The sequence below is a fragment of the Streptomyces alboflavus genome (genome assembly GCF_000716675.1).
GTDB lineage: Bacteria > Actinomycetota > Actinomycetes > Streptomycetales > Streptomycetaceae > Streptomyces > Streptomyces alboflavus.
The window spans coordinates 57672-115342 of the sequence record NZ_JNXT01000008.1; the positions used below are offsets into that span (position 1 = coordinate 57672).

41 protein-coding genes and 2 pseudogenes (2 of these 43 cut by a window edge) are annotated in these 57671 nt (G+C 72.5%); 13 read left to right on the forward strand and 30 right to left on the reverse strand.

The features are described 5' to 3' along the window. The 3 genes from OO63_RS08550 to OO63_RS08560 form a co-directional block, all read right to left on the reverse strand. Positions 1 to 1217, reverse strand: partial view of a non-ribosomal peptide synthetase gene (locus OO63_RS08550; RefSeq protein WP_051810659.1) — the start only. Its footprint begins 13372 nt before the window's first position; the window shows 1217 of its 14589 coding nt (coding positions 1–1217); its start codon is at positions 1215 to 1217; its stop codon lies beyond the left edge, outside the window. A gap of 522 nt (positions 1218 to 1739) precedes the next feature. After that, the gene (locus OO63_RS08555) at positions 1740 to 2108 is read right to left on the reverse strand and encodes a nuclear transport factor 2 family protein (RefSeq protein ID WP_030363826.1); all 369 of its coding nucleotides are present in this window, start codon (positions 2106 to 2108) and stop codon (positions 1740 to 1742) included. Next, positions 2105 to 2626, reverse strand: coding sequence for a cupin domain-containing protein (locus OO63_RS08560; RefSeq protein WP_078619022.1), 522 nt, complete (start codon positions 2624 to 2626; stop codon positions 2105 to 2107). The genes OO63_RS08555 and OO63_RS08560 overlap by 4 nt, the downstream gene beginning before the upstream one ends. A gap of 149 nt (positions 2627 to 2775) precedes the next feature. Between OO63_RS08560 and OO63_RS08565 the strand changes: the two genes are divergently transcribed. Continuing rightward, a complete protein-coding gene (locus tag OO63_RS08565) occupies positions 2776 to 3828 on the forward strand; it encodes a helix-turn-helix transcriptional regulator (protein ID WP_051810660.1) in 1053 nt (350 codons plus the stop codon). On the opposite strand, the gene OO63_RS08570 is transcribed toward OO63_RS08565, so the two are convergent. Beyond that, complete coding sequence (locus OO63_RS08570) at positions 3803 to 4441, reverse strand: TOPRIM nucleotidyl transferase/hydrolase domain-containing protein (protein ID WP_031192279.1); 639 nt, start codon at positions 4439 to 4441, stop codon at positions 3803 to 3805. The two genes, OO63_RS08565 and OO63_RS08570, sit on opposite strands and share 26 nt — an antisense overlap. 68 nt (positions 4442 to 4509) lie before the next feature. Then, complete coding sequence (locus tag OO63_RS08575) at positions 4510 to 5538, reverse strand: alpha/beta fold hydrolase (RefSeq protein ID WP_063750383.1); 1029 nt, start codon at positions 5536 to 5538, stop codon at positions 4510 to 4512. Positions 5539 to 6168: 630 nt separating this feature from the next. Between OO63_RS08575 and OO63_RS08580 the strand changes: the two genes are divergently transcribed. Beyond that, positions 6169 to 8136: an ATP-binding cassette domain-containing protein gene (locus OO63_RS08580; RefSeq protein WP_051810681.1), complete on the forward strand. Its 1968-nt coding sequence runs from the start codon at positions 6169 to 6171 to the stop codon at positions 8134 to 8136. A gap of 126 nt (positions 8137 to 8262) precedes the next feature. Here OO63_RS08580 and OO63_RS08585 read toward each other — a convergent pair whose 3' ends face one another. Then, positions 8263 to 9009, reverse strand: a complete 747-nt coding sequence (locus OO63_RS08585) for an ArsR/SmtB family transcription factor (protein WP_031192282.1) — start codon at positions 9007 to 9009, stop codon at positions 8263 to 8265. Positions 9010 to 9066: 57 nt separating this feature from the next. Here OO63_RS08585 and OO63_RS08590 point away from each other — a divergent pair, with 57 nt between their 5' ends. Continuing rightward, on the forward strand, positions 9067 to 9783 hold the full coding sequence (locus tag OO63_RS08590; RefSeq protein ID WP_078619023.1) for a flavin reductase family protein: 717 nt from the start codon (positions 9067 to 9069) through the stop codon (positions 9781 to 9783). Positions 9784 to 9809: 26 nt separating this feature from the next. Here the strand turns inward: OO63_RS08590 and OO63_RS08595 are convergent, their stop codons facing one another. From OO63_RS08595 to OO63_RS08605, 3 genes are read right to left on the reverse strand one after another with little or no spacing between them, the layout of a single operon-like run. Then, the gene (locus tag OO63_RS08595; protein WP_031192284.1) at positions 9810 to 11876 is read right to left on the reverse strand and encodes an iron ABC transporter permease; all 2067 of its coding nucleotides are present in this window, start codon (positions 11874 to 11876) and stop codon (positions 9810 to 9812) included. Positions 11877 to 11880: 4 nt separating this feature from the next. Then, entirely contained in the window at positions 11881 to 12861 is a 981-nt protein-coding gene (locus OO63_RS08600; protein WP_031192285.1) for an iron-siderophore ABC transporter substrate-binding protein, read from the reverse strand. After that, entirely contained in the window at positions 12858 to 13718 is an 861-nt protein-coding gene (locus tag OO63_RS08605; protein ID WP_031192286.1) for an ABC transporter ATP-binding protein, read from the reverse strand. The genes OO63_RS08600 and OO63_RS08605 overlap by 4 nt, the downstream gene beginning before the upstream one ends. 253 nt (positions 13719 to 13971) lie before the next feature. Between OO63_RS08605 and OO63_RS08610 the strand changes: the two genes are divergently transcribed. From OO63_RS08610 to OO63_RS08620, 3 genes are all read left to right on the forward strand, one after another. Continuing rightward, complete coding sequence (locus tag OO63_RS08610; protein WP_031192287.1) at positions 13972 to 15066, forward strand: alpha/beta hydrolase-fold protein; 1095 nt, start codon at positions 13972 to 13974, stop codon at positions 15064 to 15066. Positions 15067 to 15470: 404 nt separating this feature from the next. Beyond that, positions 15471 to 15902 carry a hypothetical protein gene (locus tag OO63_RS45320; RefSeq protein ID WP_031192288.1) on the forward strand — a complete coding sequence of 144 codons (432 nt, stop codon included), beginning with the start codon at positions 15471 to 15473 and terminating at the stop codon, positions 15900 to 15902. Between the two features lie 39 nt (positions 15903 to 15941). Next, positions 15942 to 16340: a hypothetical protein gene (locus OO63_RS08620; RefSeq protein ID WP_030363742.1), complete on the forward strand. Its 399-nt coding sequence runs from the start codon at positions 15942 to 15944 to the stop codon at positions 16338 to 16340. 36 nt (positions 16341 to 16376) lie between these two features. Here the strand turns inward: OO63_RS08620 and OO63_RS08625 are convergent, their stop codons facing one another. The 7 genes from OO63_RS08625 to OO63_RS08655 form a co-directional block, all read right to left on the reverse strand. Then, positions 16377 to 18080, reverse strand: a complete 1704-nt coding sequence (locus tag OO63_RS08625; protein ID WP_031192289.1) for an ABC transporter ATP-binding protein — start codon at positions 18078 to 18080, stop codon at positions 16377 to 16379. Beyond that, entirely contained in the window at positions 18067 to 29163 is an 11097-nt protein-coding gene (locus OO63_RS08630) for a non-ribosomal peptide synthetase (protein WP_397622280.1), read from the reverse strand. Before OO63_RS08630 ends, OO63_RS08625 begins: the two co-directional genes overlap by 14 nt. Positions 29164 to 29221: 58 nt before the next feature. Then, the gene (locus OO63_RS08635) at positions 29222 to 31009 is read right to left on the reverse strand and encodes an ABC transporter ATP-binding protein (protein ID WP_031192291.1); all 1788 of its coding nucleotides are present in this window, start codon (positions 31007 to 31009) and stop codon (positions 29222 to 29224) included. 3 nt (positions 31010 to 31012) lie between these two features. Next, complete coding sequence (locus OO63_RS08640) at positions 31013 to 32074, reverse strand: iron-siderophore ABC transporter substrate-binding protein (protein ID WP_031192292.1); 1062 nt, start codon at positions 32072 to 32074, stop codon at positions 31013 to 31015. A gap of 113 nt (positions 32075 to 32187) precedes the next feature. Continuing rightward, entirely contained in the window at positions 32188 to 33027 is an 840-nt protein-coding gene (locus OO63_RS08645; protein ID WP_031192293.1) for an ABC transporter ATP-binding protein, read from the reverse strand. Positions 33028 to 33070: 43 nt separating this feature from the next. Next, the gene (locus OO63_RS08650; RefSeq protein WP_051810661.1) at positions 33071 to 34165 is read right to left on the reverse strand and encodes a FecCD family ABC transporter permease; all 1095 of its coding nucleotides are present in this window, start codon (positions 34163 to 34165) and stop codon (positions 33071 to 33073) included. Between the two features lie 34 nt (positions 34166 to 34199). Continuing rightward, a complete protein-coding gene (locus tag OO63_RS08655; RefSeq protein ID WP_031192295.1) occupies positions 34200 to 35258 on the reverse strand; it encodes a FecCD family ABC transporter permease in 1059 nt (352 codons plus the stop codon). Positions 35259 to 35497: 239 nt separating this feature from the next. Between OO63_RS08655 and OO63_RS08660 the strand changes: the two genes are divergently transcribed. Beyond that, positions 35498 to 36445: a methionyl-tRNA formyltransferase gene (locus tag OO63_RS08660; RefSeq protein WP_031192296.1), complete on the forward strand. Its 948-nt coding sequence runs from the start codon at positions 35498 to 35500 to the stop codon at positions 36443 to 36445. 69 nt (positions 36446 to 36514) lie between these two features. On the opposite strand, the pseudogene OO63_RS43250 reads toward OO63_RS08660, so the two are convergent. From OO63_RS43250 to OO63_RS08675, 3 genes and pseudogenes are all read right to left on the reverse strand, one after another. Next, positions 36515 to 37646: pseudogene (locus tag OO63_RS43250) on the reverse strand (response regulator); the annotation flags it as partial. Between the two features lie 200 nt (positions 37647 to 37846). Further along, positions 37847 to 39625: pseudogene (locus OO63_RS47550) on the reverse strand (nSTAND1 domain-containing NTPase); the annotation flags it as partial. 4 nt (positions 39626 to 39629) lie between these two features. Beyond that, a complete protein-coding gene (locus OO63_RS08675) occupies positions 39630 to 39932 on the reverse strand; it encodes a CU044_2847 family protein (protein WP_063750384.1) in 303 nt (100 codons plus the stop codon). Between the two features lie 567 nt (positions 39933 to 40499). Between OO63_RS08675 and aceB the strand changes: the two genes are divergently transcribed. Both aceB and OO63_RS08685 read left to right on the forward strand, forming a co-directional pair. Further along, positions 40500 to 42245, forward strand: coding sequence for a malate synthase A (gene aceB / locus OO63_RS08680; protein WP_078619025.1), 1746 nt, complete (start codon positions 40500 to 40502; stop codon positions 42243 to 42245). Further along, positions 42242 to 43111 carry a 3-hydroxybutyryl-CoA dehydrogenase gene (locus OO63_RS08685; protein WP_031192302.1) on the forward strand — a complete coding sequence of 290 codons (870 nt, stop codon included), beginning with the start codon at positions 42242 to 42244 and terminating at the stop codon, positions 43109 to 43111. Before aceB ends, OO63_RS08685 begins: the two co-directional genes overlap by 4 nt. A 189-nt stretch (positions 43112 to 43300) precedes the next feature. Here OO63_RS08685 and OO63_RS08690 read toward each other — a convergent pair whose 3' ends face one another. Continuing rightward, positions 43301 to 44230 carry a LysR family transcriptional regulator gene (locus tag OO63_RS08690; RefSeq protein ID WP_031192303.1) on the reverse strand — a complete coding sequence of 310 codons (930 nt, stop codon included), beginning with the start codon at positions 44228 to 44230 and terminating at the stop codon, positions 43301 to 43303. A gap of 247 nt (positions 44231 to 44477) precedes the next feature. Next, positions 44478 to 44861 carry a winged helix-turn-helix transcriptional regulator gene (locus OO63_RS08695; RefSeq protein ID WP_030363768.1) on the reverse strand — a complete coding sequence of 128 codons (384 nt, stop codon included), beginning with the start codon at positions 44859 to 44861 and terminating at the stop codon, positions 44478 to 44480. 108 nt (positions 44862 to 44969) lie between these two features. Between OO63_RS08695 and OO63_RS08700 the strand changes: the two genes are divergently transcribed. Further along, positions 44970 to 45809 carry an SDR family oxidoreductase gene (locus OO63_RS08700; RefSeq protein ID WP_031192304.1) on the forward strand — a complete coding sequence of 280 codons (840 nt, stop codon included), beginning with the start codon at positions 44970 to 44972 and terminating at the stop codon, positions 45807 to 45809. An 85-nt stretch (positions 45810 to 45894) separates the two neighbouring features. Here the strand turns inward: OO63_RS08700 and OO63_RS08705 are convergent, their stop codons facing one another. Together OO63_RS08705 and OO63_RS08710 are read right to left on the reverse strand one after the other, a co-directional pair. After that, the gene (locus tag OO63_RS08705; RefSeq protein WP_030363882.1) at positions 45895 to 46359 is read right to left on the reverse strand and encodes an SRPBCC family protein; all 465 of its coding nucleotides are present in this window, start codon (positions 46357 to 46359) and stop codon (positions 45895 to 45897) included. Beyond that, positions 46347 to 47243 carry an RNA polymerase sigma-70 factor gene (locus OO63_RS08710; protein ID WP_031192305.1) on the reverse strand — a complete coding sequence of 299 codons (897 nt, stop codon included), beginning with the start codon at positions 47241 to 47243 and terminating at the stop codon, positions 46347 to 46349. The genes OO63_RS08705 and OO63_RS08710 overlap by 13 nt, the downstream gene beginning before the upstream one ends. Positions 47244 to 47557: 314 nt before the next feature. Here OO63_RS08710 and OO63_RS42095 point away from each other — a divergent pair, with 314 nt between their 5' ends. Then, entirely contained in the window at positions 47558 to 47908 is a 351-nt protein-coding gene (locus OO63_RS42095) for a hypothetical protein (RefSeq protein ID WP_051810662.1), read from the forward strand. A 21-nt stretch (positions 47909 to 47929) separates the two neighbouring features. Here the strand turns inward: OO63_RS42095 and OO63_RS08720 are convergent, their stop codons facing one another. Next, the gene (locus OO63_RS08720) at positions 47930 to 48754 is read right to left on the reverse strand and encodes an alpha/beta fold hydrolase (RefSeq protein WP_031192307.1); all 825 of its coding nucleotides are present in this window, start codon (positions 48752 to 48754) and stop codon (positions 47930 to 47932) included. A 78-nt stretch (positions 48755 to 48832) separates the two neighbouring features. Here OO63_RS08720 and OO63_RS08725 point away from each other — a divergent pair, with 78 nt between their 5' ends. Both OO63_RS08725 and sph read left to right on the forward strand, forming a co-directional pair. Further along, positions 48833 to 49468 carry a hypothetical protein gene (locus OO63_RS08725; RefSeq protein WP_031192308.1) on the forward strand — a complete coding sequence of 212 codons (636 nt, stop codon included), beginning with the start codon at positions 48833 to 48835 and terminating at the stop codon, positions 49466 to 49468. Between the two features lie 171 nt (positions 49469 to 49639). Beyond that, on the forward strand, positions 49640 to 50617 hold the full coding sequence (gene sph, locus OO63_RS08730) for a sphingomyelin phosphodiesterase (protein WP_030363763.1): 978 nt from the start codon (positions 49640 to 49642) through the stop codon (positions 50615 to 50617). Positions 50618 to 50702: 85 nt separating this feature from the next. Here sph and OO63_RS08735 read toward each other — a convergent pair whose 3' ends face one another. From OO63_RS08735 to OO63_RS08760, 6 genes are all read right to left on the reverse strand, one after another. After that, on the reverse strand, positions 50703 to 52208 hold the full coding sequence (locus OO63_RS08735; protein ID WP_031192309.1) for an FG-GAP-like repeat-containing protein: 1506 nt from the start codon (positions 52206 to 52208) through the stop codon (positions 50703 to 50705). A gap of 190 nt (positions 52209 to 52398) precedes the next feature. Then, on the reverse strand, positions 52399 to 53316 hold the full coding sequence (locus OO63_RS08740) for a cobalamin-binding protein (RefSeq protein WP_031192310.1): 918 nt from the start codon (positions 53314 to 53316) through the stop codon (positions 52399 to 52401). Positions 53317 to 53331: 15 nt separating this feature from the next. After that, on the reverse strand, positions 53332 to 54117 hold the full coding sequence (locus OO63_RS08745) for an ECF transporter S component (RefSeq protein ID WP_051810682.1): 786 nt from the start codon (positions 54115 to 54117) through the stop codon (positions 53332 to 53334). A gap of 80 nt (positions 54118 to 54197) precedes the next feature. Next, a complete protein-coding gene (locus OO63_RS08750) occupies positions 54198 to 55904 on the reverse strand; it encodes an ABC transporter ATP-binding protein (RefSeq protein WP_031192312.1) in 1707 nt (568 codons plus the stop codon). Then, positions 55901 to 57100 (reverse strand): energy-coupling factor transporter transmembrane component T, encoded by a 1200-nt coding sequence (locus OO63_RS08755; RefSeq protein ID WP_031192313.1) that lies wholly within the window; start codon positions 57098 to 57100, stop codon positions 55901 to 55903. Before OO63_RS08755 ends, OO63_RS08750 begins: the two co-directional genes overlap by 4 nt. A gap of 2 nt (positions 57101 to 57102) precedes the next feature. Next, on the reverse strand, positions 57103 to 57671 hold the 3' portion of the coding sequence (locus OO63_RS08760; protein WP_397622204.1) for a hypothetical protein. The gene runs 391 nt beyond the window's last position; the window shows 569 of its 960 coding nt (coding positions 392–960); its start codon lies beyond the right edge, outside the window; it ends in the stop codon at positions 57103 to 57105.

The window sequence follows — 57671 nt, forward strand, 5'->3', positions numbered from 1 at the left end:
CCGGGCTCGATCCGGAATCCGCGGACCTTGACCTGGTCGTCGGTGCGGCCGTGGAAGGTGAGACGGCCGTCCGGGGCGCGCGAGACCAGATCGCCGGTGCGGTACATGCGGGCGCCGGGGCGGTCGTCGAAGGGACAGGCCACGAAGCGTTCGGCGGTCAGGGTGTGGCGGCCGGGGTAGCCGCGGGCCAGGCCTTCGCCCGTCAGGTACAGCTCGCCGGGCTCCCCGTCCCGCACGGGGGCGAGCGCGGCGTCCAGGACATGTGCCCGCAGCGCGGCCAACGGCCGCCCGATCGGCACCGTGTCGTCGACGCTGTCGGCGTCGGTCATGGAGTGCAGGGTGGCGGCCACGGTCGCCTCGGTGGGCCCGTATCCGTTCACCACGGTCAGGCCGGGGCATGCGCGCAGGACGCGCCTCACCGCGGCCGGGGACAGGGCCTCCCCGGCGGGACACACCTCGCGCAGGCCGGTGAAGGCCGTCGGGTCCTCGTCGGCGATCAGGGCGAACAGCGCCGCCGTCAGGGTCACCATGGTCACACCGTGGTCGGTGATGGCCGCCCTGAGCACAGAGGCGTCGATGCGTCCGGGCGGGGCGAGCACGACGGTGCCGCCGCCGAGGAGCGGTATCCACAGGTCGTAGGTGGAAGCGTCGAAAGCCAGGGTGTTGTGCATCAGGAGCCGCTCGTGATGGCCGGCTGCGAAGGCGGGGTCGGCAGCGAGCCCCACGACGCCGCGGTGCGTGACGGCGACGCCCTTGGGCAGGCCCGTGGAACCGGAGGTGTACATCACGTACGCCAGCTGGTCCGACCGCGTCCGGTCCGCCGTCACCAGCCGGTGACCGGAGGCCTCGGCGAGGTCTGCCGCCGTGCGGGGCTCGTCGACGACGAGGCGGGGCGTTGCGTGTTCGGGCAGGTCGGCCGTGGTGCCGATGTCGGTGACGAGCAGGACGGGCGCGGCGTCGTCGAGGAGGAACCGGAGCCGCTCGGCGGGGTGTTCGGTGTCGAGCGGGAGGTAGAGGCCACCGGCCTTGAGGACGGCGAGGACGGCGACCACGTACGCGGCCGAGCGTGGGAGCGCCACGGCGACGACGGACTCCTGGCTGACTCCACGCGCACGCAGGACCCGGGCGAGCCGGTTGGCCGCCGTGTCCAATTCGCCGTACGTCAGTGGCGTGCCGGTCCCGCCGACCACAGCGACCGTGTCCGGAGCGGCGTCCACCCACTGTTCGAAACCGGTCGCGACGGTCGTATCCGCTACGACCCCGGAGACAGTCGTGTCTGATGTGGCCGGAGAGGCGGACGGTTTCCTCGGGACAGCCATGAGAGGCACGCTCCTTCTGAGGCCACTGTGGTAGTTGGCAACACCACGGACCATAACGTTCCGGCCAGGCCGGACGGAAGGTTCAGCAGCCACCGCCGAGGCATATGACGCCCGCTCGCCAACTCACCCCGTATGCAGGCCCGTTGGGCCACACACCCCCTGCCCCGACGGCCAGAAGGACATTGGGGAGCCGAGAAGCTCAGCTTCACAGAGGGACGCATGAGCTTCCCCCTGAAGAGATGCGGAACGAGCGAGTCGGGATGCATCCAGTATCAGCCACAACTGATCATCTTCGAACGTTACGCACAGGTCTCCGCTTCACGCTCTCCACTTGCGCACCACACGACATCTGCGCCTTCTCACGGAGTCGTCAGGCCATTCCGCTTGAGGGCGAGTTCAAGCCAATCGGCCCGGCCTCCCTCAGGACGCGTACAACGGCGCCAGATCCAGCACCACGCGGAACTCCACGATCAGCCCGTCCTCGCGGACGCGCCAGATCGTCACCGCGGGCAGCGTCACTTCCCTCATGTCCAGGCGGGTGTACGTCACTTCGGTGACGGCTATGGTCGTGTCGTCGATGACCCACGAGTCGACGATGCGGTGCCGCAGTGCGGCGATGGTCTCCATGAACGCGGTGTTGGCGGCGAGGATGGCCTCGCGTCCGACGAGGGGTTCGCCGTTGCCGAAGGACATCGTGGCGTCCTCGGCGAGCAGGGCGGTGACGCCGTGCAGATCCTTCCCGTCGATCTTCGTGAAGAGGGCTTCGGGTGTGGGGGCGGTGGTGGTCATGTCGTCTCCTGTGCGGTGGGAGGGCCGTCGGCGGGGCCCTCGATGTGCGCGCCGTAGGCCCGGGTGAGCTCGGCGAGGCGGGCGAAGTCGGACGGGTCGAGCGGGGGTGCCTGCTCGCCGGGCCTCGCGGGTACGCCCGCCTCGGCGAAGAAGCGCTCGAACCCGGCGGGCGCGGTGAGGATGAGCATGCGCGCCGGGGTCACGCCCGGGTTGGTGAAGCCGTGCACGATGCCCCGGGGCAGATAGAGGAAGTCGCCCACGCGCGCCCGGGTCGTCGTCCGCCCTGCAAGGACCTCCAGCTCGCCGTCGAGCAGGTAGAAGGCCTCGTCCTCCCGGCCGTGCACATGCGGGGGCGGGCCGCCGCCGGGCGGGACGGACGCCTCGAGCAGCGCGAACGCGCCGTTCGTCGAGTCGCCGCCCGCCTTGATGGTGTAGGTGTCCCCCACCACCCACAGCGACCGGCCTGCTCCGGAGCGGACGTGGCGGACCCCCGTCGCCGCTTCATTGATCGCGGTCATCGCGCCTCCTCATTGCGTGCCCCCGTATCCCCCGAGAACTGCTCTCCCCCGAGAACTTCCTGCTCACGACGCTAGAGGCGTAGGGGTCCGCTGCCTATGCCACTTTTCTGGTGTTCTGCCTCGGTCCCGTCTGTGCCACGATGAGTGATGTGAACCACAGCACCCGGGCGCGTGCCTACGAGCGGGTGGCACGGCTCACCGGCGCGCACCTCGATCTGCCGACGTTCCTCGACGAGGCGTCCGCGCTGCTCGCGACGGCGCTGCCGCACGACGCGGCCTGCTGGCACACCATGGATCCGGCGACCCTCATCGAGACGGGTCTCCATCTGGAGCACATGCCGAAGGCCCCGGACGCCGAGGTCGCGGCCCTCGCGTATCTGCCCGACGACTTCAACTCGTTCGTCGCGCTCGCGCGGGCCGACCGCCACAGCGGCGTCCTCAGCACGGCCACCGGCGGCCACCTGGAGCGGAGCCTGCGCTACCGCGAACTCCTGCGCCCCAACAGCGTCAGCGGCGAACTGCGCGCGTCCTGCGTCGTGGACGGCACCTGCTGGGGCAACTTCGCGTTCTTCCGCGAGACCCCGGCCGACTTCACCGAGGACGAGCAGGACTTCGCCCACGACCTCGCCGCGGTGCTAGGCGGCGGCTTCCGGGGCGCGGTGGTGCGGGGCAGGAGCTGCGGCGCCGGGGCGGGGCTGTGGCCCGGCCTCCTCCTGTTCGACGCGGACCGGCGGGTCGAGTCGGCGACAGGACCGGCCCGGCACTGGCTCGGCGAGCTGGGCTTTCGCGGCTCACCGGACGACGAGCCGCTGCCGTACGCGCTCCTGATGGTCGCCGAGCACGCCCGCGGTGCCGCCACCGACGCGAGTGTCCGGGTGCGGGGCGAGTCGGGCGTCTGGGTCGAACTGCACGCCTCACCTGCGTCCGGCGGCGGACCGGGCAGGATCGCCGTCATCCTGCAGTCCGCCACGGCCCCGTCCGTCACGTCACTGCTGTCCGCCGCGTACGGCCTCACCCCGCGGGAGCGCGAGCTGATCGGCCTGGTCCTGCAGGGCTGTGGGACGGGCGAGATCGCGACGCGCCTGTTCATCTCGCCGCACACCGTCCAGGGTCATCTGAAGTCGATCTTCGCCAAGACCGGGGTGCGCAGCCGTCGGGAGCTGGTCACGCGGGTGTTCACACCGGGGCGCCCGGAGGCCTGAGGCCGGCGAGGAGAGCGTCCAGCGGGGCCGGGACGCGGTCCGGTTCGAGGGCCTCGACGAGGACGCGGCCGTAGCGGATCTTGCGACCCTTCTTCGTGCCGAGGAAGCGCCGCACCTGCTGGTGCGGCGTGCGTCCCTGCTGTGCGGGCTGGCGCTGGAACGTCCGCAGGGCGCGCAGGTCGCCCTCCGCCTCGACGAGTTCCTCGACCCGCGGCACGCCGAGGGCGCGGATCAGCTCGTCCTCCAGGTCCGCCGCGCAGACGCAGATCTCTTCCTGCGCCGCGCCGGCCCGCTCCAGGCCGCGTACGTAGTAGCCGCGCTCGGCCTCGTCGCAGAGCCCGGTGAGACGCAGGCCCAGGCCGGGTGGCCCGAGAAGCCCGGCGAAACGCCCGACGCTCATCGCTCCGCCCATCGACAGGACGCAGACTCCTTCGGCCGCCAGGTCCCGGCCGCGGCGCGAGGCCAGCGCGCCGACCGCTTCGGCGTCGCTCGGCCCTTCGAGCAGGACGACCGTGCGGACGGCGAGGCGCTCGGCCAGCTCCCGCGCGGGGTCGCCGGGACCGCCGGCCGCCCAGGCGGTGACCGCTTCCTGGAAGGACCCCATGTCAGCCATGGGAGGAGTCTGCGCTGTTTCCGGCCACGAGGGTAAGGATTTTCCGCGCACGCCGCGGCACCGGCACGTCAGTCGGCGGCCCGCCCGGTGGCCTTCGCCGTGTCCCGCCCGGCGGCCCGCCCTGTGGCCTTCGCCGTGTCCCGCCCGGTGGCGTCCTCCGCGTCCCGCCCCGCATCCCGCCCCGCGTCCTGCTCCGCGGCCCGCGCGGCCACGTGCTCGATCGCCTCGACGGCGACCTCCGGTTCGTCGACGTAGATGTAGTGCCCGCTGCCCCGCGCGGTGCTCCGTTCGCTGTTCCTGGACACCGCCTGCCACTCCTTCTGCCCCTTCGTCCAGTCCTCCTCCAGGCCCTGCCCGTACGTGGGCACGCTCGTGAGGTAGTGCTTGCCGTGCTGGAGCAGCCGTACGGGGATGGCCCCGGCGGAGCGGACGTCCTGGTCGGTGAAGACGAGCTGTTCCGGGTTCTTCCCCGCGTAGATCGCGAGGGTCTGGGCGCGCACGTCGGCCGCGGGGCCGGTGGCGGACTCGGGGATCCGCTTCTTGAGGTCGGCGACGGCGGTGGGTGAGGTGGCGTCGAGCAGGACCAGGCCCCGGACCCGCTCCGGGTGGTCGGGGGCGTACCTGGCCGCGAGCAGCCCGCCCATGGAATGCCCGGCCAGGACGACGGGCTCGTCCCCGGCGACCTCGTCGAGGACGGCGGTCAGCGTCCTGCCGACGCCGTCGAAGTCCTGACGGCCGTCGGGGCGCTCGCTGTCGCCCGCGCCGAGTCGGTCGTAGGCACAGACCCGGCCCTTCTCGGCGAGCCGTCGCTGCAGGTCGGACATTTTCGTGAGGTCGTCGCCCCCGCCGTGCAGCAGGACGACGACCGGCCGGTTCTCCATCGGGCTTCCGGAGCAGGAGACATTCACCAAATGGCCGTCGGCGGTGATCTTCTTGATTCCGGTGAGCCGGTCCTTGTCGGAATGCGACGTGGGTCCCGAGGCCGACGCCGTCACCTTCGCGTCCGTCTTCGAATCGCCGCAGCCGACCAACCCCACACTGGCCACGGCGCAGCAGAGCCCCAGCGCGACAGCTGCCCCGGTCTTCCGGCGGGTCACAATGTCCTCCTACGAGATGGTTCCCGGTCAGGCAGGGCACCGAGGCGGAACGGCCCTGATGCGATGCCGTCCGAATTCGCCCCGGGATACGCCGACTTGCGTGCGATCCGCCGCGCCGGAGAGCACACATTTATCACGGGCCCGGCGCGCGAGACGTGCCCCTTGGCGCACGCCCGGGGGCACAGCTGCGCGTGCCCGCGCGCTCAGCTCCCTGACAGAGCGGGCAATACCCCTGACGAGTGAACGGCCACGCACGAGTGGTTCGATTCCGCGCTCCCCGAGACGGCGCACGCCCATTGCCGCCCACTCGAACATTCTGTCGATGATTCGTCCGTCCAACGGCGTGACGCACGGCTGATCAGGCACGTTCTCCGGACACTTCCAGCCCCCGCTCCCGAGGAGAGCTCGTGCATACCCTTCCCACACCTGCCACCTGCCCTTGCGTGTTCGACAATCCCCGGCCCCACGAGACGCGCCCCGCACAGCGGGTTGACGGCTCCCGCAGCGCCGTCCGCGCGGCACGACCGCAACCGAGGTGGTGGGCATGAAAGCGGCCCTCGACGAGGAGTTCACCGCCCCGGCGCCCGAGCGGAGTGGTGCGGCGTGAAGCGGTTCTTCGGACGCGTACGCATGGCCGATCCGGTGGTGTCCCGGGCCGAGGAGGAGTTGTTCGGCGGGCCGCTGCGGTACGACATGGGCTGGTCCGAGCACGAGCGGGCGCGGTTCGACCTGACGATGGTCACCGCGATCCGCGCGCTGCCCCGCCTGGTGCGGGCCACGCTGCGGCGGGCCTGGCGGGCCGACCGGTCCTCGCTCCTCGGCGTGAGGATCAGCGAGTTCGGGCAGGGCGTCGCCGCCGCGGGCGGCCTGCTCGCCGTGAACGCCGTGATGCACGCGCTGCTCGGGGCGGGCGATCCGGTGGACCGGTTGCGCGCCGCGCTGCCCGCCCTCGCCGTGGTCGCCGCGGTCGCGGTGGCGAGGGCCGTCTTCGCGGGCTGGTCGACGTCGCGGGCCGGGCGCCTGGAGCCCCTGGTGGAGCGGGTGGCGACCACGGAGTACCTGGAGGCCGCCACACAGGTGGAGTTGGAGGCGATCGAGGATCCGGAGTTCCGGCGGCTCATCGACGTGGCCCAGCAGGGGGCTTCGTCGGCCCGGCGCATGATCGGTGCCTGCGTGGCCGCGCTGAACGGCACGATCAGCCTGATCGCGACGGCCGGTGTGCTCGCGGTGCTCCACCCGGCGCTGCTTCCGCTGCTGTTGCTGATCGCTGCTCCGCGAGGGTGGGGCGCGATGCGGGTGGCGCAGGAGCGGTACGCGTCGGTGATGACGTGGGTGGAACACCTGCGTGCCAGCAGGCTGTTGGGCAATCTCCTCACCGAGCGCACGGCTGCGCAGGAGGTGCGTCTGCACCGCGTCGGGCCCTTCCTGCTCGACCGCTACCGGGGCATGGCCGAGAGCGCCGAGACCGAGCAGCGCCGACTCGCCGACGGCAAGGCGCTCACGGAGCTGGTGGCGGCCGCCCTTTCGGGGCTGGCCATGGCCAGTACGTACGCGGTGATGCTCTGGCTGATCGTGGCCGGGCACATGGAGCTCGCGGTGGCCGGAACGGCGGTGATCGCGGTGCGCTCGGGCTCGGCGAGCCTCGGCTCGCTCGTGATGAACGTGAACCAGTTGCACGAGGAGAGCCTGTACGTGCGCGACCACGAACGGTTCCTGGAGGAGGCCGCCCGGCACGCCATCCCCGGGAGCGGCCGGTGCGTGCCCTCGTCCGTCGATGCGGTGACCATGGAGAACGTCGGCTACCGCTATCCCGACCGGGACGAGCCCGCGCTCGACGGGGTGACGCTGCGCGTGCCGATGGGTTCGGTGGTCGCGGTGGTCGGCGAGAACGGGTCCGGCAAGTCCACCCTGATGAAGGTCCTCGCGGGTCTGTTGCTGCCACAGCACGGCTGCGTGCGGTGGGGCGGCCTGCCGCTCGGCCAACTGGACCGCTTCGACGTGTTCGAGCGCGTCACGCTGCTCACCCAGGACTTCCAGCGGTGGCCGGTCACCGCCGCGATGAACGTCCGCCTCGGCCGCCCCCACCAGGCGCCCTCCACCGAGCAGTTGGGCGCGTCGCTCGACTACGCGGCGGCGGCACCGGTCGTCGCGAGGCTCCCGCACGGCACCCGGACCCTGCTCGCCCGGATGTTCCGCGGGGCGTCCGAGATCAGCGGCGGCGAGTGGCAGAAGGTGGGCCTGGCCCGCGCCCACTGGCGCACCGCGACCTCCCCGGCCGACGGCCTCCTCATCGTCGACGAGCCGACCTCCGCGCTCGACCCCGAGGCGGAGATCGAGGCCTTCGACCGCATCCGCCGCCTTGCCGGACCCCGGCGCGCCGTCGTCCTGGTCACCCACCGCATGTCCGGTGTCCGGCACGCCGACACCATCCACGTCCTGCACCGCGGCCGCCTCGCGGAGTCCGGCAGCCACACCGAACTGATGGCGGCGGACGGACGCTACGCCGCCATGTTCCGGACCCAGGCGGCCCAGTACGCTCCGCAGCCACGCTCGGGGGTACCGCGACCGGGCACGCCGCCGGTCGCGGAGAACTCCTGACCTGTCGCCCGGCGCCGGGCCCGGCCGGGGTGCCCGCGGGGGCGCCCCGGCCGGGGCGCGGTCCGACTGGGGCGCGGTCCGACTGGGGCGTACCCGACCCGCAGCCCAAGCAGCCCATCACTCCCCTCAGGCCGCCGCAGCCCCTCCCGAGCCCACGAGCGTCTCATCGGCCAAGCCAAGATGGCGCTGAAGCGACTCCCGTCCGGATCCCGTGACCACCAGGGCACGGGTGGTGCCGACCCGAGTCACCCAGCCCGTGTCCAGCGCATGCCGGCACAACGCCGCCCCGACCGTCCCGGCCAGGTGCGGGCGGCGTTCGGTCCAGTCGAGGCAGGACCGCACCGACGGTCGGCGCGTGCCGGACGGGACGGTGACGCCGAGTTCCGCGAGCCAGTCGGCGCCCGCGGGGGTGAGCGCGAGCCCGTGGTCCTGGTCCAGGAGGCGGCGCTCGATCATCGCGTCGGTGATCGCGACGCCGACGGTCCCCGCGAGGTGGTCGTAGCAGGTGCGGGCGTGGGCGAGCGCCTGGCGGCGTCCGGCCGCCGACAGGGTGCGGGGCGCCGGTCCGCCGCCGGGGGCCAGGGCGCCGAGGCCCTCGATCAGCTCGGCGACCTGGGGACCGGCCAGGCGTACATAGCGGTGGCGGCCCTGGCGTTCCTCGGCCAGGAGGTCGCCGCGGACCAGGGCGTGCAGGTGCTCGGTCGCGGTCGAGGGAGCCACGCCCACGTGCCGGGCGAGTTCCGTCGCCGTCCAGGCCCGTCCGTCGAGCAGGGCCAGGCAGAAGGCCGCCCGGGTGCCGTCGGCGAGGAGTCTCGCGACGGCGGCCAGGTCGGGACCGCTGCCGCGGGTGCGCCGTGTGTCCATACCGGCCATTCTCGCCCCGGGACACTTCGGCCGCCGCCGAAGCGTCCGGCTCCTAGCGTTCCGTGCATGAACACAGCACCTCTGAGCACCACGCCCACCACGGCTCCCCTGGGCCCCACGCCCGCGACGGCCCCTCCGGGCACCGCACCCGCAGCGGCCGTCCCCCACCTCACGATCGAGCCGAACATCCTGTACTTCGGGACGCCGGTCGTGCTCCTGTCGACAGAGAACGGGGACGGCTCGTTCAACCTCGCCCCCCTCTCCTCCGCGTGGGCGCTCGGGCAGACGGTGGTCCTCGGCCTCGGCCGCGACGGGCAGTCCGCGCACAACCTCGCGAGCCGGCCCGACCTGGTCGTCAACCTGCCGGCGGCCGACCAGTGGCCCGCGGTGGAGCGGCTCGCGCCGCTGACCGGCCGTGATCCGGTGCCCGCGACGAAGGCCGAGGGCTGCCGTTTCGAGCCGGACAAGTTCGGCGCGGCCGGGCTGACCGCTGAGCCGTCCCAGCTGGTACGACCGCCGCGCGTCGCCGAGTGCCCCCTTCAGCTGGAGGCACGTGCCGCACGGGTGCGACCGGACGCGACCGGAGAGTTCGTCATCGTCGAGGCCGCCGTGCGCAGGGTGCACGCGGACGCCCGCGTCGTCGTCCCCGGCACCGACCACGTCGACCCCGCCGCCTGGACCCCGCTGATCTACAGCTTCCGCCACTACTTCGGCCTCGGCCCGGAACTCGGCCACTCCTACCGCACCCGCACCCCCCGCGCCCCGGCCGGACACTCCGTCTGAAGCCCCCCCCCACGGAACGCACGGCCCTACTTGCGGGTGCGTACCAGCAGGTAGAGGAAGTACGGCGTACCGAGCATCGCGGTCATGAGCCCGGCGCCGAGCTGCGCCGGTGCGATCACCGTGCGGCCCACGAGGTCGGCCGTGCAGACGAGGACGGCGCCGAGGAGCACCGCGACCGGGACCACCCGCACGTGCCGGCGGCCGACGAGGGCGCGGGCGGCGTGCGGGGCGACGAGGCCGACGAAGCCGATCGTGCCCGCGGCGGCCACGGCGGTGGCGCTCAGCAGGACGCTGAGGACGAGGAAGCCGAGACGGCCCCGGCTCAGGTTGAGGCCGAGCAGCCGCGGGGTGTCCTCGTCGAGGGAGACGAGGTCGAGTTCGGTGCGGCGCGCGACCGCGATGACCAGGCCCACGGCGAGGACGATCGCGAGCGGCACGACGTCGGGGAACGTCCGCCCGTAGGTCGAGCCGGAGAGCCAGGTCAGGGCCTTCGTGGCGTTGAACGGGTCGGTGAGGATGATGAGCAGGCTGATGATGGCCGTCGATCCGGTGGCGACGCCGAATCCGACGAGGACGAGCCGGTTCTGCTGGAACCCGCCGCGCGCCGCGAGGCCGAAGACGAGGACCGCGCTGGCCGCGGCGCCCGCGAAGGCACCGGCGGCGATGCCCCACGACCCGACCACGGGGACCGTCGTCACGAGCAGGACTGCTCCGACCGCGGCACCGTTCGTGACGCCGAGGACGCTCGGCTCGGCGAGGGGGTTGCGGGTCACGGCCTGGATCAGGGTCCCGGCGAGGGCGAGGGCCGCGCCCGCGAGGAGGGCGGCGGTGACACGGGGGACGCGGGTGTCGAGGACGAAGGTGATGGCCTGGCCCGAGCGGCCCTGCGTCCAGTTGAGCACGTCGCCCAGGAGCAGCTTGCTGTCGCCGATGAGCACGCCGGCGATCGTCACGCCGACGAGGGCGAGCACGAGGACGGCGGTGGTGACGACGAAGGTGGCCCGGCTCCGGATGCGCAGCCGCTCGGTCGGCAGGGCTCCGGCGGTGTCCCGGGCCCGCGCGGCCATGACGACCAGGAAGACGGCGCCGACGAGGCTGGTGACGACGCCGGTCGGTACGGCGACGGCGGTGTCGGAGGGCACGACGGCCCGCAGCAGCACGTCGGAGCCGAGCACCAGGGCCGCGCCCGTGAGGCCCGCGAACGGCAGCCGCGCCCGCGCCTTGGTGAAGGCGCGGAACCTGCGGGCCAGCGGGCGGACGAGGGCGGGGGCGCACAGGCCGACGAAGCCGATGGGTCCGGCGAGGGTGACGGCGGCCGTGGACAGGAGCGCGGCGAGCACGACGGCGGTGACGCGGGTGGAGCGGACAGGGACGCCCACACCGCGCGCGGCGTCGTCGCCGAGGGCGAGGGCGTCGACCCGGCGGGCGAGCAGCACGAGGCCGACGAGGCCGACGGCGGCGATGGGCACCATCTGGAGCACGCCGTCGAAGCCGTTCTGCGCGATGCTCCCCTGGTTCCACTTGTAGAGGCCCTCCGTCTGCTGGGGGCGCAGCAGCAGGAGGCCCTCGGCGACGGCGGTGAGGCCGAAGGTGAGGGCGCTGCCGGCGAGGACGAGGCGGACCGTGCCCGCGCCGAGGCCGGAGAGGCTGAGGACGACGGCGGCCGCGACGAGGCCGCCGACGAACGCGACGCCGGAGGAGGCGAGCAGCGGCAGCGAGACGCCGGTGGCGGCGGCGACGCCGAGGGCGAGGTAGGAGCCCGCGTTGACGGCGAGGGTGTCGGGCGAGGCGAGGACGTTGCGGCTGACCGCCTGCAGGGCGGCGCCCGCCATGCCGAGGACGGCGCCGACGAGGAGGCCCGCGGTCATGCGCGGCAGCCGGGAGGCGATGACGACGGACGAGTCGCCCGCGTCGGCCCGGCCGGTGAACGCCTTCCAGACCTCGGGGGCACTGACCGAGGCCGTGCCCTGCGTGATATCCACGACGGCGAGAACGGCGACGAGGAGGACCAGTGCGGCCGTCACCGCGGCCGCGCCCGTACGTGACGCGACTGTCGACGGACGGGTGGCGGGGGTGGTCGCGGTGACGGCCATGGCGTTACTTCTTCAGGGTGTCGACGACGGAGTCGACGTAACGGTTCATCGACTCGGGGCCGCCGAACATCCAGATGCCGTCGGGCAGGCGGTGCACGTTGCCCTTCTTGACGAACGGCAGCGACGTCCAGACCTTGTCCTTCTTCAGGGCGCCGGCGAACGGGTTGCTGCCCTTGTCGCCGTCGTTGCCGATGTAGGCGAACTGCACGCCTTCGTCGAGCTTGGTGAGGCCCTCGACGTCGGTGGCGCCGAGGCCGTAGACCTTGTCGCCCTTGACCTTCCAGTCGTTCTTCAGGCCGAGCTTCTCGTTGACGGCGCCGATGAGCGAGCCGTCGGTGTACGGCCGGATCGAGGTCTGGTTGCCGGTGACGTAGCCGTCGGCGAAGGCGAACTTCGCACCGCCGTGACCGGCGGCGGCGAGCTTCTTCTTGCCCGCGGCGAGCTTCGCCTCGAAGTCCTTCTTCAGCTTCGCGGCCTGCTCGGTGGTGCCGGTGGCCTTGGCGATGAGGTCGAGGTTCTTGTTCATCTGGCCGATCGGGTCGGCGGCGTCGCTCGCCTTGACCGTCAGGACCGGGGCGACCTTGCGCATTTGCTTCACGGCGGCGGCCGGCAGGTCGGTGGTGGCGAGGATGAGGTCGGGCTTCAGGGACGCGATGGTGTCCATGCTGGGCTCGCCGCGGGTGCCGATGTCCTTGGGGTCGTTCTTCAGCGGAACGGCGCTGTCCCAGGTCTTGTAGCCCTTGACGTCGGACACGCCGGTCGGCTCGACGCCGAGGGATATCAGGTTCTCGACGACGTTCCACTCGGTGCCGACGACCTTCTTGGCGGGGCCGTTCAGCTTCACCTTCGCGCCGGTGTCGTCGGTGAGCGTGAAGGACTCGGCGCCCTTCTTCGCTTCGTCGTCGGCGGACTCGGTGGTGCCGCAGGCGGACAGGGTGAGGGCCGCGGCGGTGGCGGCCGCCGCGGTGATCAGGAGGCGCTTCATGAGGTGGTGCTGAGCCTTTCGCTTCGCGAGTGGTGGCGGCCGATGGCGCGGGTGCGCAGGCGACCGGTGAGCGGGTCGGTCTCGACGTCGATGCGGATGCCGTAGGTGTCGGTCAGCCGCTCGGGCGTCAGTACGTCTTCGGGGTCGCCGTCGGCGATGACCCGCCCCGCGTCGAGCAGGACGACGCGGTCGGCGACGGCGGCGGCCTGGTCGAGGTCGTGCAGGACGGCGCCGACGGCGATGCCGTGGTCGTCCGCCAGGTCCCGCATGAGGTCGAGGAGTTCGACCTGGTAGCGGAGGTCGAGGTGGTTGGTGGGCTCGTCGAGCAGCAGGACGCCGGTCTCCTGGGCGAGGCAGCCCGCGAGCCAGACGCGCTGGAGCTGCCCTCCGGACAGATGTTCGGCGCCGCGCTCGGCGAGGTCCGCGACGCCGGTCAGGGCGAGCGCGCGGTCCACCGCGGCCCGGCCGCCCGGGTCGGCCTTGCCCCAGCGGCCCCGGTACGGGTAGCGGCCGAACTCGACGACGTCCCGGACGGTCAGCCCGCTGGGCGTGGGGCGCCCCTGGGTGAGCAGGGCGACGTGGCGCGAGAAGTCACGGGGGCCGAGGGCGAGGCCGTCGGTGTCGCCGTCGATGACGATGCGGGCGGTCCGGGCGCGCTGCAGCCGGGCGAGCGTCCGCAGCAGCGTCGACTTCCCGCTGCCGTTCGGGCCCACCAGGACGGTCACTTCGCCCGGGCGCAGCGTCATCGAGGCGTCGTGTACGACATCGACGCCCTCGTACGCCACGGTGACGCCCGTGGCGAGCAGCTCATGACCCTGGGCGCGCGTGGCCTCTGCGGTCTCTTCACCAACATGCACGCCCGAAGGTTAGCCTAACCTTATCGATGGGTGAAGCGGGGGTCCCGCGACAGCCACAAGGCGAATTCCGGCCAGACTCTCGCACCGCGTCCGACGCCCACGTCCCGGCGGCCCGAGAGCCACCGCCGAGGGCCCGTTCCGGCAGACCGATCGGGGCTGGAAGGGACGGCCGCCAGGAAGTTAGGCTCACCTAATCAAGGCAGATCCAGCTCCGCCCCCGCCCCTCCCCTCCCCCTCTCGCAAGGAGACCTTCATGCGTGCCGAAGTGGCCCCGGCCTTCGCCGAGTTCGGGCTGTCCGGCGAACCCGGCACCGACGCGTTCTGGGCGACGGCGCGGGGACCCGCGTCGGTACCCGCCGACGACGGCGGCTGGGACACCCTGTTCCTGTGGCGCGGCTCCGCGGCGAGCATCGACTTCGAGAGCTGGTCGAAGCCCGTGCCGCTGCGCCGCTTCGGCGACACGGACTGCTGGTACGCCCGGGTGCGGATGCCCGCGCGGCTGCGGGTGACCTACCAGTTCCGCGCGGGCGACGACGCGTACGCCGACCCCTTCAACCCGGTCGGCGCGGGCGGCGACCGGTCCATCGCGGCCACCCCGGACGCCCCGGACCAGCCGCACTGGCCCGTCGTCGGCGCCGACGACGTCCTGCCCGTCCCGCGCACCCGGATCCGCTGGGCGAGCGAACGCCTCGGCGGGCGGCGCACCGTGCGCGTGCACGCCGCGGGCGGCGGCGGTCCCGTGGTCCTGCTGCTCGACGGGGACGACTGGCTGTATCTGCACCCGGCGATGACCGCGTTCGACGCGGCCGTGGCCGACGGCACCATGCCCCCGGCCACCCTCGTCTTCCTCCCGGCCAAGGACCGGGAGGCCGAGTTCGTGTGCCGCCCCGAGCTGTGGGAGGCGGTCCGGCACGAACTGCTTCCGCTGGTCGCGGAGTCCGGCGTACCGGCCGACCTCGACCGCCTTGTGGTCGCCGGGCAGAGCCTCGGCGGCCTGAGCGCGATGTACGCGGCGCTGGAGTTCCCCGACCTGGTGTCGCGGATCGCCGTGCAGTCGTCGTCGTTCTGGTGGACGCCCGAGGCCATGGGCGGGACGGATCCGCTGGGCGGACCCGTCGGGGGCGCCGTCGCCGCGCGCCTGCGCGAACGGAACCCCGATCTGTCGGGGCTGCGGGTCGCCTTCGACGTGGGGGAACACGAGGCACGGATGCTGCCCCACTGCGAGCTTGTCGAGACCCTCACCGAACAGGCCGGTGCGACCGTACGGGTCTCGCGGTCGGCGTCGGACCACGACCGGGCGGGCTGGCGCCAGGCCCTGCTGCGGGACGTCGCCTGGGCGCTCGCCTAGGGCTGCTTGAGGGGGGCGACGCTGCCGCCGCCGTCCCGGGACATCTGTGTCCCGGCAGGTCAGCGGCCTTGGGATCCCGACTTCCGGGAAGCGGCCGGGATGGTGTTGTGAGCGTCGGGCGGCCGTCGCAGACTCTGGTCACAGCCCGTCGGCACCACGGCCGGACCGGGCGAACCGGAGGCAGGCGCAGGTCCCTTCGTCGACGCGGGGGAGCCGACGAAGCGCCGTTCGAGTGATCCTGCGCCTGCCTTCCGCACACGGCCGTTCCGCCTGCCCCGCTGTTCCGCCCGAGGGCCCCAGGATCACCTGGGCGAACTCTCGTACGAGATCCGAGCGGGACAGCGGCATCGTCCCGTGCGCCCCGCCGGGCCCTGTCGACCCCACCAGGAAGGCACGACGCACCCATGCGCCATCGATACGCCGCAGCCGTCACCGCACTGGCCGCGCTGCTCACCGGAACCGCCACTCCCTCGGCCACCGCCTCCACCCCCGCCGCCCCGCCGGCTTCCACGCCCGCCGTACCGGACCGGGCCCCGCACCACCGCGCCAAGAGCGTCCTGTTCGACATGTGGTTCAACGGGCAGGGCTACTCACCGACCCTGCTTCTCTACTACGGAGTCCACCGCTACACCCTCAAGGCGGACTGCGACAGCGACGCCCTGGTCGGGCAGCTCTACCACTCGGCGACCGGTATCGACCCCGCGGTCGGCCGCGCCTTCACCGTCCCCTGCAACCGGGCCCCCAAGACCCTCAACTACAAGCTGCGGGGCGGCTACTACTACTTCCACTTCATCTCAGGCGTCAACAACACGCACGTCGTCGCCGACGGTGCCTGAGCGAATCCGACAGAACCGAGAGGAACGGGAGACTTCCCCATGCGCACTCTCCTCGCCGCCGCCACAGCCCTCCTGACCCTGGGCCTCACCGGCGCCCCGGCCCAGGCGGGCGAGACCCCGCAGCGGCCCGCCGCGCCCCACCGCGAAGCCGCCTCCGTCGACTTCGAAGTCCGGTTCGACACCTACGGCCACTCGCCGAAGACCCATCGCCCCCACGCCGACGGGCAGCAGGTCACGTTGTCCGCCTACTGCCGGAGCGACATCACGGCCGCGCAGCTCTACCACGTGACCTGGGGTCGCGACCGGCCCGTCGGGAACGTCGTCAGAATCCCCTGCGGCGGCAAGGCGACCGCCACCTACCACCTGAGCGGCGGGGAGTACTACTTCTACTTCCTGTCGGGCGTCGACAACACACGAGTGGTCGGCGACTGGCACTGAGCCCGGGGCGTCACCGCCGCCCCCGGCCCCGGAGGCTCACCGCGCCACGGCCGCGCAGTACGCCTCGTCGCTCGCCAGCAGATTCCGGTGCGTGTCCTCGGCTGTGATGACCCCGTCGTCCAGGACCAGGACCCGGTCGGCCGCGTCCAGGAGGGCCGGGCTGCTGGTGATCACGAGCGTGGTGCGGCCCCGGCGCAGCTTCGCGACGTTGCGGGCGATGAGCTGTTCGGTGACCGCGTCGACGGCCGTCGTCGGGTCGTGCAGGACGAGGACGTCGGTGTCGGCGGCGAGGGCGCGGGCCAGGGACAGGCGTTGGCGCTGGCCGCCCGAGAGGTTCGCGCCGCGGTCGCGGACGGCGTAGTCGAGGCCGTCGCGGTGCAGGGCCACGACGTCGGTCAGCATGGACGCCTCGACGGCCTCGGGGACCGTGCGGCTGGTGCCTGACGGGTCGATGTTCGAGCGCAGGGTGCCCGCGAAGATCTCCCCGTCGTAGGGGTTCACCAGCATGTGGGAGCGGACCGACTCGACCGACAGGTCGGCGAGCTCCTGCCCGCTGACCCGGACCACGCCCTCGTACGCGTGCGGAGGGACGTCCACGGCGAGGATCGACGCGAGGTCGGCGGCCGCGCGCGGCTGGTAGGCGGTGATCGCCACGAACTCACCGGCGGGCACCTGGAACTTGAGCTTGCGCAGCGGCCCGTGCCGGACGCAGTCCACCTCCAGGTCACCGCCCGCGGCAGGCTGCCCCGGGCCAGGGGTCGTCACCGGCGGCGCGTTGAGGACCAGCGCCATCCGCTCGGCCGACGCCCGCGCGATCATCACGTACTTGGGCATCTCCGAGAACAGCTTCAGCGGCTCCATGATGAACTGCGCGAGGCCCACGGCCATGACGAGTTCACCGATGTTGATCTGCCTGGTGAACGCGAGCCAGCCCGCGGTGAGGGTCACGGCGGCGGCCAGGACCGCGTTGAGGGCGAGGGCCGTGCCCGCGTAGACGCCGTTGACCTTGGCGACGGTGATCGCCTGGTGCTTGGCCTCCGTGCTGACCTTGCGGTAGGAGCGGAACGCCGCGTGGTTGCCGCCGAAGCCGTGCAGCGGGCGCAGGCCGCTGATGAGGTCGGCGACCTTCGCGCCCGCCCGCGCCACCCGCGCCTGCTGTTCGCGGGTGCTGGAGCCGATCCGCTTGGACATCACGCTCAGGACCGACAGGATCCCGACGGTGCCGACGATCACGAGCAGGCCGAGCCGGAAGTCGGCGAGGCCGAGGGCGACCGCCGCGACGACGATCGCGACCAGCGAGCTGATCAGCATCGGCACGACTTCGACGATGTCGGCGGTCTGGTCGGCGTCCTCGGTGGCGATGGTCAGGACCTCGCCGGACTTCAGGTCGACGTCCCTGGCCACCGGCTGGAGGCCGCAGGCGGCGACCCGCACCCGCCAGCGGTGCGCCTCGGTCGTGTTGGCCTTCTGCAGGATGCGCATGCCGAACCGCCACGAAAGCGACACCGTCGTGATGATCACGGCGAGGGCGCCGATGGAGACCGCGAGCGAGCCGAGGCTCCGGTCCTCCCGCAGCGTGTGCTCGACGATCAGGCCGAGCGCGATGGGGAAGGCGGTCTCCCCCGCCTGGTACAGGCCCATGAGGACGGTGCCCCCGGCCATGGCACCGAGGTTGCGCCGCAGTGCGGTGCGCAGGATGTCGGACCCCGGTCGGGGCCGCTGCGTGTCAGGAGTTGTCATCGAGGTGGCGGGCAATCGCTTCCGGGGTTCGCAGGGTGAACAGATCACGGATGGTGACCACAGGACCGTACTCTCGGCGGAGCAGCCCGATCAGGCGTACCGCCAGCATGGAGTGCCCTCCGAGGGACACGAAGTCGCTCACGGCGCTCACCTCGTCATCATCCAGGTCCAGGGCCTCGGCGAAGAACTCGCACACCACGGTCTCGGTCTCCGTCTGGGGACCCCGCTCCCCCGCCGTGGTCAGCGCGCCGAGCGGCTTCGCCTCCGGCAGCGCCTTGGTGTCAGCCTTCCCGTTGACCGTCAGCGGAATGCTGTCGACCTGGGCGTAGTGGGTCGGGCGCAGGAAGTCCGGCAGGGCCGTGCCGACGTCGGCGGCGACCGCGGCCAGGTCGGAGCCGTCGAGGACGAGGTAGGCGGCGAGCCGGTACGCCCCGTCGACCTGCGGGTCCGGCTGGGCGACCGCGGCGACGAACCGCACCGCCGCGTGGGCGGCGAACGCGGCCTCGACCTCGCCCAGTTCGACCCGGTGCCCGCGGATCTTGACCTGCTGGTCGGTGCGGCCCAGGTACATCAGGTTCCCGTCGGGCCGCCGGACCACGAGGTCCCCGGTGCGGTACATGCGCTCCCCGGGCGCCCCGAACGGGCACGCCACGAACCGGTGGGCGGTCTGCGCGGACTGCCCGAGGTAGCCGCGCGCGATGCCGATGCCCGCCACGTACAGCTCACCGGGAACGCCGTCCGGCAGCGGCCGCAGCCACGGGTCGAGGACGTACACGTCGGTGTTGTCGATGGCGACGCCCACCACCGGGTCCTGGCACTCGAAGGTGCCGACGCCGAGGGTGTTGATCGTGTACTCGGTGGGTCCGTACAGGTTGTAGCCGACCGTGCCCTCGGTGTCGGCGAGCCGCTGCCACAGGGTCGACGTGACGGCCTCCCCGCCGAGGAGCACCAGCGCCGGGCGCCGGTCCGGGTGGTCGAGAAGCCCCTCGGCCGCGAGCTGCTGGGCGTACGTCGGCGTCACGTTGATGACGTCGATGGCGTGCTCCAGGCAGTACGCGACCAGGCCGGGCGCGTCACGGCGCAGCTCCTCGTCACAGATGTGCACCTCGTGGCCGTCGGCGAGCCACAGCAGCTCCTCCCACGACATGTCGAAGGCGAACGACACGGTGTGCGCGATCCGGAAGACCCGGTGGTCGTGGACCGCGAGCACCGGTTCGAAGATCCGGCGCTGGTGGTTGATCAGCATGTTGGTGAGCCCGGCGTACTCGGTGACCACGCCCTTGGGCTTCCCGGTCGACCCGGAGGTGTAGATCGTGTACGCGGGGTGGCGCAGGCGGTCCGGGTCGTCCGGCGTGAACGTCACGAACGGCTCGGCCGCGGGCAGCGGCAGATCCAGCTCGATCAGGTCGTCGGTGCCGAGCACGTCCCCGGTGAGGCGGGGCGACACCGCGCTGACGGTGAGGACGACGTCCGGGCGCGCGTCCTCGACGATCGCGGCGATCCGCTCGTCGGGGTGGTCGAGCTCCAGGGGTACGTACGCGGCACCGACCCGCAGTACGGCGAAGAGCGCCACGATCGAGTCGAGGGAGCGCGGGATCGCGAGGCCCACGTTCCGCTCCGGGCCGATGCCCCGCCCGGCGAGCACGCCCGCCACGGCGCGGCTGCGGTCCCGCAGTTCGGCGAAGGTCATGGTCGCGCCGTGGGCGACGAGCGCCACCCGCTGCGGGTCGCGGTCGGCCGCCCGGTCGAAGCGGTCGACGACGGTGTCGGTGCCGACGTCCGTGCGCGCGTCCGGCTCGGGCTGCTTCCCGAGGCCCGGCAGCGCGCCGACCGGGCCGGTGGACCGGGCCAGGTCCTCCAGTACGCGGACGTAGTCGTCGAGGAGGCGGCGGGCGTTCTCGGTGTCGCCGTCGCGGTGCTCCAGCTTGACCGTGAGCCGGTCGCCGGGGGTGACGACCCAGGTGAACGGGTAGTGGGTGGAGTCGTCGGCCTGCACCGAGGTGATGCCGTGCCGGGCGTTCATCTCGGCGAAGGCGTCCATGTCCAGGAAGTTCTGGAGCACGAACAGGTTGTCGAACAGGGTGTCGTGGCCGCTGGCCCGCTGGATCTCGCCGAGCCCGAGGTGCTCATGCTCCATGGCCTCGACGCGGGCCGTCTGCACGGACTCCAGGTATGCGCGGGCCGTGGCCTCGGGCCGGGCCCGTGTCCACATCGGCACGGTGTTGAGGAGCACGCCGACGATGTCGGCGAGGCCCTCGCCGTCGCGGCCGGAGACGGTCACGCCGAACACGGCGTCGCTGCGCCCGGTGTGCGCGCCGAGCAGCAGGCCGAACGCGCCGGTGAGCACCGAGTTGAGGGTGACGCCGTGCGCCTTGGCCGCGTCCCGGAGCAGGTCCGACTGTTCGGCGGACAGCGTGTGGACGAGCGCGGTCGGCAGCTCGTCCGACACGGTGGGCGTCGGTCCTGCGAGCAGCGTCGGGCCGGGGAGCGCGGCCAGCTGGTCGGCCCAGAAGCGCTCCGACACGGCCGGATCCTTGGCGGCGAGCGCGCGGGCGTGGTCCTCGAAGCTCGGGGTGGCCGGGGTCGGGTCGTGCGGTGCGCCCGCGAGGTTGGCCTCGTACGCGTCGAACAGGTCGCGCAGCACGATCTCGCGGGACCAGCCGTCCCACAGCAGCAGGTGGTAGCTGAGCAGCAGTCCGTCGCGGCCGTCGGGCAGGCGCACCACGGTGAGGCGGATCAGCGGTGGCTCGCCGGGGTCGAAGCCCGTGTCGCGGTCCCGGGTGCGCAGCTCCTCGACCTCGGCGTCCGTGGTCAGCTCGACCGTGCGCACGTCGACGCGGCGGCCCGCCGCCTTGAGGACCTGGACCGGGTTGCCGTCGTCGTCGGTGGCGAAGCCCGCGCCGACGACGGGGTGGCGCCACATCACGTACGACATCGCTCCGGCGAGCGCGTCGACGTCCAGGCGCCGGTCGAACGTGAACCAGCTCTGCGCCACGTAGTGCCCGGCCTGGCCCGCCATCTGGGCCTGGAAGAACAGGCCCCGCTGGAGCGGCGTGACCGGCGCGGTGCGCTCGGCCGTCCCGGCGGCGTCCGCGATGTGCTCGAGCGCGTTGTGCCAGTGCTCGGTGATCGCGTCGGGGATGCCGTCGGCGAGCGTGAACGCCGTGTGCAGCCTGCCCGTGTCCGCGTCGATCCACGCGTTGACCTCGACGGCGTACGGGCTGCCCTGGTCCCCGCCGGTGAGGTGGAGCGCCTGGGACTCGCTGCCCCGGCCGAGGTAGTTGAAGAGCACCTGCGGGCGGGCGGCGAGCAGCGGGGCCGTCTGCGGGTTGAGGTACGCGAGCTGTCCGTACGCGACGTGAGCGTGCTCGTCCGGCTGGCGCTCGGCGACCTCGCGGGCCGCCGCGACGGGGTCGGTGTGCGCGCTCAGCCGCACGGGCGCGATGGCGGTGAACCAGCCGACCGTGCGCGTGTAGTCGTGGTGCTCCTCGACCGGGACCCGGCCGTGCCGCTCCAGCTCGACCGCGAGGTCGGTCGGCGTCTCCTGGATGTGGGTCAGGGCGGTGCGCAGCGCGCCGCACAGCAGTTCCGTGAGGCCGATGCCGAGTGCGGCGGGGGCGGTGCGGGTCAGGCGGTCGCTGACGTCGGGGGCGAGGACGACGGTCCGCTCGCGCGGCCCCTCCGCCTTGGCCGCGCCCTCGGCTTCCGGCAGGAGCGCGGGGGCCTGGAGCGTGGTGATCCAGTGCCCGATGCCGTCGGCCGCCTGTGCCGCCGTCAGCGTCAGCGCCTCCGCGTACTCGGCGTACGACGTGGTCGGCGGCGCCAGGTCCGCTCCGCTCATGGCTGTGGCCAGGTCGTCGAGGAGGATCAGCCAGGACACCGCGTCCACGGCGAGGTGGTGCACGGTGACGACCAGCGTCCGGCTCGTCTCCAGCCACGCGAAGGCGACGACGTCCCCGGACTCGGGGTCGAGCCGTGCGGCCGCCTCGTCGGCCACGGCCGTGGCGTCGGTCGTGTCCGCGCGGACGACGGTGATCTCACGGGCGGGTTCGGTACGCAGGGCCCACACGCCGTGCTCGACGCGCAGCCGCAGCCGGAGCGCCGGGTGCGCGGCGACGACGGCCCGCGCCGCGCGTTCGGCGTCGGCGAAGCCGGTGCCCTCGGGGGCCGCCAGCGTCCTGGCCTGGGCGAAACGGGAGAGCGATCCGCCCAGTTCGCGCTGGCGCAGGATGATCGGGGTCGGGGCGAGGGGGCCGTCCTCGTGCCGCACCGGCACGGGCGCCTGTGCGGCGTGCGGGGTGCGCGTGGCCAGGTGCTCGGCGAGCCCGCGCGGGGTCTTGAGCAGGAACATGTCCTTGGGCGCGATGGTCAGGCCGAGGGCCCTGGCGCGGTTGATGACGGTGATGGCGACGATGCTGTCGCCTCCGGCGCGGAAGAAGTCGGTGTCGGCGGTCACCTCGGCGCCGGGGAGCGCCTCGGTGAAGATCCGGACCAGCTCGGCCATGGCGTCATGGCTGACGTCGGCCGCGGCGCGGGGCGTTTCCTGCGCGTTGTCGGCTGCGCGTGCGTGGTGGCTGGGCGCGCAGTTCCCCGCGCCCCTTGCGGGGCCTGCCTGCGCGTCGTCCCTCGACGCACGCTCGACCAGGGCCTTCCGGTCCAGCTTGCCGTTGACCGTCAGGGGCAGGGCGTCGATCGTCAGCGCGCGGCCCGGCACCATGTGCACGGGCAGCTTCGTGGCCAGGAGAGCGGCGAATTCGCCAGGCACCTGGCCCACCATGTGTGCGACCAAGTGGTCGCCGCTGTCCGCCACCGTGACGGCCGCGTCGACCACACCGTCCAGCTGCCGGACGGCGTTCTCCACCTCGCCCAACTCGATGCGGAAGCCCTTGAGTTGGACCTGGTCGTCGGCGCGCCCGGTGAATTGGAGCTCGCCGTCGAGGGTGCGGCGGGCGAGGTCGCCCGTGTGGTACATGCGGGAGCCGTCGCCCGCGAAGGGGTCGGCGACGAAGCGGCCCGCGGTGAGGGCGGGGCGGCCCAGGTAGCCGAGGGACACCTGGTCCCCGGCGACGTAGATGGCGCCCTCGCGGCCCGGCGGCACCGGCCGGAGCCGGTCGTCGAGCAGATAGGTGACGAGGCCCGGGATCGGGCCGCCGATCGGGGAGACGTCGTCGCCGGGCCCGAAGTCGTCGTCGGTCAGGACCCGGTGGGTGACGTGGACGGTCGTCTCGGTGATGCCGTACATGTTGACCAGCTCAGGCGTGCCGGTGCCGTGCCGCTCGACCCAGCCGCGCAGCCGCCCGAGGTCCAGGGCCTCGCCGCCGAAGATGATCCGGCGCAGCGCCGTGACGTGCTCCCCGGCGTGCCGGTCGGCCTCGATGAACTGGTAGAAGGCCGACGGGGTCTGGTTCAGGACGGTCACGCCGCGCTCGCGGACCAGCCGGTGGAAGTCGACCGGGGAGCGGGTCAACGCGTAGTCGGGAAGCAGCAGTTCGCTGCCGTGCGCAAGGGCGCCCCACAGCTCCCAGACCGCGAAGTCGAAGGAGAAGGAGTGGAACTGGACCCAGACGTCGTCGGGCCCGAAGCCCATGTCGGGCTGAGTGTTCGCGAGCAGCGTCACCACGCTGGAGTGCGGGACGACGACGCCCTTGGGCCTGCCGGTCGACCCGGAGGTGTAGATCACGTACGCGGGATCGTGCCAGTCGACCACGGGCGCGGGTCCGGGCGCGCCCTGCGGCAGGCCGTCCTCCGGCGCGGGCTCCTCTCCCTGCACGAGCACCCGGGCCGGCACGCCCGCCCGCGCCAGCAGCCCGGTGAAGCGGTCCCGCTGCTCCCGGTCCACGAGGACGACCTGCGGGGCCGCGTCGGTGAGGATGTAGGCGAGGCGGTCGTCGGGGTAGGCCAGGTCCAGCGGTACGTAGGCGCCGCCCGCGGTGACGACCGCGACCAGGGCGACGACCTGCTCGGCGGAGCGCGGCACGGCCACGGCGACCCGCTGACCCGGCCCGACACCGGCCGCGCGCAGCGTCGCCGCCAGCGTGTTCTTCGCGTCGGCCAGTTCGCCGTACGTCAGGGAGCGGGTGTCGCCGTCGAGGCCGCACTGGGTGACGGCGGTGGCAGCCGGGTCGCGGCGCGCGGCGGCGTCGAAGAGCCCGGCGAGGGTCGTCGGGGTGAGGGGCGCGGGCCGCCGGTCGGCCTCGGGGGCGAGGTCGTCGACCGGGGCGTCGGGCCGGGTGAGCAGGCCGGTGAGGGTGCGGGTGAAGGTCCGCAGGATGTCCTGGGCGCTCGACTCGCGCAGCAGCTCGCCGTCGTAGATCAGGTTGAAGCGGGGGCGGCCGTCCAGGGCGCGCTCCACCACCAGTGTCAACGGGTAGTGCGGGGCGCCTTCGTTGACGATGTCGGCGATGACGAGGGTGTCGTCGGGGCCGCGCAGCGCGGCCACGTCGGTCGCGACGTCGAACACCACCAGGGTGTCGAAGAGGGATCCCGAGCCCACCTGGCGGCCGATCCGCGCCAGCGAGACGTGCTGGTGCGGCAGGACCGCGCTCTGGTGTTCCCGCACCGAGGCGAGCAGGTCGCGGGACGTGGTCGTGGCGGCCCAACGGGCGCGCACGGGGATCGTGTTGATGAACAGACCCACCATGTCCTCGATGCCGGGCACGTCGGCGTCGCGCCCGGACACGGTGGAGCCGAAGACGACGTCCTCGGTGTGCAGGATGCCGCCGAGGGTCAGCGCCCAGGCGCTGTGCACGGCGACGCTCAGCGGCACTCCGGCGGCGCGGACGGCTGCGTCGAGGTCGCCCTCCGGCGCCACGGCGGTGTCGGCGAACCGGTCGGACGGGGTGTGCCCCTTGGCGACCAGCGACGCGCCGGGCAGCTCGGCCAGCTCGCCGCGCCAGACCCGGTCGCTCTCGTCGTCGTCGCGTCCGGCGAGCCAGCTCACGTAGTCGGGGAAGCCGCCGCGCGGGTACACGGTGCCTGGGGCGTGGTACTCGGCGAGCAGGGAGCGCAGCATCGGCGGCACGGACCAGCCGTCGGCGATGATGTGGTGCACGGTCTGCACGAGTACGTTGCGGCCCGCGCCCGCACGGACGAGCGTGTAGCGCATCAGGGGCCCTGTGGCCAGGTCGAACCCGGCACGGCGGTCCCGCTCGGCGAGGTCGCGCAGCTCGTCGTCGGTGATGCCGGGGCGGTCGAGGGTGGTGAAGGGCGCCTCGGCCCCGCCGTCGAGGACGGAGACCACGCGGCCGTCGGCGAGGGCCACGAAGCGCGCGGCCAGGTTCGGGTAGAGCGTGAGCAGCCGGGTGGCCGCCGCCGCGAGCCGGGCCTCGTCCACCTCGCCGTCCAGGGTGAGGAGTTGCTGCTCGACGTAGGCGCCCGCGGAGTCGTCGTCGAAGACGGAGTGGAAGTACAGGCCCTCCTGCAGCGGGGTCAGCGGCAGGATGTCCCGCAGCGCGGGGCCGTCGAGGGCGTCGACGTCGGCCTGCGTGAGCGGCACCAGGGGGAAGTCGCTGGGCGAGTGGCCGCCCTCGTCGAGCGCGGCGAGGCCGGCCAGGGCCACCCGGAAGTAGTCCCCGATCGTCGTGATGTCGTCGTCGGTGAACAGGCCTTCGGGCCAGGAGACGGTGGTGACCAGCTCGTACGCGCCGTTCGCCGCGGGTTCGGCGATGGCGTTGAACTCCAGGGCGCGCGGCAGCCGCATCCTCGGGTCGCGCTTCTCGCCCAACTGTCCTGTGGTGCCCGCCAGTTGCCAGTCCCCCGACGCGCCCGCGTCGAAGCGGCCGAGGTAGTTGAAGAGCACCTGCGGCGCGGGGGCGTCGAAGGTGGCGCCGGTGAGGTACCGCAGGGCGCCGTAGGGGACGCCGTTGCCCGGCACCCGGGCCAGGTCGTCCTTGACGGCCTTGAGCGCGGCGGTCAGGTACGCGGGTGCGGTCAGGTCCGGTGCCGTGCCGGGGTCGACGGTCACCGGGAACAGCGTGGTGAACCAGCCGACCGTACGCGACAGTTCGGGCTCGAAGCCCGCGGCGCCCGCCACGAACCGGCCCTCGCGGCCGTGGCCCTCCAGCTCGATGTGGGCGTGGCTCTGGTCCTGTCCGAGGTCGCGGCGCCAGCGGGCGAGGGCGACGGCGAGCCCGGTGAGGAGGACGTCGTTGACGCCCGCGTGGAACTTCGCGGGTATCTCGCCGAGGAGCGCGGCCGTGACCTCGGGGCCGACGGAGACGGTGCGGATCCGCTCCCGTTCGACGGTGTCGGCCTCGGACAGCGCGCGCCTGGCCACCGGCTGGTCCGGTCCCGGCAGCGGCCGCTGGAAGTACGCCAGGGCCGCATCGAAGTCGGCGCCCGCGAGGAGCTGTGTCCAGCGCCGGAACGACGTGCCCACCGGCGGCAGTTCGATCGGATCGCCCGCGCTGATCTGACGCCACGCCGTGGCCAGGTCCTCCATCAGGACCCGCCAGGACACGCCGTCGATCACGACGTGGTGGACGACCACGACGAGCTGCCGCTCCGCGCGCCGCCACACGGCACGCAGCATCACACCGCGGTCCGGGTCGAGCCCGGCGGTGGCGAGCGCGACGCACTCGTCCAGCGGCAGGCCGCTCTCCTGCCAGGCGACGGACGCCTGGTCGGCCTCCGGGATGTCGAAGCTCCAGCGGTCGCCGCGTATCAACTCGGCGCGCAGCATGGGGTGGTGGCGGACCAGGGCCGAGAGGGCCGCGTCGAGCGCGTCGGCGGCAAGCTCCGCGGGCGTGTTCAGGACGACGGACTGCACGAAGCCGTCGATCGCGTCCGTGGTCTCGCCGAGCCACTGCACGATGGGCGAGCCCACGACGGTGCCGGTCGCCGTGTCGCCGTGGTCCACGGCCGCGACGTCCTCGCGGCTCGCCACCGCGGCGAGGGCACCCACGACGCTGTGCGTGAAGATCTGCCGCGCCGTGACGTACAGGCCCGCGTCGCGCAGCGCGCTCAGGAGCGAGATCGCAAGGATGCTGTCGCCGCCGAGCTGGAAGAAGTCCTGGTCGACGCCGACCTCGTCGAGCTGGAGGAGGGTCGCGACGGCCGCGCACACCGCGCGCTCGTTGTCGGTGGTGGGCGCGACGACCGAGCCCGCGCCGACGGTGGGTTCGGGCAGCGCGTTCCGGTCGAGCTTGCCGTTCGCGGTGAGGGGAAACTCGGTCATCACGACGAGGTGGGCGGGCACCATGTACTCGACCATGTGCTCGGCGGCCCACGCCTTGACGTCGTCGGCCCCGAGGTCCTCGCTGCCGGCGGCCGGGATGACGTAGCCGACGAGGTAGGTGCCGCCCGCCGTGTTCTTCTTCGCGACGACGCAGCTGTGCCGCACGGAGGGGTGCTCGGCGAGGCCGGCCTCGACGTCCTCGATCTCCAGGCGCATGCCGCGGATCTTGATCTGGTTGTCGGCGCGGCCGAGGAAGTCCAGGGACCCGTCGGGGGCGAAGCGGGCGAGGTCGCCGGTGCGGTAGAGGCGGGAGCCGTCCCCGGCGAAAGGATTCGCCACGAACCGGGACGCCGTCAGGCCCGGCGCGTTCACATACCCGCGGCCCAGCAGGAAGCCGCCGACGTACAGTTCCCCGCCGACCCCGACCGGGACCGGGCGCAGCTCGTCGTCGAGGACGTACAGCTGGGTGTTGGGGTTGGCCTTGCCGATGGACGTGGACAGGCGCTCGGCCTCGCCCCGGTAGATGACGTGGGAGACCCCGATGGTCGTCTCGGCGGGGCCGTAGCCGTGGTACATGGGGATGTCGAGGCGGGTGCGGAAGCGTTCGTACAGCTCCGGGGTGAGCACCTCGCCACCGCACCAGACGTGGCGCAGGCTGTCGAGGCGGCCGGAGTCGCCCGCCATCTCCAGGAGGACGTCCAGCATGGACGACACGAGATAGGTGAAAGTGACGCGCTGCTCGGCGATGACGCCCAGGAGGTGGTGCGGGTCGCGTTCGCCGCCGGGCCGCAGGACCACGAGGCGGCCGCCGCACACCAGCGGCAGGAAGATCTCGTTGATGGAGATGTCGAAGGACAGCGGTGCCTTGAACAGCGACGCGTCGTCGTGGCCGAAGCCGAGGATCTCGCCGACCTGCCACAGCAGGCGCTCGCTGATGGCCTCGTGGCGGATCATCGCGCCCTTGGGCCGTCCGGTCGAGCCGGACGTGAAGATCACATACGCGAGGGCGTCGCCGGGGACGGTGATGCCGGTGCCGTCGGTGGGGTGGGCGTCGTACCGCCAGTGGTCGAGGTCGACGGCCGCGGCGTCCGGTTCGCTCGCGTCGTGCTCGCCGGAGCCGTTCAGCTGGAGGACGACGCGGGCGTCGTCGATGACGACGGCACGGCGCGCGGCGGGCCACTGCGGGTCGAGCGGGACGAACGCGCAGCCCGCCTGGAGGACGCCGAGGAGCCCGATGACCATCTCGGCCGAGCGGCCGAGGGAGATGCCGACGACCTGTTCGGCGGTGAGGCCGCGCTCGATGAGGTGGTGCGCCAACTGGCTGGAGAGTTCCGCTGCTTGACGGTACGTCAGGGAGCGGTGCTCGTCGACGATGGCGACGGCGTCGGGCCGGGTCAGGGCCTGCTCGCGGAACATCTCCACGATGGAGGGGCGGACCCGGTCGGCGTGGGTGTCGTTCCACTCGGCCAGGGTCGCGAGCCGGGCGGCGACGCCGGAGGGGCCGACGGTGCCGAGGGGCCGGTCGGGGAAGTCGGCCAGGTCGTCGAGCGCGAGCTGTGCGGCGGCCAGGTCGACACCTTCCGGGACGGCGATGCTCCAGCCGTCCGTGCTGTCCGCACCGTCCGTGCCGTCCGTGCTGTCCGTGCTGTCTTCGGCGACCCGCCAGCCGCCCGGCCCCACCCCGCCGTTGTCGATCCAGCCGAGGACGTCGGCGAAGAGGGTGCCGGGGGCGAGGTCGATGCCGTCGGGGCTCTGGCCCGTCTCCCAGTACGCCAGGGCGAGGGCGCAGGCTTCGGCGATGGTCCTGTCGGAGTAGTCGCCCGTACGCCGGCGCGCGTCGGCCAGGCGGGCGGAGGAGAGGCGTACGAGACGCGCGCGCGATTCCATCGTCGAAGACCCAGCGTTCATCGGAGACTCAGCATTCTTTCCAAGGGCCGAAAGCGAGCCCGGCCTTACTAAGGTTTACCTAACTGCCTTCGCGCCAGGCCCGCCAGAGTCGTGCGTACCGGCCGCCGAGCGCCACCAGCTCGTCGTGCGTGCCCTGCTCCACGACGCGCCCGGCGTCGAGCACGGCGATGCGGTCGGCCGCCATCGCCTGGGTCAGCCGGTGCGCCACGAACAACGTGGTCCGGCCCGCGCACGCGGCGAGCACGGCCCGCTCGAGGTCGGCGGCGCCCTCGCTGCCGGCCTCGGCGGTCGACTCGTCGAGCACCACGACGGGCGTGCGGCCGAGGACGAGCCGGGCCAGGGCGATATGGGCGACCTTGGTGACGTCCAGGCGCTCGCCGCCCTCGCCGACCATGGTGTCCAGGCCCTCGGGCAGCGCCTCGACCCAGCGGTCGGCGCCGACCGTGCGCAGCGCGTCCATCAGCTCGGCGTCGGTCGCCTCCGGCGCGGCCAGGCGCAGGTCGTCGGCGAGCGGACCGGAGAACACATGGGTCTCCTGCGTCAGGATGCTCACCAGGGCCCGCGCCCCGGCCTCGTCCAGTCCTGCCAGGTCGGTCGACCCGATCCGCACCGAGCCGGACTGCGGGGTCCCGATGCCCGCGATCAGCGCGGCGAGCGTCGACTTGCCCGCGCCCGTCGCGCCCACCAGGGCCAGCGAACCGCCTGCCGGGATCGACAGGTCGACGTCCCTGAGGACCGGTTCCTCGGTGTCGGGATAGGTGAAGGTGAGACCGGCCACGGTCACCGGGTACGACAGGGCCTCGGCCGAGGGGACGGCCGTGTCGCCCACGAGCCGCTCCTCCGCCTCCTCCCCGAGGACCCCGACGAGGCGGGTCAGGCTCGCGCCCGACTTCTGCGCCTCGTCGAAGGTGAACATGATGGCGCCCAGCGGGGTGAAGAGCCGGTGGAACATCAGCGGGGCCGCCGACACCTGGCCGAGGCTCGCGGCGTCGGCCTCCAACAGGGCGTACCCGACCACGATGATGAGGACGAGACCGATGAACTCGGCGCGGTTCTCACGGCCGACGAAGCGGCCGAAGAACCGGAACACCTCGATGCCGTACTCGCGCACGCGCCACGACTCGCTGGTGACCTTCTCGCGGAAGGTGTCCTCCAGGCGGTACGCCCGGACGGTGTCGATGCCGTTGAGACCGCTGATCAGCGCCTGCGCGCGGTCGGCCTGGGCCACCCGCTGCTTGCGGTAGAGCGGGGCGGACCGGGGCAGGTACCAGCGCAGGGCCAGGGCGTACGCGGGCAGCGCGCCGGCGCCCGCGAGGCCGAGCCGCCAGTCGAGCCCGAACATGCCGACCGTGGCGATGAAGACGAGGACGCCCGCAGAGAAGACCGTGGGGATGGCCATGCGGATGCCCTTGGACAGAACGGCCACGTCGTCGCCGACCCGGGACAGCACGTCCCCGCGGCCGACCTGCTCGATCCGCGCGCTCGGCATCCCGAGGACCGCGCGGACGGCGCCTTCGCGGAGCCGCGCGAGCAGATCCGCGCCGAGGCGTCCGATGAGATAGGTCGAGACCGCGGTGGCCACCGCGCCGAGCAGCGCGGCAGCCACCATCAGCACACCGATCCTGAGGAGCATCGAGCGCGACTCGCCCTCGACCACCCCGTCGACCACGCGGCCGAGGAGGAGCACGGGCAGCACCTGGAGCGCCGCCCCGGCCACTGTGGTGAGCACGGTGGCGGCCGTCAGCCAGGGCACCTCACGGCAGTGTGCCGTGACCCATCGGGTGGCCTCGCGTCCGCTCGCCGTGCGCAGGGTCGCCGGGGCGACCCTCGTGTCGGTGGTGCTCACTACCTAGTCGACCGACTCGACGAGTTCGTCGATGGCGTAGGGCAGGGACAGCAGGGTGCCCTGGGACATGGCCGCGCCGACGGCCGGGCCCTCGCTGTCGAGCAGGTAGGACACGTTGCCCTTCTTCACCGCGTCCAGGTTGGCGAAGAGCTTGAACTTCTTCAGCGCGGCGGTGTCGGCCTTGTCGTTGATGACGAAGATGTGGTCGACGTCGACCAGGTCGGTGCGCTCCGGGGAGAGCTGGGTGGAGAAGTTGCCGTCGGCGACCTTGTCGATCTCGGTCTGGTACTTGTAGCCGATGCCCGTCACCAGGCGTCCGCGGACGTCGGTGGAGGTGAACGGCGCGAGGGACTTCTTGTACCAGGACAGCGCGACGGCGGTCTTGCTCGCCAGCTTCGGGTGGTCCTTCTTGGCCTTGTCGAGCTTGGCCTGGATGCCCGCGACCAGCTTCTTGCCCTTGGCCTCCTGGCCGAGGGCCTTGCCGATGTGCACCGCGTTGTCCTGCCACGGGGCGCTGAAGAGTTCCTTCTCGCCCTTGGTGCGGCCCACCGTCGGGGCGATCTTGGAGAGCTTGTCGTAGGCGGCCTTGTCGACCTCGGAGTACACCGCGATGATCAGGTCCGGGCGGAGCGCGGCGATCTTCTCGTAGTTCGGCCCCGAGTCGCCGTTCTTCATGATGACCTCGGGCTTGGTGTCGCCCCACTCGTCCTTCACCCACGGCCACTGGGTGTTGATGTCGGGGGTCTTGCCCGCCGGGTTCGGGTACTGGTCGGTCATGCCGACCGGCTTGACGCCGAACGCGAGGACGGCCTGGTCGTCGGTGTATCCGACGGTGACGACCCGCTTGGGGGCCTTCTTCACCTCGGTGGACCCGAACGCGTGCTCCACGGTGACGGGGAACTTGCCGGCGGCGGCCGGGGCGTTCTTGTCGCCGCTGTCGTCCCCGTCGTCCTTCTTGTCCGAACCGCATCCCGCGAGGAGGCCGACACCGAGGGTCGCCGCGGACACTATGGCCGCCACCCGCCGCCAGGACCGCCTCTTGAGCGTCGTTCCATGGAGATGCATCCGAGATCCCTTGCTTTCGCGCTGACCGTGCGCCCCTGCCTTAGGGCAGCCAAACTTTATCCTGCCAAAGTGAGGTTAGCCTAGCCTAACCTTCAACTTGCCGCGTCAAGAGTTCAGTCCAGTGATACATGCGTACGACCGATGGGCACGATCAGCGGCCGATCCCCCACCGGGTCGTCAATCACCTTGGCGCGCAGCCCGAATGCCTCCTCCAGCAATTCCGCGGTCATCACGTCACGCGGATGCCCCTGCGCCAGAATCGCCCCCTCGCGCATCACGATGAGGTTGTCGCTGTAGCGCGTCGCCAGATTCAGGTCGTGCAGCACCATCACCACCGCGCAGCCCGACTCGTGCAGATCGTCCACGAGGTCGAGGACGTCGACGGCGTGCGCCAGGTCCAGATAGGTCGTCGGCTCGTCGAGGAGCAGCAGGTCGGTGCCCTGGGCCAGGGTCATGGAGATCCAGACGCGCTGGCGCTGGCCGCCGGAGAGGGAGTCGACGGGCCGGTCGGCCAGGTCGGCGACGCCGGTCATGGCGAGGGCGCGCTCCACCACGGCGGCGTCGTCCGAGGACCACTGGCGCAGCCAGCTCTGGTGCGGATGGCGGCCCCTGGCGACCAGGTCGGACACCGTGAGGCCCTCCGGCGCGACCGGCGCCTGCGGCAGCAGCCCGAGCTTCTTCGCCACGTCCTTGGTCCTGAGCTTGGCGATGTCGTCGCCGTCGAGCACGACCGACCCCTTGGTCGGCTTCAACAGGCGTGACAGCGTCCGCAGGAGGGTCGACTTCCCGCAGCCGTTGGGGCCGATGATGGTGGTGATCACTCCTGGCGGTATCGCCACGTCGAGATCGTCGATGACGGTCCGCGCGCCGTATCCGACGCTGACGCCTTTCGCCGTGAGCCGCGAGGCGTCAGCGACCCCTGACTCGATCTCGGTGATGTACTGAGCGACCACAAGCCCCCCTCATTTATTTAGGTTTGCCTCACCTTTGTACCAGTTATTTCAGGTTCGCCCGCACCAGCAGATAGACGAGGAAAGGGCCGCCGATCACGGCGGTGACCACACCGACCGGGACGGTGATCGGCAGTGCGGTGCGGGCGATGAGGTCCGAGCCGATGAGGAGCAGCGCCCCCACCATCCCGGAGGCCACCAACGGCGGCGTGGGGCAGCGCGCCAGACGCATCGCCACCTGCGGCGCGACCAGCGCGACGAACGGCACGGGACCCGCGGCGCTCACCGCCACGGCGGCCAGCAGCACCGCGCACAGGAGCAGGACCGCGCGCACCACCCCGAAGCGCACGCCGAGGCCGGCGGCCACGTCGTCGCCGAAGTGCAGGGGCTTGAACTGGAAGGCCACGCACGCCACCACGACCAGGAGGCCGAGCGTGCCCCAGAGGGCAATCCAGACCTCGTCCCACGACCGGTTGTCCAGCGAGCCGACCAGCCACACCTGGGCGCGGGCCACGTCCTTGATGTCGGCCTTGACGAGCAGCCAGGTGGTGATCGCCTCCATCATGGCGCTCGCCGAGATGCCGATGAGGATGAGCCGGAAGCCGTCGATGCCCCGGCGCCACGCCAGGAAGTACACGAGCAGTCCGGTGCCGAGTCCGCCCGCGAGCGCCGCCGCGGACAGGCCCACGGAGCTGACGACCGCCGCGGCCGCGCCGCCCGACACCGTGATCAGGAACACCGCGACGGCGCTGGCGCCTTGGGTGATCCCCAGGATGTCGGGGCTGGCCAGCGGGTTGCGGGCGATGGACTGGGTGAGCGCGCCGGAGACGCCGAGCGCGATGCCGACGACGAGCCCGGCGAGGGCACGCGGCATCCGCAGATCCATGATCACGAACTCGTCGACCTGCTCGCCCCGGCCGAAGAGGGTGGCGATGACCTGGGACAGGCCGATGGGGAAGTCCCCGATGCTGATGGAGAGGCAGAACAGCAGGAAGGCCCCCGCCGCCAGGACCAGCGTGACGAGGGCGACCCACGGCCGCCACACGAACGACACGCCGCCGAGCCGCACGCCCGGCGCCACCGTTGCCTTCACTTCCGTCCCGCTCCCCCGCATGTGTGCGCCGCGCCCCGTCCCGTTCATCCGCTTACGAACTCTCCGCATGCCCTTGTCCGGTTCATGCGCTCTTGAACTTTCCGCGCCACACCAGGACGGCGAAGAACGGGGCACCGAGCAGCGCGACCACAACCCCCGCCTCCAGCTCGCCCGGCCGCACCACCAGACGCCCCACGATGTCGCAGAACAGCAGGACGACGGCGCCGAGCAGACCGGCGTAGGGCACCAGCCAGCGGTAGTCGGGCCCGGTCAGATACCGGGCCAGGTGGGCCACCATCAGGCCGAGGAAGGCGATCGGGCCGCACGCCGCCGTCGCCGCGCCCGCGAGCAGCGTGATGGCGGTGATGCCGACGGTGCGGCTCAGAGCGATGTTCACGCCGAGGCCGCGCGCCACGTCGTCGCCGAGGTTGAGCAGGTTGAGGGCGGGCAGCGTCATCAGCGCGAGGACCAGGCCGGCGCCGACGAACACGGTGATCGGCCAGATCACGTCGAAGTCGACTCCGGCCACGGAGCCCGCGTTCCAGAACCGCAGGGCGTTCAGGGACTCGCGGTCCGACAGGGCGACCGCCGTGGTCATGGCCGCGAGGAACACCGTGATCCCCTGCCCGGCCAGGGCGAGCGTCAAGGGGTTGCCCGCTCCCCGCCCGATGCTGGAGAGCCCGAACACGACGACACCGGCGACGGCCGCGCCGAGGAAGCCGAACCAGACGTACTGGAACGGACTGGAGAGCCCGAACACGGCGATCACCGTGACCACGGCGAACGAGGCGCCGGCGTTCACGCCCAACAGGCCGGTGTCGGCGATGGGGTTGCGTGTGTACCCCTGGATGAGCGCACCGCCGACGCCGAGGGCGATGCCCGCGACGATCGCGAGGGTCGTCCGGGGCACCCGCACGGTCTCCACGATGAGCCGGATCTCGTTGAGCCGCCGGTCGGACTCCGGCCCCGCGAACAGCCCGTGCCAGACCTCGGCGGGCGTCAACGCGCGTGCGCCGACGGCCAGGGACAGGGCCGCCATGACCACGAGGAGCAGGACCAGGATGCCCAGACCCACGACCCGCCGCCGACGGGCGTCCACCACCACCCCGGCCGCGGGGCGCTCAACTGCAGTCGTGCTCATGTCGAAGTACGTTATCCCTCTGATCATCCAGGGACGCAGGCACCCTGCGGGCACGCGGACGAACGGCGCGTCATGGAGTTTAGGTGAGCCTAAGCTGAACGCGCGCACGTGTCGACAGGACAAATCGGATCTCTCGGTACGGACATCCTGTCAACGGGGGTTACGCGAGCGCACATTGAAAACTAAGGTAAGCCTTGCTTTACTGGCGCAGGTCAATCCCTGCCCTGAGGAGGAACCCCATGCGGGTCGTCATGTTCGGCTATCAGACCTGGGGGCACCGTACGCTCCAGGCCCTTCTCGATTCCGAGCACGACGTGGTCCTCGTGGTGACGCATCCCAAGAGCGAGCACGCGTACGAGAAGATCTGGAGCGACTCGGTCGCCGACCTCGCCGAGGCGCACGGCATCCCCGTCCTCCTGCGCAACCGCCCCGACGACGAGGAGCTGTTCGCGCGCCTGCAGGAGGCCGACCCGGACATCATCGTCGCCAACAACTGGCGCACCTGGATCCCGCCGCGCATCTTCAACCTGCCCCGCCACGGCACGCTGAACATCCACGACTCGCTGCTGCCGAAGTACGCCGGGTTCTCCCCGATCATCTGGGCCATGATCAACGGCGAGTCCGAGGTGGGCGTCACCGCGCACATGATGAACGACGAGCTGGACGCGGGCGACATCGTCGGGCAGGAGGCGGTCGCGATCGGCCCGAAGGACACCGCGACCGACCTCTTCCACAAGACCGTCGACCTCATCGCCCCGGTCACGGTCACCGCGCTCGGCCGCATCGCCGCCGGGGAGACGGAGTTCACCCCGCAGGACCGGTCGCAGGCGAGCTTCTTCCACAAGCGGTCCGACGTCGACACCCGCATCGACTGGAGCTGGCCCGCCGAGGACCTGGAGCGCCTGGTCCGCGCCCAGTCCGAGCCGTACCCGAGCGCGTACACCTTCCACAAGGGCAAGCGCCTGGAGATCCTCGCGGCGGTCGTCTCCGAGGGCCGTTACGGCGGCACGCCCGGCCGCATCTTCTACCGCGAGGGCGAGGGCGTGGCGATCGTCGCCGGAGCCGACGCCCGCACCGGCCGCAACCACGGCCTGGCCATCACGCGTGTGCGCACCGAGGACGGCCGTGAGCTTGCGGCGACGGACTACTTCACGTCGATGGGCGGGTATCTGACCACGCGTCCCTGAGGTGTCGGCCGTCGTGGCCGGTGGGTGCGGCGCTCGCGCGGCACCCACCGGCCACGGCGGTCCACCGCGTCAACTCCCCTGGCTTCCCGTGGTTGTCCGCAGCCAGTGCCTCATCAGGCCCATCAGGTGCTCGACGTCGACCGGCTTCGTCACGTAGTCCGACGCGCCCGCCGCGAGGACCTTCTCACGGTCGCCCTTCATCGCCTTGGCGGTGAGCGCGATGATCGGCAGCCGCGCGTACTGCGGCATCTTGCGGATCACGGACATGGTCGCGTAGCCGTCCATCTCCGGGATCATGATCTCCATGAGGACGGCAGCGACGTCGGGGTACTTGCCGAGGACCTCGACGCACTCCTGGCCGTCCTCGGCGTACAGCACCGAGAGTCCGTGCCGCTCCAGGACACTGGTGAGCACGAAGACCGTGCGGATGTCGTCGACGATCAACACCTTCTCGCCGTGGAACTCGACTTCCGCGGTGGCGGGCGCCTCGGGGTCCGGGCGCTCCCCCTCGCCGGCGGCGGTGCCCAGCGGCTGCAGATACTGCAGTGACTCCAAGGCATCCAGTTCGGGCAGCTCGGGCGTCGCGGACGGCGGCGGGAGCTGAGCGTAACCCCGCGTCGGCAGTTCCCTGGGGTGCAGCGGCAAGTACAGCGTGAAGGTGGAGCCGCGTCCCGGTTCGCTGGCCGCGTGGATCTCGCCGCCGAGCAGCACCGCGATCTCCCGGCTGATCGACAGGCCGAGGCCCGTGCCGCCGTACTTGCGGCTGGTCGTGCCGTCGGCCTGCTTGAAGGCCTCGAAGATCACCCGCATCGGAGAAGTCGAGGTGCTTCTCCGCGGTCAGGGGCCGGAAGACGGCCTCTACGTAGTCGAGGATCTGAGCGAGGGCGATGCGTGTCGGGCTGACGTCCATCTTGCCCGCCTCGACCCTGGAAAGGTCGAGGATGTCGGTGATCAGCTGGAGCAGGTCCGAGCCCGCGCCGTGGATCGTCTCGGCGAACTCCACCTGCCGGGGCGTGAGATTGCCCTCCGCGTTGTCGGCCAGCAGCTTGGCGAGGATCAGCAGCGAGTTCAGCGGCGAGCGCAGTTCGTACGACATGTTGCCGAGGAACTCGGACTTGTAGCGCATCGACACCGCGAGCTGTTCGGCGCGCTCCTCCAGGACCTGCCGGGCCTCCTCGATCTCGGTGTTCTTGACCTCGATGGCTCCGTGCGCTGCTGCGCGGTGATCTCCTCGCGGCTGCGCTCGATGAGGCCGACCACCGCCTCGGGGATGTCCGCTGCGCGCTCCCCCAGCCACCGGTCCGCCTCCGCCAGGCGTGCCGCCGACAGCAGGTCGGCCTCCGTGGCGCGCTCCTCGACCACGGCGAGCCACTGCTGGAAGTCGGCGTCCTCCTCCACCCAGGTGGCGAGCCTCGCCCACTCCCGGATCAGGGCCTCGTGCGCGATCTCCGCGGTGTCGGGGCCGCCGGTGCCGAGGACCACGAGGCGCTGCTCGGGGTCGGCGAGGAGCTGCGCGATGTACCAGTCCTTGGCGAGGTGCGTGCGGTGGGCGGTGACGCGGACGGCGCTGGTGGCCCCGCCGCGGGCGCGGACCATGGACAGCAGGACGCGGCGGATGCGGGGCTCGCCCAGTTGCTGGGCGAGGAGGCGGTAGACCTTCTCCGCGTGCTGGTTCAGGGCGCCGGAGACACCGCCGAGGCCCTGGTAGCTGTCGAAGCTGAGCCGCCGGTCGTGCTGGAGCGACCACAGCTCGGTCAGCGTGAACTCCAGGAGCGGCAGGCTGCCCGCGGCCCTGCTCGCCTCGGCGGCGATGGCCTCGGCGAGGCCGGGCGTGAAGGTGACGCCCGCGACCTCGGCCGGTTCGACGATGACGCGGATGAGGGCCGCCTCGTCCAGCGGGGACACGTTCAGCTGCCGGTCCTGGAGGCGCGGTCCGATGTCGGGGAGTTCGAGCAGGTCGGGCAGGAAGTCCGCGCGCAGGGTCGCGACGAGCCGGACGTCGGGGTCCTGGGCGACGTCGGCAGGAGGCAGCAGCCGCTGGAGGAATTCCAGCTGTTCGGCGCGGTCGGCGCTGCCGCTCAGGACCTCCTCGAACTGGTCGGCGATCAGCGCGAGACGGCGGCCGGTGAGCACCCGTAACCGCGAGGCGACCGCCCAGAACCCCTCCTCCCGCAGGGCACGGGTGCGGTGTTCCAGCTCTTCGAGGCTGTGGGCGCGCTGCGGGTGCTCCAGCTCGAGCAGGGCGCGGGCCACGGCGTCGAAGGGGGACATGCCCGGGCGGAACGAGGCGATCGCCCAGCCCGCCGAGGCCAGTTCGGGCTGGAGGCCCGCCGCCACCAGGGACGACTTGCCCACGCCCGACGGTCCCGTGACCATCACCAGGGGCTGGGCCTTCACCATGAGCCGGAGCCGTTCGACCTCGCGTTCCCGGCCGACGAACACGCCGGCCAGCGCGTCCTCGGCGCTGAACGCCTGCAGTCCTCGGTAGGGGCACGGGGGCAGCACGCTGCGGCCGAGGGCGTCGGGCCAGGCGGCGGAGACCTCCGCCAGGGGCACGGCGTAGGCGTCGGGCGCCGCGCCGTCGCGGCTCGCCACCGCGAGCATGCCGACGACGGCGTCGCCCCACCGGTCGGTGACGATGACGGGCGAGCCGCTGTATCCGGGCTGGGTCCGCAGCGCGGACTCGCTGGCGGTGTCGAGCTGGATGAGCCCGCCGCCGACCGCGCCCCGCAGCACGCAGGTGCTCCAGGCGCCGTTGGCCTTGCGGGGCGGGTTCCCCGGGTAGCCGAAGGCCTTCACCTGGGCGTCGCCGAGCAGGCCCGTACGGGCGTCGATGAGCCGGGCCGCGCCCGCGCTCACGGGCAGGGTGTCACCGCCGACCAGCGCGAGCCCGGCGACGTCCCGGCCCGGGCGGCCCGCGCCCGGCGGTGGGTCCCAGGAGCTGATCCGGCAGTGCCGCAGGGGCCCGCCCTCCGCGTCGCCGAGCAGCACGAACTCGACCTGGACCCGGGCGTCGCCCGGGGGCCGCTCCGCGCACGCCTTGTCCCGCCCGAGCGCCACATTGACCACATGGGCGCACGTCACCATCTCCTTGTCACCGACGACGAACCCGACGCCGATGGGCGCCCCCGTCGCCGCGGCACGGATCTTGACGACGAATCCCTCGCGTTGCGCTCCCATGAAGTCAGGGGCGGTTCCACGTCAGCCGGACGGTGAAGTTCACTTCGGCGGTGCCCTTGGCGATGATCACGCCGGTCTCGCCGCCCATCTTCAGGCCGAACTCCAGCTCCGCGGCGTCAGGACCGAGTTCGCGCAGGGTGTCGGCGACGCGCGCGAGCGTCGGCTTGACCTGGTCGAGCGCCTCGTCGAGCGAGACCCGGGCCCGGGCCACCACCCCGCCCCCCGCGGCCAGTTCGAGGTCCGTGGCGTCCGCGTCGACGTCGACCTCGAACACGGCGGCGCCCTCGCCACCGTCGTCGAGCCTCATGGTCAACTGCTGTGGCACAGCACATCCCTCCACCCAGGACTTCTTACGCGACCGACGACCGCCGACGCCCTCCATCCTGGGTGACCACGCGCGGCCCCGCAGGCATATTCGGGGATCCGGCACACATCCGCCTCGCGCCCGGCGCGCGGGGGCGCCCGCGCGCCGATCGCCGTCCGGGAACCGGCGTGCGCCACGCTCTTCGCAATGTTGGCAATCGGCCGACCGAAGATTCGCAGCAATTGGCAGCCGTCCAGCATTGATGGCACTCAGTGCCAGTGCCAGAGTCTCCGTATGGCCCGCCGGACCTCGGCAGTGGTGGCAAGTCCCGCCGCTGGAGGGGTTCGGTGACCGCAGTACAAAGACACGCGATGCCACCTCGTTCCGCGAGGGCACGGGGCATTCGCAGAGAAGACGAACGACTCGACGTTCTGCCGGAGGGAGGCCCGTCGGCCGACGGACCGGCGGAGCTGGTCCCGCCCCACGGCGAAACCGGGTGCCGAGACCGCCCCACGCCCCTGCCGGAGCTCCCTCCGAACGCCCCTCACCCTCTCCCCTCAGGAGGACCCGATGTCCACCAGCGCCCTGACGCACCGCGTCCACGTCCTCGCCCCGCCCGGGCACCGGCACGACGAGATCCTCACGCCCGCCGCCCTGGACTTCGTCGGCCACCTCGCCGCGGCCTTCGGCGGCCGCCGCAAGGAACTCCTCAAGGAGCGCCGCCGCCAGGCGCTGCGGTTCGCGTCGGGCTCCCCGTTCGACTTCCCCGTGGCCACCTCCCCCGTGCGGGCCGACCCCACCTGGCGCGTGGCGCCGCCCGCGCCCGGCCTCACCGACCGCCGCGTGGAGATCACCGGCCCGCCCGACCGGCGCACGGCGGTCGAGGCGCTCACCTCCGGGGCCCGGGTCTGGATGGCCGACTTCGAGGACGCCACCTCGCCCACGTGGCAGAACATCGTCGGCGGCCAGCTCACCCTGCTCGACGCCGCCGAGCGCCGCATCGACTTCACGGCCGCCGACGGCACGGAGCACCGGCTCGGCGACCACGACCGGCTCGCCACGATCATGGTCCGCCCGCGCGGCTGGCATCTGGTCGAGGAGCACCTGGAGTTCGACGGCGAGCCGGTGCCCGCCTCGCTCGTGGACTTCGGCCTGTACTTCTTCCACTGCGCGCGGCGCCAGCTCGAGGCCGGGCACGGCCCGTACTTCTACCTGCCCAAGCTGGAGAACCGGTACGAGGCGCGGCTGTGGAACGACATCTTCGTCGTCGCCCAGGACCTGCTCGGCATCCCCCGGGGCACCGTGCGCGCCACCGCGCTCATCGAGACGGTCACCGCGGCGGTGGAGATGGAGGAGATCCTCCATGAGCTGCGCGAACACAGCTCCGGCCTCAACGCCGGACGCTGGGACTATCTGTTCAGCCTGATCAAGACGTTCGGGCACCGCACGGACTTCCTGCTGCCCGACCGCGTGCAGGTCACGATGACGGCGCCCTTCATGCGGGCGTTCACCGACCTGCTCGTGCGCACCTGCCACCGGCGCGGCGCCCACGCGATCGGTGCCATGTCGGCGCAGGTGCCCGGCAGGGGCCGGGCCGCCGACGAGGCCGCGCTCGCCACGGTCCGCCTGGACAAGGAGCGGGAGGCGGAGGACGGCTTCGACGGCTCCTGGGTCGCCCACCCGGCTCTGGTGACGGTGTGCCAGGACGCGTTCGACGGCGTGCTCGGCGACCGGCCGCACCAGCTCGACCGGACCCGGGACGACGTGGAGGTGACCGCGGCCGACCTGCTGTCCACGCGCCGCGTCGGCGGCCCGCCCACGCCCGACGGGGTGCGCACGAACATCGCGGTCGCCGTGCGGTACTTCGCGGCCTGGCTGCGGGGGCAGGGGGCGGTCGTCCTGGACGGTCTCGTGGAGGACGCGGCGACCGCGGAGATCGCGCGGGTGCAGATCTGGCAGTGGCTGCGGCACCGGGTGCTCGACCGCGAGACGGTGCTTCGGCTGCTCGACGACGAGATCGACGCGCTCGGCGCCGCCTATCCGTGGGCGGACCTCGACGCGGTGCGGGCGCTCTTCGAACGGACCACGCTGTCGGTCGAGTTGCCGCAGTTCTTCACGCCGGAGGCGTACGCGCAGCATCTCGTCCGGCATGCCGGGGCGCAGCCCGTGTACGCGGAGACGCGGGCCACGCAGACGGAGCCGCGGGCTGCGGGCACTCAGGCGCGGGCCTCGGACCCAGAGGCCGGGCGCCGACACCCCGACCAGCGCCTCCAGGACGCCGGGGCACAGCTCCAGGACGCCGGAGCACGGTCATGACCGGGCCGATCAGGCGCGTCGGCGTGGTCGGCGGCGGGCAGATGGGGGCGGGCATCGCCGAGGTGTGCGCGCGGGCCGGGCTCGACACGGTGGTGTGCGAGGTCGACGCGGTGGCGGCACGGGCGGCGCGGGACCGGGTGACGTCGTCGTTCGACCGGGCGGTGCGCCGCGGCAAGCTGGAGCGGGCGGACGCGGCGGACGCGCTCGCCCGGATGGTGTTCACCGGCAGCCTGGAGGACCTGGCCGACCGGCAGTTGGTCGTCGAGGCCGTCGTGGAGAACCCGGACGCGAAGACCGAGGTGTTCGCCGCCCTGGACAAGGTCGTCGAGGATCCCGGGGCGATCCTCGCCAGCAACACGTCCTCCCTCCCCGTGATGCGCCTCGGCATGGCGACCGGCCGCGCGGACCGGGTCGTGGGCCTGCACTTCTTCAACCCCGTCCCGGTGCTGCCGCTGGTGGAGGTCGTGACGTCCCTGCACACGTCGGCGCAGACGGCGCGTGCGGTCGAGGAGTTCGCGACCGGGCCCCTCGGCAAGACGGCGATCCGGTCCCAGGACCGGGCCGGTTTCGTCGTCAACGCCCTGCTGATCCCCTACCTGTTGTCGGCGATCAGGATGGCGGAGTCCGGCTTCGCCTCCCCGGCCGACGTGGACGCGGGAATGGAGCTGGGGTGCGCGCACCCGATGGGCCCGCTCAAGCTCGCGGACCTGATCGGCCTCGACACCGTCGCCTCGATCGCGGAGTCCTTGTACGACGAGTTCAAGGAGCCCTTGTACGCCCCTCCCCCGCTGCTCCAGCGCATGGTGGAAGCCGGACTGCTCGGCCGCAAGGCGGGCCGCGGCTTCCACACCTACGACCAGGGCTGAGGGGCCCGGGTTCGGGCGGTCCGGGCTGAGGGGCCCGGACCGCCCGACAACTACGGGACCGCCCGGTCCGCCGCCGCGGATCCTCCCCGAAGGCGCGCCAGGTGGCCCTTGCGGGTGAACCCCGGCCCGCCGCGCGGCGACGAGCCGGGCGTGCCCGACCGCGTTCTGCACGGAGCGGCTCGCGAGGCCTCAGGACGGCTCCAGCCTGCGTCCGCGGCGCGGGTCGGGCAGACGGTGCGTCATGAACGGCTTGCTGGTGATGAACTCACGGAACTTCAGGGCCGCTTCGGACAGATACGTGTCGCGGTTGTGCACCAGGGTGAGCACCCGGTGGCAGTCGGGCGCGGCCAGGTGCACCCAGGCGACCGGGACCACCGTCTCCGTACCGGCCTGACGGGACATCGCCGGGATGAGGCCGATGCCGAGGCCCGCGCTGATCATGTCCTGGCTGGCGCCCGGCTCGTCGCCCTCGCAGGACAGCACCGGCGTGAGTCCTTCGGACGCGAACAGCCGGTCGAGGAGGGCGCGTTGCCAGTGGCCGACGCGCGTGGCGACGAAGGGCTCGTCGGCGATCTCGGGGATCGTCACGCTCTCCCGCCCGTCGAGCCAGTGTCCGCGCGGGACGGCGAGCAGCACCTCCTCGCGGGCCAGCTCGACCGTCTCCAGCTTCGCGCCGGTCAGCGGTTGTGAGGCCACGCAGAAGTCGACCTCCCCGGCCCGCAGTTGGCGGTCCATCTCCTCCGCGGTCGACTGGAAGAGCCGCACGTCGGCCCGGGGATGTGTGGCCCGGAAGCTGCCCAGGGCGTGCGTGATCGTCAGCAGGGTCTCGGAGGCGACACTGACCCGGCCGAGCCCCGTGTCCCGGGCGTCCCGCAGGGCCCTGCGGCCGTCGTCGAGCTCGCTCAGGGCGCGGTCGACGTGGCGCAGGAAGATCGCGCCGTACTGGTTGAGCCGGATGCGGCGGCCCTCCCGGTCGAAGAGCGGCGAGCCGAGGTCGGCCTCCAGGCGCGCGATGGTGCGGCTCAGCGAGGGCTGGGCGACGCGCAGTTCCTCGGCGGCGCGGCTGATGTGTTCGTAGCGCGCGACGACCTGGAAGTAGCGCAACTGCAGAAGATCCACGCCCCCCCTTATACCTTTTCAGCTATCTTCACATGGCGAACCGGTCTTGGAACGCATAAGTGATTCCCCCTACGGTCGGGCGTGGGGTCACCGCACGGGTGACGGGCAACGGCGCCCGCCATCCGCACACGCGAAGCGGGGACCCGGCCCACCGTCGTCAGCCGCCCCACCGGCTGCCACTGGCTGTTCGTGATCCTCACGACGGGGCTCGTCCCCCTCGTCGCGATCATGCACACCCGGGCCGCGTTCACCCGGGGCGCTGCTCCTCGCCGCGCGGTGCCACCCGCAGTGTGATCCGGTCGAACAGCTCCGTCAGCGGCTCCCCGACCTCCCGGCCGAACTCGGTGAGCCCGTACGTGACCTGAGGCGGTGTCGTCGGTTCGACCTCGCGCCAGACCAGGCCGTCCTGGACGAGCGCGCGCAGGGTCTGGGCGAGCATCTTCTCGCTGATGCCCCGGATGCTCTCGCGCAGCTCGTAGAACCGGAGATCGGTGTTCCGCAAGGAGATCAGGACCCAGACGCCCCACCTGCTGGTGACGTGGTCGACCACGTCGCGTGCGGGGCAGTCGGTGTGAAACACCTCATACCGCTGGTCCGCACCGGTCTGTGTGAGCTGCGCGCCTTCCGCCATGGGAGGAGCTTACTCCGAGGTATGTCCTTACCAGAAGTTAGTTCCGCTCCTAGCGTCGCGGTCACCGAACACATCGATGAACGCATCGATTCGAGCGAGGAGTTGTTCATGATCGTGGTGACCGGGGCCACCGGAAACGTGGGCCGGCCGTTGACGCGGGCGCTGGCCGAGGCCGGCCAACAGGTGACGGCGGTGTCGCGGACCGCGGCGCCCGTGCCGGACGGCGTCCGCCATGTGACGGCCGACCTGGCCGAGCCGTCGAGCCTGGAGCCCGCGCTCGCCGGGGCGAAGGCGCTGTTCCTGCTGCTGTCCGGGGACTTGCACGCGGCGGGGGCAAGCCCGGCCGACATCATCGGCCAGGCCGTGGCCTGCGGGGTCCGCCGGGTCGTCCTGCTGTCCTCGTTGGGCGTGGCGACCCGGCCGTTCGGGTCGACGCGGATCGCGCTGCGCGGGGTGGAGGACACCCTGCGGGAGTCCGGCCTGGAGTGGGCCGTCCTGCGGCCGGGCGGCTTCGCCTCCAACGCCCTGTGGTGGGCCGACTCCGTGCGCGAACGACGGGTCGTCGCCGCCCCCTTCGGCGACGTCGGGGTACCGGTCATCGACCCGGCGGACATCGCCGAGGTCGCCGCGGCCTGCCTGCTGGACGACCGGCACCACGGCGGCGTGTACGAACTGACCGGCCCGGAGACGATCACGCCGCGCGGGCAGGCGGAGGCCATCGCCGCCGCCCTCGGCTCGCCCGTGCGGTTCCACGACCTCACCCGCGCCGAGGCCCGGGCGGCCATGGCCCGGAGCATGCCGGTCGAACTCGCCGACGACACCCTGGACATCCTCGGCTCCCCGAGTCCGGCCGAGGTGCGCGTCAGCCCGGACGTGCGGCAGGTACTCGGCCGCGAGCCGCGCCCGTTCGCCGACTGGACCGCCCGTCACGTCGCCGCGTTCCGCTGAGCCCGGTCGGCGCGGGTGGGGTCCCGACGGCCGCCCCACCCGTGCCGAAGGCCCTTCTGGGCCACAGGTTCGTGCGGACCGGCACTCACCCGGCAGCCGAGGCCCGCGGGCGGGCCAGCGCGCTGTCGGCGGCGTCCAGGATGTTGCCGAACGTGCGGGTGATGACGGGGCGCGCGACGCGGCGCGTGAGGAAGCCGCCGATCAGCGGGACGGGAATCTCCGCGCGGGTGGTCCAGCGCACCAGAGTGCCGCCCTCGACCTCCTCGAACGTCATCCGGCCGAGTTCGTGCCGGGACGGCGGGAAGCTGCGGTCGACGACGTACTCGGTGGCGTACGGCGGGTCGTAGTGGGTGATGCGCTCCCGGAACCAGCCGATCAGCCACAGGTGGTTGCGCACCGCGCCGACGCCGTACGGCGCGGACTCGCCGGCCCTGGCCAGGCGGCAGCGCACCACCAGGGGGGAGCGCGTGTAGTTGGTCGTGGTGGTGAGCCAGGCGAAGACGTCCTCGATCGGTGCGGCGACGACGCGTTCAACGATCATGGTTTCCACGGTGAGTTGCCTCCTCTGTCGAGCGGGAGCACCGTCTCCGCACGGTGCAGCTTGTCCGGGTTGCGCATGCCGTACAGGCCGGCGATCCGGCCGTCGTGGATCTCGAAGGCGACCAGCCAGTCGAGTTCCCCGTCGGTGACGAACCGCGCCGCGGGCATGCCGTTGTACGTGGCGTACTCGACCTGGGTCGCCTCGGTGGTGGTGCGGATGACGCCGAGGACGAACCGGGCGACGTCGGCGCTGCCGACGATCGGGTGGCGGGCGGCGACGACCTTCCCGCCGCCGTCGGAGATCTGCACGACGTCGGGCGCCAACAGGTCCATCAGCGCCTGCACCTCGCCGGTCGACGCCGCGAACAGGAACCGCTGGACGATCTCCCGGCCCGCGTCGGAGTCGGGCTCGAAGCGGCGGCGCCGGGCGTGCACGTGACGGCGGGCGCGGTGGGCGATCTGCCGGACGGTGACCTCGGTCTTGCCGATCGAGGCGGCGACCTCGCCGTGGGTGTAGCCGAACACGTCGTGCAGGACGAACACGGCGCGCTCGGTCGGGTTCAGGGTCTCCAGGACGAGCATCATGGCCATCGACACCGACTCGGCGAGGATCGCGTCGTCGCTCACGCCGGGCGCGGTCCTGATCGGCTCGGGCAGCCAGGAGCCGACGTACTCCTCGCGCCGCGCCTTGGCCGCGCGCAGATGGTTCAGGGACTGCCGGGTCACGATGCGGACCAGGTAGGCACGCGGGTGCTCGACCTCGGCCGGGTCGACCCCGCGCCACCGCAGATAGCTCTCCTGCAGCACGTCCTCGGCGTCGGTGGCGCTGCCCAGCATCTCGTAGGCGATGGTGAAAAGCAGCGGCCGGTGCTCGGTGAAGGCGTCCTCAGCCACGGTCCACCCCCCTCGCCCGTACGCGTCGGCACTTGCGCATCACACCCTGCTCCTCTCGTCGGACGCCCATCGAGACACCCCGCGCCGGAGAACCGTGACAGGTCAGCGATGTGATTCGCTTCACAGCGCACGGCCGTGACGAGAATTCGTCCGGGACAAGGTGCGATGTCAACGAGTCACCGCGTCAACACGACAGACCGGGGCATAAGGATTGCGGCGCGGCGTATTCGCCCTCCGGCCGCGACAGCGGAGCCGGGCACACCCCTGGCGCCCCACACCCCGCACCCACCCCCCACACCGCACAGGAGACGCCGATGACCGACCACCGCGCCCTGGCTGCGGGCGCCGCCCTGTTCACCGTGAGCGCCGTGTACGCCGCACAGTCCCACGCCTGGCTCCCCGCCGTCGGCCTCGTGCACGGGGCCGGACTCCTGGCCGCGCGGGCCCGGCGCGAGCGCGCCGCCCAGCGCTGCGCCCGCGCCCTCGCCCAGCGCGCCGAACTCGCCGCGCGCCCCAGCCCGGAGCCGCCGTTCGCGCCGTCCCTGTTCCAGGAGGTCAGCCGCGGCTGGACCGAGCTGAACGCGGCGTGCTGCCTGCACGCGTGGCTGTCGCGGGGCGGCGAGCACGACCCCGCGCACTGCCGGGGGACGGCACCGGCGACCTGAGCGGCCCACCGCGTCCGGGCCTCAGCCCAGGAACCGCTCCACGGCCGCCACGAACAGCTCGGCGTCGTCCAGCCAGGGGAAGTGCGCCGCCCCGGGCTGCACGACGAGGGTGGCGTCGGGGAAAAGACCGGCGAACTCCGCCGTCGGCGCGGGCGGGCTGTTCAGGTCGAATGCACCGGCGAGCAGCAGGACGGGCGCGGGGAGCGTGGCGAGCGCCGCGCGCGTGGCGTCCGGGGTGAAGGCGCCCTCGGCCCCGAAACGGGCGGCGGCCTCGTCGGCCGGCCGGCTGTCCGCGTGGTGCCGGGCTGTCGCGTCGTCCCAGCGGCCGTAGAAGAAGGGCGCGACGGCGTCCCAGTCGCCGCCCTGGCCCTGGGTGATGGCTTCCAGGGCGGCGTACGCGGCCGGGAACCAGGGCTCGTCCTTCCGGCTGTGCGCCAGCGCTCGGCGCTCCTCCCCCGTGGCGGCGATGCCGACGGCCCGGGAGCCGGGGGCGACGAGGGCGAGTCTGCCGACACGGGTGGGGTGGCGGGCCGCGTACTGCGTGACGATGTTCGCCCCGGCGGAGTGGCCGAGGAGGTCGATGCCGGGCAGGGCGAGGTGCGCGCGCAGGGCCTCGACGTCGTCGACGAGGCGGTCGCAGCGGTAGGTCGCGGGGTCCTCGGGCGGCTCGGAGCGTCCGGTGCCGCGCAGGTCGAGGACGATCAGTCTGCGGTACGCGGACAGGCCGCCGAGGTCGCCGAGATAGGCGGAGTCGGCCGGGCCGCCGGGGACGCAGACGAGGGGGGTGCCATGGCCGGTCTCGCGGTAGGCAAGCCGGGTTCCGTCGGGTGCGCAGAAGGTGGGCATGGCCCGGATCCTGTCAGTCATAACCAGGTTGTACAACCGAGTTATGACGCGCCTTCCCGATGGGTGTATAACCGGGTTGTGGCAGGCGAAGAGAGTGAGCGGCACATCCCCGGGGCGCCGGCCGGGGCCCTGACCGAGGAGCAGGCCGAGCGGATGCTCGCCTCCGTGAACGAGGTCATCCGCGCGGGCGAGGAGATGCGTGCGCTGCGCGCCGAGATGATCAAGGTGTTCGTCCGTCTGGGCTGGACCCAGGACAGGATCGCCCGGCTCACCGAGATGAGTCAGCCCGCGGTGTCCAAGCACGTGGCCAAGTACAAGCAGGACGAGCCGCCGCCCCCGCCCGACCTCTCCCTCGACCAGCACGACGCCCCGTGGCTCGAAGGGCGCCTGTGGGGTCTCGCGGAGGAGATCGTCGAGGCGGTCGAGGCGGTCGAGGCCTCAAAGGGTGTCGCCCACTGCGCCCGCCACGTCCACGCCGTCGCCCGGGGCAAGAAGCGGTTCACCCCGCAGCACGTCGACGAGTTGCGGCGCCTCGTCGAGGAGGACCTGCGGCGGCGCGACCCCGGGCTGCCCCGCGGCTTCCGGGACGCCTACGACAGGATCAGCCGCGGCCTCGACGTCCCCGTGCGCACGGCCGCCACCACCACACCGGCCTCCGTGCGCCGCGCCCTGGCCTGCCAGATTCAGCGCGACGTGCTGCGCCACCCGTCCTGACGCCCGGGCGGGACCCCGCCGAGCGGTCGGACACCTCAGGTGTGCAAGTTGTGATGACACGTCAAGTGATCAACACACGCAGGCCACCTGGGCGTAACCGGCGCTGCCTTGGATGACGGCGCCGGTGTCGCCCTCGCGGCCCGGTCCCCCACCCCCACAGGGAGAACCCTCATGCCCCACTCCACGCCGCGTACGTACACGGTCGGCGCCACCGCCGTGGCACTGGCCGCGACGGCGACGCTGGTGGCCACCGCGCCCACCGCGTCGGCGGCGGAAACCCCGCAGCTGAAGGTGCTGACGTACAACGCCTTCCTGTTCAGCAAGACGCTGTACCCGAACTGGGGCCAGGACCACCGCGCCAAGGCGATCCCGGCCGCCGGGTTCTTCCGTGGCAACGACGTCGTCGTCCTCCAGGAGGCCTTCGACAACTCCGCCTCCGACGCGCTCCAGGCGAACGCCAAGACCGAGTACCCGCACCAGACCCCCGTCATGGGCCGGTCCAAGAGCGGCTGGGACGCCACAGGCGGCGCCTACTCCGCGACGACCCCCGAGGACGGCGGCGTGACCGTCCTCAGCAAGTGGCCGATCCTGCGCAAGGAGCAGTACGTCTACAAGGACGCGTGCGGCGGGGACTACTTCTCCAACAAGGGCTTCGTGTACACCGTCCTGGACGTGAAGGGCACCAAGGTCCACGTGGTGGGCACCCACGCCCAGTCCACCGACCCCGGGTGCGCCGCGGGCCAGGCAGCCCAGACCCGCGCCAAGCAGTTCAAGGAGATGGACGCCTTCCTCGACGCCAAGAAGATCCCGGCGAACGAACAGGTCCTGGTGGCGGGCGACTTCAACGTGGACCGGCACAGCGACGAGTACGCCTCGATGCTCGGCGACGCCGGGCTCGCCCCCGCGGACTCCCGCACCGGCCACCCGTACTCCTTCGACACGAAGGACAACTCGATCGCCTCCGAGCGCTACCCGGACGACCCCCGCGAGGACCTCGACTACGTGCTGCACCGCGAGGGCCACGCCCGTCCCACGGGCTGGAGCAACGACGTGGTGAAGGAGACCACCACGCCCTGGACGGTGTCGAGCTGGGGCAAGGAGTACACGTACGACAACCTGTCCGACCACTATCCGGTGATCGGCCGCTAGGCGGAGCGGGCGGGAACGACGACGGGGCGGGGAGGGTTCGCACAGCGGGTGCCGTGCGAACCCTCCCCGCCCCTGGGGTGCCGCGTCAGCGCAGGTCGCTGCCGAAGAGCGCCGCGACGGACGGGGCCGCGAGGTCCTTGGGCCCGAAGGCCACGGCGTTCGTGACGGTCAGGCCCGTGGAGGTGCCGCGCAGGGACCACAGGGCACCCGCGTCGGCGTTCTCGTGGACGGAGGAGGCGGCCAGGTCGCTGCGGCCGTCGCCGTTGACGTCGAGGAGGGCGGTGGCCGCGCCGAACTGGTCGTTCTTCTCGGCGACCCCGGGGACGCCCGCCGTGTTCTGGTGGAAGGCCTGCGCGCCCGTGCCGGTCACACCGGCGGCGCTGCCGCGCACGAGGACGACCGAGCCCGCGTCGGTGACGCTGCCCACGTCCTCGCCGGGGACGCCGACCGCGACGTCGGCGTAGCCGTCGCCGGTGACGTCGCCGACGGAGAGGGCGGCGCCGAACTGGTCGCCCTCCTCCTCGGCGCCGGGCACGCCGGGCAGGTTCTGGTCGAACTTCTGGACGTCGTCCTTCAGGCCGTCGGCGGAGCCGTAGGCGACCGTGACCTTGTTCTGCTCCTCGTAGAGCTCGGAGGACACCACGTCGTCGTACTTGTCGCCGTTGATGTCACCGACGGCCAGGGCGCCGCGCGAGCCGAAGGCGTCGCCCCGGGTGAAGCCCTTGGCGCTGCCGTAGAGGACCTTGTTGCCCCACGAGCCGTCGCCGTAGTAGTCGTTCACGGCGATGTCGGCGCGGCCGTCGCCGTTGATGTCACCGACGGCCTGGGGGATGGTCGGGCCCTTCACGGAGCGGGGGCCGTCCACGCAGACGTCGGGGTTCTGGATGCAGGCCGGGCTCGGGCGCTCGTCGTCGTCATAGCTCCACCACTGCGACTTCTCCATGAAGTCGAGGGTGCCCGCGGGGGTGCCGGTGCGGGTCAGCGGGCCCTTCCACAGCGTCGCCTTCTGGCTGGCCGGGTCGTCGCCGTAGCTGCCCACTCCCGCGAACAGGGCCAGGTCGGTCTTGCCGTCGCCGTCGAAGTCACCCGCCTGCGGGCGGAACCCATAGGTGGCGATCTTCGTGCCGCCGGTCAGGCCGGACGTGGAGCCCCACAGGACCACCGCGCCCGCGCTGCCGGCCTGGCCGCCGGAGCCGATGACCAGGTCGCTGAAGCCGTCGCCGTCGAGGTCGCCCTTGGTGAAGGACCGGCCGAACTCCTGCTTGGTGGCGGCGGCGCCGGGGACACCGCTGGTCGAGCGGCTGATGATCTTCTTCTGAGCCGGGTCGAGGCCGTTCTTGGTGCCGTACGTCACCGCGACGTACCCGGCCTGCTTCTTGCCGGAGACGGTGGCGCCGGGGGCGCCGACCACCAGATCGGCGTATCCGTCGCCGTTGAAGTCGTCGGAGGCCTTGGCGGCGGCCTTCTTGGCGGTGGGGGTGGCGGCCTCGGCCTGGCCCTGCCCGAGGGACCAGGCGGTGAACCCGCCCGTCAGCAGGAACGTGGCGATCAGAGGTGCGGTGAGTCGTACACGACGGCTAGCTCGCGACATAGGGCTTCCTGTGGTTCCTTCGCTCGGAGGTCGGCTGGGTGAAGGTCCGGGCGGACGGACGACTGCCCTTCGGGCGGTTGTCCGGCGGAATTCACCGCTGCTTCATGTCACTTGACCCTCAACCGTGGCCAATGGTTGTGCGCCGATCCTGCGGACCCAGCCGTCCCGCACCCGCTCCGGAAGGCGGCCTTCAGCGCAGCAACCGGGCTTCCTCCTCGGTGACCGGCTCCCCCGCCGTCACCCCGTGCAGCACATGGGCGAGCACCTCCGCGCCCCGCACGACGCGCGGCCCAGGCCGGTTGAAGTACGCCGGGCCGTCCAGGACCCAGACGCGCCCGTCCCGTACGGCGGGCAGCTCCGCCCAGCCCGGCAGCGCCTCCAGGAGCGCGCGTTCCCGCAGGGTGCGCTCCGGGCTGAAGCCGCAGGGAAGCACGAGCACGACGTCCGGCCGGGCGGCCCGCACGGCCTCCCAGGCCATGGGCCGGGTGTGCTCGCCCGGGGCCGCGAGGAGCGGTTCGCCTCCGGCGCACTCGATCTGTTCGGGAACCCAGTGGCCCGCGGGCCACAGCGGGTCCAGCCACTCGATGGCGACGGTACGCGGCCGGGGGCGCCCGCGCGTCAGCGCCCGCACCGTCGCGAGCCGCCGCCGCAGCTCCTCGCGGCGTTCACGCGCGACCGCGCCGACGCCGAGGAGCTCCCCGACGCGCACGACGCAGTCCAGGACGTCGTCCAGGAGCCGCGGCTCCAGGCTGAGCACGCGGGGCCCGTCGCCGTCGAGGACACGCACGGCGTCGCGCACGCTCTCGTACGACACCGCGCACACGTCGCACAGGTCCTGGGTGAGCACCACGTCGGGGGCGAGCCGGGACAGGGCCGCGACGTCGAGGGTGTAGAGCGAGGAGCCGTTGTGCGGGCCGCCGCCGACGGCCGCGGAGATCTCCCGGCTGGCGAGTGCGTCCGGGGAGAACCCGGCCGCGGTAACCACGGGCACGGCGGCCACCCGGGCCGGCGGCCAGTCGCACTCGTGCGTGCGGCCCACGAGATCGTCGAGCAGGCCGAGTTCGGCGACGAGGTCGGTGGCCGCGGGGAGCAGGGAGACGATGCGCATGCCCCGACCGTACGTTCAGGGGCCGCCGGGCGTCCCGTCCGCCCCGTCCGCCGCCGGGCGCGGGGCCGGGGCGAAGCGCACCGGCGCCTGGAAGCGGGCCTTGCGGGCGGCGCGCCGGAAGACGGTGAGCACGGCGGGTCCCGCGAGCATCACGCACACGAAGTTCGTCACCGCCCGCCCGGTGTCCCAGCCCAGGGACGTCGCCAGGTCGAAGGCGATGTAGCGCTGCCACTGCTCGGTGAAGGGCAGCCCGGGGAGGTAGGCGATGGAGCTGTTCGGGTCGAGGGAGAAGGGCCAGAAGGACAGGTTCAGGAGGAACCCGAAGAGATAGCCGGACAGCGATCCGTACACCGCGAGCATCAGCACCTCCAGCCGCCCGGTGGCCCGTGGGAGCAGCCCCGCGAGCATGCCCACGAAGGCGCAGCCGAACATCTGGTACGGCATCCACGGCCCGACCCCGCCCGTGATGAGCGCCGAGGCGAACAGCGAGGTGCAGCCGAGGGTGAAGCCGAAGCCGGGACCGTACACGCGCCCGGCGAGCACGAGGATGAAGAAGACCGTCTCGATCCCGGCCGTGCCCGCCCCGAGAGGCCGGATCGCCGCGTTCACGGCGGAGAGCACGCCGAGCATCGCGAGGGCCTTGGAGTTGATGCCGCCCTCGGCGATCTCCGAGATCACCACGCACAGCACGAGGACGAGCAGCACGCCGAAGATGAGCAGGGGCGCGTACGTCGAGCCGAAGGTACCGGGGGCGACCACGAAAGGCCAGAAGAAGGCGACCACGCCGAGGAACGCGGCCATCGCGATGACGACTCCGGCGCGGGGGGTGATCCTGATCGCGGTGGTACGGGTCACGGGGGTACGGGGCTGCGCGCGCTCGCTCACCGGGCCCCCGCCTCCGCCGTCGTGAGCGCCGCCGACACCTGTTCCACCGTCAGATACGGCAGCGGCGCGAGCACCTTGGCCACCTGCGGCGCGAACACCGGTGAGGCCACCACGACTTCGGCGGCCGGGCCGTCGGCGACGATCTCGCCCTCGGCCATCACGACGACCCGGTCGGCGGTCCTCGCGACGAACTCAACGTCGTGCGTCGACACCACGACCGCGCGCCCCTCGGCGGCCAACTCGTCCAGGATCGCGGTGAGTTGTGCCTTGGCGCGGTAGTCGAGACCGCGCGTCGGCTCGTCCAGGAGGACCACACCGGGCGCGGCGGACAGCTGGATCGCGAGGACCAGGGCGAGTTTCTGGCCCTCGGACAGGTCGCGGGGGTGGGTGGCGCCGTCGATGCCGGGGGCGAGGCGGTCCAGGATCGCGCGGGCGCCGGGGCCGTCCGGATGCGCCGACTCGGCGTCCGCCTGGTCGAGTTCCTGCCGCACGCTCTCCAGGTAGAGCAGGTCCGTCGGGGTCTGCGGGACGAGCCCGACGAGGCGCCGGGCCTCGGTGGCGGCGACGGCGCCCGGGTCGCGGGAGCCGTCCTCCTTGCCGGGGCCCGGGTCGCGGGAGCCACGCTCCCTGCCGGAATCCGCCCCGAACGGCACCACCCGCACCGTCCCGCCCGTCCGCGTCCCCGACCCCTGGAGCGCCCACAGGAGCGACGACTTGCCGGAGCCGTTGCGGCCCATCAGGGCGGTGGTCTCGCCGCCGCGCAGCTCCACGTCGGCCTCGCGGACGGCGGGCAGGGCCTGGCCCCGGTAGCGGACGCTGACGCCCCGCGCGTCCAGGAGCCGGGTCCTTCCGGCCGCCGGGGCCGGGGGCCGGGCGGCGGGGACGGGCGCCCCGGCGAGGCGGGTGCGCAGCGGGGCGGCGGCGCGGCGCGCGTCGCGGACCGACAGGGGCAGCGGCGTCCAGTCGGCGCGGCGGCCGAGCTCCACCACCGGCGGGGCGATCGTGGTCGTACGGAAGATCTCGGCGGGCGGCCCGGAGACCACCCGGCCGTCGCCCGGCAGGTGCAGGACGCGGTCGGCGTACTGCACGACCCGCTCCAGGCGGTGCTCGGCGAGCAGGACGGTGACGCCGAGGTCGTGCACGAGCCGGGTGATGGCCGCGAGGACCTCCTCGGCGGCGGTCGGGTCGAGGGCGGAGGTGGGCTCGTCCAGGACCAGGACGCGCGGGTGGGCGGTCAGGACGGAGCCGATCGCGACGCGCTGCTGCTGGCCGCCGGACAGCTCGTGCAGGGCGCGGTGGCGCAGGTCGGCGAGGCCGAGCAGGTCGAGGGTCTCCTCGACGCGCTTGCGCATGGTGGCGGGCGGGACCGCCAACTGCTCCATGGCGTAGGCGAGTTCCTCCTCCACGGTGTCGGTGACGAAGCCGTCGAGGGGGTCCTGGCCCACCACCCCGACGACGTCGGCGAGTTCCCGGGGCGGGTGGCCCGCGGTGTCGCGGCCGTCCACGGCCACCGTCCCGTACAGGGTGCCGCCGGTGAAGTGCGGGACGAGGCCGTTGACCGCGCCGAGGAGGGTGGACTTGCCGACGCCGGTGTGGCCGACGACGAGGCAGAGTTCGCCCTCCTCGACGGTGAGGTCGACGTCGGTCAGGACGGGTTCGACGGTGTCGTCGTACTGGACGCTGACGTGGTCGAAGGTGATCACTTGGCGGTGGCTTTCTCGGGTCGCCGGGCGGGGACGCGGGGCGCGGCCTGCGGGGCGGTGGTGGGCAGCGGCGGGGGCGCGAGGAATCCGGCGGCGCCCGCGAGCAGGATCGCCGCCGTCGGGACCAGCGGCAGGCTGGGCCAGCTCAACGGGTAGAGGGACGGGTTGAGTTCGGCCGCGTCGAAGCCCGCGCCCGCGAACAGGAGCACGGCGGAGAGGACACCGCAGGCGGCGACGGCCCACTCCTCGAACCGCCACGGGTCGGGCCGGTACGCGGTCCGGGTGACGCGCCGCCCGCCGAGCCGCAGCCCCGCCACGCACAGGACCGCACCGGCCGCGAGCGCGGGCAGCCCGAGGAACGCGGGCGTGGAGGCGTCGAGCAGTCCGTACGCACCGGCGCACAGACCGCACATGCCGAGCAGCATCAGCGCCCCGGTCAGCCGCCGCGACGCCTTCGTGGCGCTGCCCGCCCGGCCGTAGCCGCGCGAGTCCATGGCCGCGGCCAGGCGCAGCGAACGCTCCAGGGCGTCCTCCAGGACGGGCACCACGACGCCCCGCAGGGCCCGCAGCCCCTTGGTGCGGCCCGCGCGCAGGCGCCGGGCGCGGTGCACACGCTGCACGCTCTGCACGAGTTGCGGGGCGACGCTGATCGACACGGTGACGGCGACGCCGAGTTCGTACAGCGCGCCGGGCAGGACGCGCAGCGCCCGCTTGGGGTTGGCGAGGGTGTTCGCGGCACCGATGCAGCACAGCATGCAGGCGAGCCGCAGCCCGTCGATGGCGGCCGAAAGCACCGCTTCGAGGGAGACAGGGCCGCCGAGTTGGATGCCCGCGTACCAGTCGGGGGTGGGGATGTGCGGCAGGGAGAACAGGAAGTGGTCGTGGGGCGTGATGCCGGTGGCGAAGACCGCGCGGAACAGGACGCGGATCGCGACGACGGTGAGCGCCAGGTACAGGTAGTACTTGAAGCCGCGCGCCCACGGCGCCTCGGTGCGGCGCATGCCGATCACGTAGCCGAGGACGGCGAGGACCAGGAAGAGCAGCAGCGGGTTGTTGGTGCGGCTCACGGCGGTCGCGAGCGCGAGCGCCCACACCCACCAGGCCAGCGGGTGCAGGGTGCGCGGCAGACGGCGCTCGTCCGCGCCCGGCAGGACACCGAGCGCGGGCGGACGTGCGGTGGGGTGACGGCGGCGCACCCCTACTCCGTACGGCGGCGGCGCTTGGCCGCGTACGCGCCCGCGCCGCCGACAAGCAGCACCAGGGCGCCGGTGAGGGCGGCCGGTACGTACGAGCCCGCGTCGTGGTCGGCGTCGGCGGCCGGGGCGGCGTCGACGACCTTGGTGGAGGGGCCGGGCGCGGCCTTCGCGTCGCCGGAACCCGCCGACGGCGAGGACTTCTTGGTGGCGGAGGGCGACGGCGACTCCTTGGGCTTCGGCTTCGCCTTCCCCTCCTTCTCGCCCTTCCCGCCCTTCTCGCCCTTCTTGTCCTTCTTCGGCTTGGGTGCGGGCTTCTCCGTGACGGGCCGCTCGGGCGCCGGGCCGGTGTCGACGCCGGGCGGCAGCGGCTTCGCGGTCTTCGTCTGGTGCGGGGCGGGGGCCTTGCCGCCGACGGGGCGGGAGTTGCGGGCGCGCAGCTGGTTCGGGCTGACCGTCGGACGGCCCTTGGTGCCCTCGATGTTGGTGCCGCCGAAGATCCACAGGTCGACGCTGCCCGGCTTGGGCTTGTAGAGCATGGCGCCGAGCTGGCTGTACTCCCAGGTGTTCTCGC

What these genes read in the sequence shown, in the direction of transcription:
- OO63_RS08555 (WP_030363826.1), bottom strand. Translation starts at nt 2,108, where the DNA reads ATGACCACCACCGCCCCCACACCCGAAGCCCTCTTCACGAAGATCGAC.
- OO63_RS08560 (WP_078619022.1), bottom strand. Translation starts at nt 2,626, where the DNA reads ATGACCGCGATCAATGAAGCGGCGACGGGGGTCCGCCACGTCCGCTCC.
- OO63_RS08570 (WP_031192279.1), bottom strand. Translation starts at nt 4,441, where the DNA reads ATGGCTGACATGGGGTCCTTCCAGGAAGCGGTCACCGCCTGGGCGGCC.
- OO63_RS08580 (WP_051810681.1), top strand. Translation starts at nt 6,169, where the DNA reads ATGGCCGATCCGGTGGTGTCCCGGGCCGAGGAGGAGTTGTTCGGCGGG.
- OO63_RS08585 (WP_031192282.1), bottom strand. Translation starts at nt 9,009, where the DNA reads ATGGCCGGTATGGACACACGGCGCACCCGCGGCAGCGGTCCCGACCTG.
- OO63_RS08590 (WP_078619023.1), top strand. Translation starts at nt 9,067, where the DNA reads ATGAACACAGCACCTCTGAGCACCACGCCCACCACGGCTCCCCTGGGC.
- OO63_RS08595 (WP_031192284.1), bottom strand. Translation starts at nt 11,876, where the DNA reads ATGGCCGTCACCGCGACCACCCCCGCCACCCGTCCGTCGACAGTCGCG.
- OO63_RS08600 (WP_031192285.1), bottom strand. Translation starts at nt 12,861, where the DNA reads ATGAAGCGCCTCCTGATCACCGCGGCGGCCGCCACCGCCGCGGCCCTC.
- OO63_RS08610 (WP_031192287.1), top strand. Translation starts at nt 13,972, where the DNA reads ATGCGTGCCGAAGTGGCCCCGGCCTTCGCCGAGTTCGGGCTGTCCGGC.
- OO63_RS45320 (WP_031192288.1), top strand. Translation starts at nt 15,471, where the DNA reads ATGCGCCATCGATACGCCGCAGCCGTCACCGCACTGGCCGCGCTGCTC.
- OO63_RS08620 (WP_030363742.1), top strand. Translation starts at nt 15,942, where the DNA reads ATGCGCACTCTCCTCGCCGCCGCCACAGCCCTCCTGACCCTGGGCCTC.
- OO63_RS08625 (WP_031192289.1), bottom strand. Translation starts at nt 18,080, where the DNA reads ATGACAACTCCTGACACGCAGCGGCCCCGACCGGGGTCCGACATCCTG.
- OO63_RS08630 (WP_397622280.1), bottom strand. Translation starts at nt 29,163, where the DNA reads ATGAACGCTGGGTCTTCGACGATGGAATCGCGCGCGCGTCTCGTACGC.
- OO63_RS08640 (WP_031192292.1), bottom strand. Translation starts at nt 32,074, where the DNA reads ATGCATCTCCATGGAACGACGCTCAAGAGGCGGTCCTGGCGGCGGGTG.
- OO63_RS08650 (WP_051810661.1), bottom strand. Translation starts at nt 34,165, where the DNA reads ATGAACGGGACGGGGCGCGGCGCACACATGCGGGGGAGCGGGACGGAA.
- OO63_RS08655 (WP_031192295.1), bottom strand. Translation starts at nt 35,258, where the DNA reads ATGAGCACGACTGCAGTTGAGCGCCCCGCGGCCGGGGTGGTGGTGGAC.
- OO63_RS08660 (WP_031192296.1), top strand. Translation starts at nt 35,498, where the DNA reads ATGCGGGTCGTCATGTTCGGCTATCAGACCTGGGGGCACCGTACGCTC.
- OO63_RS08675 (WP_063750384.1), bottom strand. Translation starts at nt 39,932, where the DNA reads ATGAGGCTCGACGACGGTGGCGAGGGCGCCGCCGTGTTCGAGGTCGAC.
- aceB (WP_078619025.1), top strand. Translation starts at nt 40,500, where the DNA reads ATGTCCACCAGCGCCCTGACGCACCGCGTCCACGTCCTCGCCCCGCCC.
- OO63_RS08685 (WP_031192302.1), top strand. Translation starts at nt 42,242, where the DNA reads ATGACCGGGCCGATCAGGCGCGTCGGCGTGGTCGGCGGCGGGCAGATG.
- OO63_RS08695 (WP_030363768.1), bottom strand. Translation starts at nt 44,861, where the DNA reads ATGGCGGAAGGCGCGCAGCTCACACAGACCGGTGCGGACCAGCGGTAT.
- OO63_RS08700 (WP_031192304.1), top strand. Translation starts at nt 44,970, where the DNA reads ATGATCGTGGTGACCGGGGCCACCGGAAACGTGGGCCGGCCGTTGACG.
- OO63_RS42095 (WP_051810662.1), top strand. Translation starts at nt 47,558, where the DNA reads ATGACCGACCACCGCGCCCTGGCTGCGGGCGCCGCCCTGTTCACCGTG.
- OO63_RS08720 (WP_031192307.1), bottom strand. Translation starts at nt 48,754, where the DNA reads ATGCCCACCTTCTGCGCACCCGACGGAACCCGGCTTGCCTACCGCGAG.
- sph (WP_030363763.1), top strand. Translation starts at nt 49,640, where the DNA reads ATGCCCCACTCCACGCCGCGTACGTACACGGTCGGCGCCACCGCCGTG.
- OO63_RS08735 (WP_031192309.1), bottom strand. Translation starts at nt 52,208, where the DNA reads ATGTCGCGAGCTAGCCGTCGTGTACGACTCACCGCACCTCTGATCGCC.
- OO63_RS08740 (WP_031192310.1), bottom strand. Translation starts at nt 53,316, where the DNA reads ATGCGCATCGTCTCCCTGCTCCCCGCGGCCACCGACCTCGTCGCCGAA.
- OO63_RS08745 (WP_051810682.1), bottom strand. Translation starts at nt 54,117, where the DNA reads ATGGCCGCGTTCCTCGGCGTGGTCGCCTTCTTCTGGCCTTTCGTGGTC.